The sequence below is a fragment of the bacterium genome (assembly GCA_016703265.1).
GTDB lineage: Bacteria > Krumholzibacteriota > Krumholzibacteriia > LZORAL124-64-63 > LZORAL124-64-63 > CAINDZ01.
In genome coordinates this window covers 1-56,682 of sequence record JADJCK010000015.1, presented here as the reverse complement: position 1 = coordinate 56,682, position 56,682 = coordinate 1, and the positions used below count along the sequence as shown (strand labels likewise).

The window sequence follows — 56,682 nt, the reverse complement described above, 5'->3', positions numbered from 1 at the left end:
CGGACCGAAGCGCCGCTCGAGCAGGTCGCGCACCACCAGCGACAGCGGCAGCGTGGGCAGCAGGGCGACCAGCAGGAACGAGATCGCCAGGCGCGTGCTAATGCGCTTCATCGGGCACCTCCTGCCGCCGGAACCAGGCCGAGGCCGCTTCCTGGCCGTCGCGATCGTCGCGCGTGCCCTGGTAGAAGAAGCGGATCAGGCGCCCGAGGCTGACCGAGGCCTCCTGCCGGTCCGAGCGGCCCGGCTCCCCGCGCGGCTCGCCCGCGATCAGGTTGCCGACTCGTTCGCGCTCGTCGTTCGCGACGGGCCGCGCGAGCAGTCCCGCGCGCACCTGGTAGCGGCCGGACTCGGCCAATGAAGCCAGCGGCATCAACGTGAACGGCGGCAGGTCGGCCAGGTGCGCCCGCAGTTCCTCAAGGCTCCGGAAGCGTCGCTCGGCCCCCGCGCCCGATACCGAGAAGACCTCTTCCCACAGGTCGAAGCCCAGGCGCAGCGACAGCGAATGCGCAACGGCCACGCGCCCTTCGGCGTCGACCACGGCCAGTTCCAGCTCGACGGCCGCGACCAGGCCCGAGCGCATCGACTGCAGCTGGCGCTCGTCGGGCAGCCCGCTCGCGGTCACGCGGCAGGCCAATTGTTCACCGGCGCGCGCGGGCGCCACGCTGATCAGGCGCGCGGACGCCAGGGCCGGCCCTGCCGATGCCGTCAGAAGCAGCGTGCCCAGCAGGCAGGCCAGAGTGGCATGCATGCGCCGCATCAGAACGACCACCCGATCGAGGCGTGGCCCTGGAAGCGCATGTCGAGCGTGCGCTCGGTGAGCGGGAAGCCGACATCGACGCCGATCCAGTCGAGCCAGCGCACGCGCATGCGCACGCCGTAGCCGGCGCCCACGGCCATGCCCGTGTATGGATCAGCGACATCGCCGGCGCCGCCGGCTCCCGCGTCGACGAACAGGATGCCGGCCAGCTTCGTGCCGCGGGCATCGGAGAGGATGGGACTGCGGTACTCGAGTGAGCCCGCCCATTGCCAGGTGTCGCCGCCGGGGGGCGACAACGCGCCGGTGGAGAAGCCGCGCAGGCTGTACAGGCCGCCGAGGTAGAGCCGGTCGTGGAAGGCCGCCGCCTCGCCGACCCACTGCCCGCGCAGTCGCGCGGCAAGCACGCCGCCGGGCACGGCGCGGTACGACCGCAGGTCCATCTCGAGGGTGGCGTGCCCCGGGCGCCCCTCCTGCACCACGAGCCCGCCCTTGGCGCGCCCCCACAGTCCGCCCGTCGGCGTGCCGGCGGTGCTGCGGGCCGGACGCGAATCGTACTGCCAGTCGAGATGCGCGGAGGCGCGCGCGCTGCGACCGACCGCCTCGCGGATCGCCGGCGGCAGGTCGGCCTCGGGAATCTCCTGCCCGTAGTCGACGCTGTCGTCCTGCGAGCGCGTGTGGGCGGTGGAGTGATGGGCCACATCGACGGTCGCGACATCGAGGCTGAACTCGACCAGGCGACGCTCGTCCACATGCCGACCGAAGGCGAATGCGAGGCCCGAGGCATCGACGCCATGGAGGAACTCGACGCCGTCGGCGAAGTACGGACGCTCGGTGCGACCGGCGCCGGCCTCGAGGTTCCAGTAGCTGCGACCGTCGCCGACGCGCGGCTGCCCGTAACGCAACACGATCGCGTCGTGGCGCAGCCCGATGCGCCAGCGCAGGTCCAGGTTGCCGCCATCGCCGAACGCATTGTCGAATGCGACCATCGCCGGCACCAGGTACCAGCCGTCGAGATTCGTGTTGCCGGCCGCCCAGCGAAGGTCGGGCCGATGCTCGACAACCTCGAGCACGAGCACCAGTTGCCCGCGCCCCTCACCCGGCCGCGTGTAGAAATCCACCGAGCGGAAAAGGCCGCCCGCGCGCAGTTCCTCGACGGCCGCGACCAGCGCGGCCTGGTCGATGGCCTGTCCCGGACGCAGCGGCAGGTAACGGTAGACGGTGGCCAGGTCGGTGCGCGTGGCGCCCACCAGTTCGACCGCGGCCAGATGCAGGCGGCGATCATCGACGGCAGGTGCGGCCAGGCTGTCGGGCGCGTCCGGGGCCACGGCGGCGGCCGAACCGACAGTTGCGCCGGCGCAAGTCAGCATGAGCACCAGCGCCGGCAGCAGAGGCCGCCAGGCGCGCCGGAGCGGGCGACGCCCTGCGCGTCCCCGCCCGTTCCGGCTCTCGTTGTCCCGGTGGCTGTTCATCGGTGGCTTTCCCGTTCGTGCAGGAGGTGGCTGCTGCCCATTCTCGCCCAGGCCGCCGGCCTGCACAACGTACGATCTCTACAGGTACCAGTTGAACTGCACCGTGGCGCCGCCTGCACCCACCTCATCGTCCTCGTACCCGGTCACGCCGTCGGCGTCGAAGCCGAAGCCGTCCGCAGCCAGACCCAGCCCGAAGCGTTCGCCCAGCTTCCACTCGTAGCCCAGGCCGAACAGGGCCGCCGCGCGCCGCTTGACCGAGTGCGCGACGCCGCTCGTCGGGTCGGTGAAGTCGCCGCCGCCGACACCCACGCCCGCGCGCAGGAAGAAGCCCTTGTCGCACGGCCTCCAGGTCACGGTCGCCAGCACGGCGCCCAGTTCCCAGTCGTTGTCGTCCTTCTTGCTGGTGAAGCCGATGGACTCCACGCCCACCGCGAAATGGCGGCTCAGGTCGTAGCCCACGCGCAACTGGCCGAGGCCGCCGGCCAGGGGCTCCTCGGTGATGTGGCGCGAGCCGTCCTTGAACATCATCTGGCTGCCGCCGCCGCCGGCGTTCAGGCCCAGGAAGAAGCCGCGGTGGGAGGTGTCGCGAACCGTGGACGCGGTCGCGTCGGCGGCCTGGGCGCCTCCGGCCAGCAGGGCGGTGGACAGGGCCAGGGCGGAGAGCAGGTTCTTGCGGGCTTTTACGGTGGTCTTCATGACGGCTTCCTTCCTTGTTGGGCGTGTCGCATCCGGTGCGGATCGACTTGCCCGGAAGGAGGCACGGATCGGGCCATGGTTGTGGTGTAAGCGTCCGACCCCGCGCGTATTCCCCCGCCCCTGATTTCGGCTGTGCCGCTCCCCAACCCGAGGTGCCTCATGTCCAGCCGTCGTCGTACTCCGCGAGATCGCAACCATCCGCAGTTCCCGCCAGCCGTGCCCAGGACGATTCAGCGTCGGCTCCCTGGGCCTGGCTGCGCCCCCACCCCCCAAGTTCGTCCCTGTCCGGCCGCGACGCCGACACCGCCTCTGTTCGAGCTCGCCCTGCCGACGGCCGCCGCCTGCCTCGTGGCGCTGGCTCGCTGTGCGTGCTCGCCGGAATGCTGACCGTCCCCAAAGCGTGTGCCTACCCCCCGCAGTCGTTCGACACGCTGGCGGCGTTGACGCGGACTGTCGGCCAGGACCCGCGTTCGGGCCACCTGTTCTGTTCTGCAACCGCAACCGCGACCGCCTGAAGATCCTGCCTGGGAGAGCGGTGTAGCAAGCTCGGAACGTTCGCTGCGCTCGCGTGCGTTGACGCGACGGGTTGGCGGTGCTGCTCGGCGGTCTCGATGTGCGCACGAAAACGCCCTTGGTACGGCCGGAAACTGTTCCCGTGTTAATCCGCGTGTCGTGTATGCTGCGCGCATGGACAACAACGCGCGCATCACACCGAACTCAAGCGCTGCGCGGGTCAATGCCCGCTGCTGGATGGACTCCTTGGCGAGCTGCATCACCTGCGCGAGAACGCCTACCTCAAGCACGCCCTGGCACTGTCTCCTCTTGGCGCAGCAGGAGAAGGTCGTCCCGGCCATCGAGCGCCGCCGCACCAGGTCTGGTCACGGTTCCTCCCCCCCAGGCTCCGCCGAGGTGGTCGCGCGACGCCGAAGAAGCGCCGCCCGAACCACCATGTGCCGCTGCCGGCGCACCTGGGCGTGTGCAGACGGAGATCCACCCGCAGACCTGTCTTGCTTGCAGCGGCGAGTTGCGGCGCTGGCGAGACGAGGACTTGGCCCGGTCTACGCCGGGAGGCGGTGCCTCGCTGCCGGACCAGATCGTGCGGCTGCCGAGAAGCTGTTCGGCTGGGGCCGACGTGGTGGCTCACGTCTGGTGGGCACGCGATCTTGCCGCTGCTCGCCAGACGTCTACCTCGCAGGCGTCTGCAGGACAGTTGCCGACTGTGGCGGGCTGCTTGGCGGCCTCCCACGGGCCATTTATGGACAAACGTCTTCCGGGTGTGTCACAACTGTCGACTTCAGCCCCCCCCGCCCGTTTGCGGTACCGCCTACCTGGTGGTGGACGGGTTCGGGCGTGGCGGGTGGGGAACTGGGGGGGGGTTGGGGGGGGGGGGTTTGGGGTGGGGGGGTTTTTGGTTTTGGTTTTGTGTTGGGGGGGTTTTTGGGGGTTTTTTTTTTTTTTGGGGTTTTGTGGTGTTTGTCATAGTGCCTGCCCGAGGCGCCTGACAACATCCATGAAAATCAATGAGTTAAATCATAACTGCGTGTTTTTCCCCAATCCTCAAATGCGTGCCGCATCGCGACAGTCGGGTGTGACCTGTTGCGATTGTTCACACCCGGGCCGCGGCAGTTCAGATTGGCTCCCCGGTCGGGGCGCGCAGCGTGAATGCGAGAGAGAGAAATTGGACCTCGGCTCACCGGAATAGGGCCTTCAGGTCGCCCCAGGAAGTGGACTCGGTCGGGACCGGGCCGTTGGCGATTGGCAAGTACTGCACAGTACAGTGAACTAATGGGTCGTCGACACCGTCTGTGATCATGCTATCAATCAGATCCGTACTGGTCGTGCCCCAATAGTTGCCACTTAAGTCCAGCAGCACGGGTGCTCCGAAGTAGCCATGGCTACCAACTCCAAGGCCACTCGCCGGTAAAATGTGACTATTGTTAATAGTCACATGCGACTCGGACGAAGTGTACAGGGATTCACCGGTCGTCCCTTCCAATATCACGTTTTCTCCGGTCACAACTGATCCGCCAGACACAAAGAGTCCGTATTGCCCGCCGTTGATGCGCACACCTACCATATTCACCTGCGAGTTGTATGTGACCATCAAACCAGCAAAGATCGAATTCACGATCGTCGTATTCTCGATCGTACCAGTACTCCAACGGTCGTACACCATCGCAGTACGGTTGTCTCTAAATTCACAATTTGAGAAATTGATGTTGTGGGCGGAAGCACCGGACGTGAATCCCTGGCCGTACCCCAAACAACTGCAGCTATCAACAATCAATGTGTTCGTCAGTTCCGGCGTGAGTGCTTTCCCATCATTGCTAATTTCAAATTGACAATCGCGAATGCTTCCGCCATCGATCCAGCACACAATCCCGGCGCCAAAATGTCGAAACACGCAATCATGCACGTCCAAAGTCCCCTGCCACCAATAGATTCCTGTCTTCATGTTCTCAATCGTCAGACCACTGATGGCGCCAACATGCGAGTCGACGGAACAAATGACCTTTGGAAACCGACCTTCCGGTGCATAGTAAGACGTCATGCCAAGAATCGTCTGTTCCGCCCCCGCTCCGATAAATGTCAGATTGTCCTTTGTCACCGCAACAATCGTCTCCTCCGTCCACGCCGGAGCAACGATCTGATGCAGTTGCTGAAATCTCCCTGGACCGATACGAATCGTATCGCCTGATGATGCGGCCTCCACCGCTGGCTGTATATCCCTAAAGTCCCCCGAACCGTTGAGTTCCACTCGCCAAGTTCTGGCCCACGCCACTTGAGCCACGCAGCCGGCCAGGAAAGTCGCAATTGCGATCGTATGCGCGAATTTCATTGCGGCCAGCTTTCGATTGCGTGGGGGTGGCGTTGCGGCCACCCCCGCTCGCCAACAGCTATTGCAGCAGTACAAGCCGCTGCGACATCGCCACATTTCCTGCCAAGAACCTCGCAAAGTACACGCCGCTGGCCATGGCCGCCCCGCTACGGTCGCGCCCATCCCACACAACAGTGTACTCGCCCGGCTCCTTCCGCTCGGCAACCAGTCGATTCACTAGTTCGCCCCGCACATTGAACACGCACAGGTCGACTTGGCTGGTTTCCCTTACCGAATACTTCAGCGTCGTCTGCGGGTTGAACGGATTCGGTGATGCCGGAAGAAGGATGGTCGGATAGCTAGTCACAACTGCTGGCGCTGAATTGCTGGCTGCCTGCCCGACCGTGCCGCCTGCCTTCCCCTTGGACTTGAGCGTCATCCCAGGTGTGCCGGCTACGAGAACAGGTTGCGCTGCAAAGCCGAAGCTCGGATGCACCGGCTCCCACTCCACTCCATCGGCGCTCAACCAGCCGGACAGCCCGGACGCCGCGTTGGTGTAGCCAAGCGCGGGCCCGCCACCAACGCCGTCTGCTGTCGCCGCGACTCCGTCTGGCACCCGGAAAATCACGTACAGGCCTCCGCTTGCGCTGCCCACCAACCCGGAAAACGTCACTTCCCCCCAACCGCTTGACGGTCCGGAAACATTCGCCGCCACCGAATAGGCATCGGTCAAGGCCACGGGGTATTCCGGGGTGCCACTCTGGACAAGTACTTCCGGAAACGTCGCCATCGCATCGTTATTGTACCATTTTATGCCGCTAATTGCCATATCCTGCGGCACTGGTACCCAAATAGCGATGCAGCTGTTCTGCACTGATTGCGATAAGCCCAGCGATCCCAATACTTTGACACCGTCCAGATCATCTGCCGCGACTGCCGACGCTGACACGAAGATCGTCAACAGCGAGACGGACCACGACCACTTCGTTCGGGACATGTCGACCCTCCTATTGTCTAGAACCCCGAGGGGCAGAACTTGACGACCTTCGTCTTGGTCGGGCTGGTCGCGGACTGCAGACCGCCGTCGCTGGAAACCGTGTACCGGAAGCTGCAGTTCAGGTTGCAGTCTTCATGGTCGATCCGAATCGTGTGCGTGTAGCCACCGCCGGACTTGGCAGCATAGGTGTAGGTGATCCCCGTGGTCGCCGGTGTTACCGTAGTCCAGCCGGGCCAACACGGGTTGGCAATTTCCAATTGGTCGAACGTCAGGACATCATTGGCAGCCTTGCAGGCCGCGTCGGTGTCCCACGTGAACACCCAGTCAAAGAACGTGGTACCCGGGACGACCAGAGTGGCCACGTTCACGTTGCTGACGGTAGGAGCAGCGTCGCTCACAATATTGACCGTTTCGCCGGCACCAGCTCCACTTGCAATCAGGTCGACGTCGCTTTGAACTGTGCCGCCAGGCCACCGAATTGTTGCCGTGATCGGGCCGGTGTAATCTCCCAACCCAAAGGTCAAAGTGCGGTCTCGCTGACCGCCACGGCCGCTGCCACCGTCGACTTGAGCCGTCTGAACCAGACCGCCCGCAGTCACCGTCACCGCTGCCCCGATGCCCTGGCGGTTAGCGTTGTCCGCATTCGGCGAAACCAGACGCAGCTTCACATAGCGCTGACCAAGCGAATTTGCATCAACCTGGCTGTCCGTCTTGTAGAAGAACTCCCCGCTGGCCACCGGGCGCCCCACAAACAGGTCCATGTCGCCATCAGACGTGTAGTCGGCGGCGAGTGAACCCATACCACTGGACGTGTGGGCCAGCGCGGCGTTGTGCGTGTTCTCAAGATAGATGACTCCATCTTGAGTCGGATTGGCCAGAAATAGCCGCGATGGCTCATTCGCGGTGCGCGACAACATGAAGACGTCCTGCCAGCCATCGAGATTGTGGTCAAAGACCTGCAGTCCGCCATAACCCGCGGCACCGGACGGGAATCTCACTGTAGCGTCAGCTGGGAATACGCCGGTACCGTCATTGAAGAGGATTCCAGACCCCGGACTGGCGCAGCTGACGACGATATCCAAGTCGCCATCGTTGTTCATGTCAGCCCAGACAACGCCGGTGCCATAGTCGATATCGTAGCCGCCCATGATGCCGTTGCTGAGCCTCGAAGCTCGCTCTTCGCTGAAGGTGCCATTCCCCTGATTCACGAACACCGCACTGTTGCCATAGCCGAGATCGCTCAAGTCGACGATCACGAGGTCCAAGTCGCCGTCATTCTCCAAGTCGCCCCATGAGGCGGACGCGGCTACGGGCAGATACTGAACCACGAATCCAGCGGCTGCCGTAACGTCCACGAAACCGCATCCGGATCCGCACGTGTTGCGGAACAGCCGGTGCTGTGCAAACGTGATGTTGTCCTTGTCTGGAGGCTCCGCACCCGGCACTTCACATCTAGTGACGAACAGATCCAACCAGCCGTCGTTGTCGTAGTCGCCCCAGCACCCGGTGACTGATCCTGCCGCCAGAGTCGACAACCCCATCGCGTTCGTGACATCCACAAAGTTTCCCGCGTCATTGCGATATAACTTCGGCGATTGCGCATGAGCCACGAACAGGTCCTCGTCGCCGTCGTTGTCAAAGTCCGCGAAGGCGACGCCACGCCCCCCAATCGGAGAAGCAGCGAATCCGCGTGCAGAGAAGCGCGGAGCTCCCGTGGGCAGCACTTCGATTCGGTCATAAGTTGGCGCTTCTTGATCGGACGTGGTCACAATCATTCCGCTATCAGCACTCATCTTCGCGCTCGCTGCACTAAATGGCGTACCCTGATAGTCCAGCCCCGTCTGCGAAGACACATCCGTAAACTTCGCCACAACCTGCGGCACCTCAACGGCCACGCTACGCCGCCTGTAACCGCCACCTGATGCATACGCAGTGACGTCAACCGAATAGCCATTCCCCACCGAGAGCATCGCAGCGAAGGGAGCCGATGTGTAGATTCCGTCGGCTGCAACGATGTCTTCGCCTTGGCCGTCGTCGCGCAGATGAAGGGTCGTTGCATTCAGGCCCAGGCCAGATAGGTCGACCTTGACCGAGTCCAACGCCGCGACATGCGTGATCTCGACTGAGAACACTTGCGACGCGGAGCTGACACCAGGCATCAAAGGCGAATTTGCGTCTGAGGCAATCTGGGCACAGCCCAAACCACCGATGGTGAATGTCTCCCCAGAGATGGTGATCGCTTCGCCCACCAGCCACCTGTGATGCGACCCGCCGAAGGACTCGAACACTACCGGGGCGGACGGCGTGCCATTCACATGCAATGCGCCGTCGATCACGAACTCGATCTCATTCGGATTCGCGCCAGCATGGAGTAGGTCGTCAATCGCCACGCGAACGGTGTCGCCGGCCGCGATGGTCAGCGTGCGCCCCTCGGGGACCTCGACGTCGCCGCCGATCCAGATGTTGTGGGCCCATGTTGTGTCGCTCGCGGCCGGTAAGTTGCCGTAAAAGGTCAGTGCCCTGTAAGCATTCACACGACCATTCCCAAGCCAAGTGAGGTCCCGGTCGTTGAGACCGTCGCCGTAGATGTTGTCAGTGCTTACGGAAATCTTGTTGACGATTTCGCTGCGCGTCCAATGTGGATAGGTCGACTTCACGAGCGCGGCAACACCGGCAACCATGGGTACAGACAACGAGGTTCCAAACCCTCCGTGAGCCGTATGCACGGGTGGGTCAAGGGGCTCATATCCATACGTGTGCCACTCACTGGGCTGCAGCCAACCGTTCAGGCTACCCGGATATGGCAAGGCTCCCCATACCGCCATAGTCACCGGAGCTGCTAGCGCAGCAACATCCACCCATGCACCGTAGTTGCTCTCTCCATCATCCTCCCAGTCCCATCTCACATCGTTGGTTTCCAGACCTGCAACCCACACGACTTCTTCCACTCCCACAACGTCTGCCTCGAAAACCTCGTTGCCGGCTCCCGCTACAACGACGATTCCGGCGTCAAGTGCCCGGCGTACCTCATCGTGGGGGAAACTAGGAATACCCTCCAAGCGATTGGGCGGGACAGAGATTGAAATGATGTCGGCCCCCATTTTCCGTGCGTAGTCGATTCCCAATCCTTTGTACGGTGAATATGTTTGAAGCTCAGTTCCACACGAGAGAATGCACCCGACGCGCACTGGTAGAATCTTTACCTTGGGCGCGACCCCCATCATGCGCCCATCTGTTTCTACCGTTGCCACTTGGCTGGCGACCGACGTACCATGATCCCACATGGATCTCGGATCATTGTCTGCGGTGCAATAGTCCTCTCGATCACAGCTCAAGACTGGCCCAAGAAGCATTCTCGAAGAAGCAACGAAGTCCCATCCGCGCACATCGTCTTCGTATCCATTTTCGTCGTCATCATAGGGACTCCCAACATAACCGAAGTCGTCGACCTCACCGTCCCCATCCTGATCCTCCCCATCGCAAATCTTGAACTGCACGCGACCGTTGCCTCTACTCAGATACTCCCACCCGTTGAAACCATTGGCAACCATCAAGTCGATAACATAAGTTCCCCATGTTGTGATTTCGGTTGCGGTATTAGACCTGATCAGTTCGTAGACACCATCACTGGTGTAGGGTTTTTCGGTAAGGTAAAGGCGCATACCGACGAATTCATCGGCCTCCCACTGAGCGTTCGTGTTAGTGAACGTATATGCTCCGATTGAGGTCCAGCGATGGACCGAAGGATCGGCTTCGCGGGGCTCGCCGGGTAGATTGCCCCAGGCATCTTCATCCGTGACGCCATTGTTGTCCTCGTCCACCCCGCCGATACCGGGGAAGGTGTCAGTATCAGCCGGAAACTGACCAATGACTTCGCGCCAGTTGCGATACCATATCCCGCGATTGTACCACGCGAGAGAATCGGTCACTGCGAAATCCGGTCCGGGCCCTCCTAGTCCCGGATGAAATAGGTCGAACCCGCCGTCAATTACGGCCACGACAATACTGGAATCTCCACGGCTGATGCCCCAGGCTTGCGGCAGATCCATGTCACAATCGGGCGCTGGCCTACTCGGCCCACATTCGTCGCCAGCCAAAGGCACCTCAGTTACGACTCTGCGGTGCAACTGTGACTGCGCGCTGCAAAAGAGATCATGATCGTCGTCGGGAAAGTACGCGAGAGTTCGCTCACTTGCGAACTCACCGGCGTCCTGTTGGAGCATTGCCTTGGCGACGGATGATTCGAGCAGAACAGCCTGGAGCAGCGATTCCGGGCTTTCCGATGTGAACACCGTTATCATCCAAGGCCCCGAGAAGGAAAACTCTGGCGACAACTGATCCGCAACCAATGGCTTACAGGAAATGACTCGCGTCAGTGCGCCAATGCTCGTAGATTTGCCGACACCATCAATTCGCAGAGTCGCGCCGTCGATTGCTGGCGTGCGGTCGATATCAGTCGACTCAAAAGTCACAATGAGATCAACAAAACCCCATGACCCCTCTGCGAATACGCCAGGAGTAATAAGAAGCATCGCGATTAACGCGATCACTGCCGGCGCACACTTCGCAGCGTAGACCCACGTTTCGCCCGAAGCCCAAGCGCCGGAGTTTCTGCGATTGCCACGACTGAAGTATTTCATCGTTCCTCCACTTCATGCTGGCGGTAGCGGATGCGTTTCGACGTCCCAGAGGTGGTCCCTGTTTCCCGGACAGCCCGGCGACCCGCCAAAGGCGGATCCCGTTTTCGCGACTACGACACATGCTTCTGAGCGCGCTCTCATCATGGCCACATCTTCCGCCGAGACGGGACTCGGTTGTCGCCATCAAATGGAGGCGAGTGCATTTCCCATCACGGTACCAACCATGGGCGCTTGCGACCATTCTGCCGCGTGAGATTCGAAGCGCTGGCCCAACGTTGAGCCTGCCGCTCTGCGGCGCGCACTTCAATGTCCAATGCTGACCGCACCGGACTTTCCGCGTAAGTTCTTCATTTGCAGCCAACCGCCTCGAATCGCGGGTCCACCATTCGAATCACTCTGGTGATCGGCTGCATAGATAAAAGGCCATTCTAGGGCGATTCGGGTGCAACATTTCTTTGAAATTCGCGGATACTTTTTTGTGCGGCTCGATGCGGGACACAATTGCCACCGACGCATTACGATTTGATCAGAGATCACACCATCACTCACCTGCTGGATGCGAGGGAAGCCATCGAGCGCCGCAAGCGCCGACACGAATGAGCTTCTTACGACAGCCTACTCGCCATTTCGACGACCAAGCATTTTCAAGGACCGAGTGCGGCCAGAGTATGCCCCGGTCTCATGGTGCTCGATCTATGCTCTGGATCCTATCGTCTGCGCCGCGTCACCCATGAATCCCGCGCCGCGATCCTCCGCAGCTGCTCACTATTCGCCAGCCGTACCATGCCAATCGGATGCCTCGCAACTGTGCCGTCGGACGGCTCCGCAATCGCCTGCTCCGGAAACGGCAACCTGGGCGCCAGATTCTTCTCCACAGCCTTCCACAACGGATTCAGCAAGCAAAGCGCCGCATGCGCCTGCACCCGACAATCGAGCGCCTCGTTCCGTGCCCGCGTCTTGATCCACTCCGCCTTCGGAAACCCCTTCGTGTACCTGATCACGCGCTTCTCCGCCGTCAGCTGCTTGAAGTACTCCTGCTCGTATCCATCGCCTTCAGGGAAGTGGCAGTACCCAGGCCCAGGCGTCTCCTCCTTGAGCCGCGAGTAGAGAATGCCTTTGGCCTCGTCGACCCCGACCGTGAACAGCTTCACCGGTAGCGGCGCCTGCCCCTGCTTGCGGTTGGACGGAGCCGAGATGATCGGCCGCCCCACGCCTGCCCGGCCAACGGTTGCATACACGCCGCGCACCTGCCGCGGCTTCACGTACCGATAGACGGCCTCTGTGCGATGCCCTGCCGAGTCGATACAGCACTGCACGATCCGCATGTTGAGCCCGTCCTCGCGCTCCCAGGTCGCCGACAGCACATCATCGAGCTGCCGCCAGACCGGAGCCGCCGCAGGATCGCCCCACAGAACACGGTACGAGATCCCCCACGACTCCTCGCCCGTGCGCCAGCCGCACACTTCGACCTCGAGCCGGTCGTCCTGCACATCCACCCCCGCAGTCAGCACGAGCACCGGCAGGGGCACCACGGCCGGGTAGTGCTCGCGCCTGGCCCATGAGACTGTCCTGGTTGATGACCTCACCCGACTCCTCCCAGGTCTCGCCCAGGCAGGTGTTGATCCAGGTCTTCAGTTTCTCGGGACCATCGTGCTTGGCGTTCAGGAAGTCCCGCGCCATCTCGCCCCACGCATATCATCCCAGCGGCGAATACAGCGCCGACAGGTGATACCCCGCTGTGACCCCATCGCCTTCGGCCTGGGCCACCCACCGGCCGTGTTCCAGCATGGCGGTCTTGTGATGTTCGGAAGGAGGGCCTGGCACGACTCGCAACGCAAAGCCGCCTGCTCCGGTTGCCCGTCCGGCCATTCGAAGTTCTGCCACAGGATCGGCGCCACCACGCCGCAGATCGGACACGGCACGTGGTACCGCCGCTGGTCACTGCGCTGGTAGGCCCGCTCGACCGGGTCGCCCTCGCCGTCGATATCGATCTCGTACCCATCGACCGCAGGCCGACCGCCGTGCTGACTCCCGTGATGGCGAGGATGCACCCGGCAATCCTTCGTCCGGTTCGTATTGCCTGAGCCCAGGGACCGCGACAGGCTGAACTCTTGTCGCCCGCGCCGGCAGTCGTCGATCACTGTGGTGTCGCAGGCGGCAGGATGCCGTGGTGCCGGCGGCATGTTGCGCCGGCGCAACCGTGGCGATGCCGTGAGACTTGCGCCGGCGCAAGTCTCGGCACATGAAGGCCCGCGCCGATGCACGCCGATGTCGGGGCAGGCCGCGGTCCAACGGGACAACAGAAGGCGGCCGGCCCCCACCGGGAGCCGGCCGCAACCTCTCTTCAACCCAACGCTGAGCGGCCAGTTCCGCCAGCACCCGCCCAAAGCGCCTCAGGCAAGGACCGACAGCGCCGCCGCGTAGTCCGGCTCCTGCTTGATCTCCGGCACCAGTTCGGCGTGCAGCACGGTGTCGTTCGCGTCGAGCACGACGACCGCGCGCGCGGCCAGCCCGGACAAGGGGCCGCTGGTGATGGCCACGCCGTAGTCCTGCAGGAACGAGCGGCCGCGCAGCGTCGAGAGCGTCAGCACGTTGTCCAGGCCCTCGGCGCCGCAGAAGCGCGACTGCGCGAACGGCAGGTCGGCCGAGATGCACAGCACCACGGTGTTCGTCAGCTCGTTGGCCGCCGCGTTGAACTTGCGCACCGAGGTGGCGCACACGGCCGTGTCGAGACTGGGGAAGATGTTCAGGACCTTCCGCTTGCCGGCGAACGTCGCCAGCGCGGTGTCGGCCAGGTCCTTGGCGACCAGGCTGAAGGCGGGCGCCTTGGCGCCCTTCGTCGGGAACGTGCCGGCAACCTCGATGGGGTTGCCACCGAGAGTCACGGTGCGGCTCATCGTGGGCTCCTTGTGCGGACATGGTGGTAGGATCGCGTGGCTGACATGGTAGCGCGGGCGCGGGGAGTCGGCCATGGAGGGAAACGGACGACCCCGGCGACCTTACTTCACGAGCGCAATCTTCCGGCTCGTGAGATCCGACCCGCTCACCAGGGCGACGAAGTAGGCCCCGCTCGCCATCTCCACGCCCTGATCGTCCCTGCCGTCCCACTGGACCGTGTGATCGCCGGCCGGAAGGTCCTCATCCACGAGGGTCCGGACCAGGGCCCCGCGCAGGTCGAACACGCGCATGGCCGTGCGGGCCGTGCCGTCGACCCGGAAATCGATCCGCGTGGTCGGGTTGAAGGGGTTCGGTGTCGGCAGGCTCATGCCGAACCGCTGGCCATCGGCGGGCGGCAGGGGAACCGGCGAGGCCGGATCCGAAGTGACGCCGACGAAGATCGTCACCGTGGCGGACGCCGATGCGCCGTTGACGTCCCCGATCTGGTAGGTGAACCGGTCGATGCCGGAATAGCCGGGCGTGGGCGTGTAGCTGAAGTGGCCGTCCGTGTACGCCAACAGCGTGCCGTAATCGACGAGGTCGGAGATGATGGTCGCGAAGAACACATCGCCATCCGGATCGAGGTCGTTCCGGAACAGGCCCGCCGCGGCGGGAATGGCGATCGAGCCGCTGATCGGCGCGTAATAGTAGTCCGCGGTGGCAATCGGAGCCCGGTTGGGTTCGTACACGGTCAACGTGACCGTGGCGATGGCGCTCAGGCCGTTGGCCGAGATCTGATAGCTGAAGCTGTCGGTTCCCGTGAAGTTCGGGTTGGGAGTGTAGGTGAACTGGCCGTCGGTATAGGCAGACAAGGTGCCGTAATCGACATCGTCGGGGATCGTGATCGCCGCAACGGCGTCGCCGTCGGGGTCGAAGTCATTGACCAGGAAGCCTGCCGCAGCCGCGATCGCCAACGGTGCATTCATGGCGACGGCGTAGGCTTCGCCCAGCGCCAGGGGCGGCCGGTCGGTGGCCACCACGTGGAAGTGGACCCTGCCGATCTCCGCGTTGTTGGTGCCATCGGTGACCTGGTAGTCGAAGTAGTCGTAGCCGGTGAATCCCGCGACCGGGGTGTAGTTGAAGCTGCCATCGGTGAACGCCGACAGGGAACCGTTATCGACAAAGTGCGAGATCGCCGTGGCTATCACGGCATCGCCCTCGGGATCGTAGTCGTTGACCAGGAAGCCCGCAGCGGCGGCGATTGCGAGCGTCGAGCCGGCCTGTACGGTGAAATGGTCGTCCATCACCTGGGGCGCGGCGCCCGACTTGTCTGAGCTTTGGCGACCGGAGCCCGCCGCCTCGTCGACCGGGAGTTGGCCGACGGTCGACTCGACCGCGTGCGGGGCCGGCTCGGGACGCGCTACAGGCATGGAGCCATCGCCCACCGGGAGGAGTTTGCCCCCCGTGATATCCAGCGGCGGCTGGGCGCGCGGCGCCTGCGGCGCCGGGATCGATGCGCCTTCCCGGACCGGGAGCAGATTCTCCGTGGACGCCGCAGCCACGCCCACGACCGACATCACGACCAGGGCGCACAGGCTGATCATTCGTCGCATGTTCATCTCTCCATCGCTGCGTGGTCCCGGGTGGCGGACCTTCAGGGCCCGTCTTTCCGGAGGAGCCCAAAGCATACCATTTTACTCCTCTTGGCGTCAATACGGGCCGTGGCCGAAGCCGTGGGGTCTCGGGCGCAGGCTCGGGTCAAGGCGCGAACCCCTGGAACGAAAAAAGGCGGCCGGCCCCCAACGGGAGCCGGCCGCATCCACCATTCAACCGCATGCGCCGCGCGCCTACCGCGCCCCGCGCCCCGCCGCCTTGATCCGTGCCTGCGCCCGCGACTGCGCCAGACGCGCCCGTTCGCGATCGAGGTCCAAATCCATCGAGGTCAGCCGTGCCCGCGCGCGTTCGAGGGCCTTTTGCGCGCGGGCCACGTCGATCTCGCTCGACAGTTCGCAGGTGTCGGTCATGAGGTTGACCACGTTGTCGGAGATCTCGAGGAAGCCGGCGCCCACGGCCAGCTTCTGTTCGTTGCCGGCATCGTCGAGCCGCAGCGTCACCAGGCCGGGCAGGACGGCGGCGACCAGCGGTGCGTGGTTGGCCCACACGCCGAGATAGCCGGCCGAACCCGGGAAGGTGGCGGAGACCGCCTCGCCCTCGAAGGCGGTGCGATCGGGGGTGACGATGATGACCTTGAAGCTCCTGGCCATCGTTTAGCCTTCCGCCTGCATCTTCTCGTAGTTCTCGAGCACTTCCTCGATGGCGCCGCACATGTAGAAGCACTGCTCGGGGATGTGGTCGTACTCGCCCGCAACGAGGCCCTGGAACGAACGGATCGTGTCCTCCAGCTTGACGTAGCGGCCGGCCTTGCCGGTGAACGCCTCGGCCACGAAGAACGGCTGCGAGAAGAACTTCTGGATCTTGCGGGCGCGGGCCACCGCGATCTTGTCCTCGTCCGAGAGCTCGTCCATGCCCAGGATGGCGATGATGTCCTGCAGATCCTTGTAGCGCTGCAGGATCGTCTGCACCTGGCGGGCCAGGTTGTAGTGCACTTCGCCGATGGTGCCCGGCTGCAGGATGCGGCTGGTGGAGTCCAGCGGATCCACGGCCGGGTAGATGCCCAGCTCGGCGATCTGGCGCGAGAGCACCGTCGTGGCGTCCAGGTGGCTGAACGCGGTGGCGGGCGCCGGGTCGGTCAAGTCGTCGGCGGGCACGTAGATGGCCTGCACCGAGGTGATCGAACCGCTGCGCGTCGAAGTGATGCGCTCCTGCAGCTGGCCCATCTCGGTGGCGAGCGTGGGCTGGTAACCCACGGCCGACGGCATGCGGCCCAGAAGCGCCGACACCTCGGAGCCCGCCTGCGTGAAGCGGAAGATGTTGTCGATGAACAGGAGCACGTCCTGGTTCATCTCGTCGCGGAAGTGCTCGGCCATGGTCAGGCCGGACAGCGCCACGCGGAGACGCGCGCCGGGCGGCTCGTTCATCTGGCCGAAGACCAGGGCGGTGTTCTTGATGACCCCGGACTCCTTCATCTCCAGCCAGAGGTCGTTGCCTTCACGCGTGCGCTCGCCCACGCCGCAGAACACGGAGTAGCCGCCGTGCTGCGTGGCGATGGCGTGGATCAGCTCCTGCACGATAACCGTCTTGCCCACGCCGGCGCCGCCGAAGAGGCCGATCTTGCCGCCCTTCACGTAGGGCGCGAGCAGGTCGACGACCTTGATGCCGGTCTCGAAGATCTCGTTCGCCTCGCCCTGGTTGGTCAGGGTCGGGGGCGCCGCGTGGATCGGCGAGCGCTTGTCCGGCTCGGGCAGCGCGCCCTCGTTGTCGAGGGTCTTGCCCAGCAGGTTGAACAGGCGGCCCAGGCACTGCTTGCCCACGGGCACCGAGATCGCCTTGCCGGTGTCCAGACCCTTCATGCCGCGGACCAGGCCGTCGGTCGAGTCCATGGCGATCGTCCGGACCACGTTGTTGCCGATATGCTGGGCAACCTCGGTGATCAGGTCGATGCCCTTGGCCTCATCGACGATGTGGATCGCGTTGAGGATCTCCGGCAGGTGATCCGAATCGAACTCGAGGTCCACCGTGGGCCCGATGACCTGCTGGACCTTCCCGTAGTTCCCGGCCATGTGCAGTCTCCTTGGCTTTGCCTGTCGCCCGCGGGGCGAATGCCCCGCCCCTGCTTGATCAACCTGTACTAGAGCGCGTTCGCGCCGCCGACGATATCGAGCAGCTCGCTCGTGATGGCGGCCTGGCGCTCACGATTGCGCCGCAGTGTCAGCGCGCCGATCATCTCGCCTGCGTTCTCGGTCGCGGCGTTCATCGAGGTCATGCGTGCCGCATGTTCGCTCGTGAACGCCTCACTCAGCGTCATGAAGACCCGGTTGCGCAGGTAGAGCGGCAGCAGCACTGCGAACAGCTCTTCCTGGCTCGGTTCCCAGATGTAGTCCTGCTCGGCCTTGGGTGCGGCAGCGACAGCCGCGCCGCCCCGCACCGGCACCTTCACGCCCTCGGCCGCGGCCTCGGGAGCGATCGGCAGCAGCGCCACGTCGACCGGGCGCTGCGTCATGGTCGAGACGAACTGCGCGTAGACCACCCGCACTTCGTCGAACGAGCCGTCGGTGAACGAGCCCACGACCTTGTCGCCCACGAGCCGGCCGCGGTCGGCGCTCATGTCGCCGGCGAAGTCGGTGTGCGCGTGGAACACCGTGTAGCCCCGCTTGCGGAAGTACTCGGCGCCCTTGCGGCCGATGGTGTAGACCGCGGTCTCGACCCCGCTCTTGATGGAGGCGTCGACGGCCTTGTGCGCCACCTTCAGCAGGTTCGTGTTGTACGAACCGCACAGTCCCTTGTCCGAGGTGATGATCACGTACAGGCGCTTGTGCACCGGACGCACCTCGAACAGCGGATGGGCGATCTCCGCCTTGCCCGCCAACTGCTGCATCAGCTCGGTCAGCTTGCGCGAATAGGGACGCGCCGCCAGCATCCGCCCCTGGGAACGCGCCAGCTTCGCCGCCGCGACCATTTTCATGGCCTTGGTGATCTGCTGCGTGCTCCGCACCGAGCGGATCCGCTTGTTCAGTAGCTTGACCCCGGCACCAGCCACCGGTGACCTCCCGCTTACGCGCGCCTGCGAGTCCTAGCCACGACTCGCGATGAATTCCTTGATGGCCGCCGTCAGGTGCTCGACCGTGTCGTCTTCCAGCTTGCCCGTGGTCGAGATGGCCTGCAGCACCGCCGAGTGCTTCTGCTCCAGGAACAGGTGGAAGTCGCGCTCCCACACCTTCAACTGGTCCAGCGGCACCGTGTCGAGGTAGCCCTTGCTCGCGGCGAAGATGATCGCCACCTGCTTCTCGGTCGGCATGGGCACGTACTGGTCCTGCTTGAGGATCTCGACCATGCGCTCGCCGCGCGTCAGCTGACGCTGCGTGGCCTTGTCGAGGTCCGAGCCGAACTGCGCGAACGCGGCCAGCTCGCGGTACTGCGCCAGGTCCAGGCGCAGCGAACCGGCGACCTTCTTCATCGCCTTGGTCTGCGCCGAGCCGCCCACGCGCGAAACGGAGATACCGACGTTGATGGCGGGCCGGATGCCCTGGTAGAACAGGTCGTTCTCCAGGAAGATCTGGCCGTCGGTGATCGAGATCACGTTCGTCGGGATGTAGGCCGACACGTCCGAGGCCTGCGTCTCGATGATCGGCAGCGCCGTCAGCGAGCCGCCGCCGTTCTCGTCGGACAGCTTCACTGCGCGCTCCAGGAGGCGGCTGTGCAGGTAGAACACGTCGCCCGGGTAGGCTTCGCGGCCGGGCGGACGGCGCAGCAGCAGCGACATCTGGCGGTACGCGTTGGCCTGCTTCGAGAGATCGTCGTACACCACGAGGGTGTCCTTGCCCGCCCACATCTGGTGCTCGGCCATGGTCACGCCGGTGTACGGCGCCAGGTAGAGCATCGGGGCCGGGTCGGAGGCGTTGGCGGCGATGATGGTCGTGTAGGCCATCGCGCCATGCGCCTTGAGCTTGTTGTGCACGGAAGCGACGGTCGACTGCTTCTGGCCGATGGCCACGTAGAAGCAGTAAACGCCCTTGCCCTTCTGATTGATGATCGTGTCGATCGCGATGGCGGTCTTGCCGGTGCCGCGGTCGCCGATGATCAGCTCGCGCTGGCCGCGGCCGATCGGGATCATCGAATCGACGGCCTTCAGGCCGGTCGCCAGGGGCTGCTTCACCGGCTGGCGCGCCGTCACGCCGGGCGCCTTCAGCTCGATGTTACGGGTCTGCGTGGAGGGCACGGGGCCTTCGCCGTCGAGCGGCTGGCCCACGGCGTTCAGCACGCGGCCGATGACGCCGTCGCCCACGGGCACCGAGGCGATGGTGCCGGTGCGCTTGACCGTGTCGCCTTCCTTGATCTTGGTGTCCGGGCCCATGATGGCGACACCGACGGAATCCTCTTCGAGGTTCAGCACGATGCCGAAGATATCCCCGGGGAACTCGACCATCTCGCCGGCCATGACGTCCTGCAGACCGTACACGCGCGCGATACCATCGCCCACCTGCAGGATCGTGCCGACACTCTCGACGCCGAGGTTGCGGTCGTAGTTCTTCAGCTCCTGCGCCAGGACAGAGCTGATCTCTTCAGGCCTCAGTTTCACTTCCGGTCTCCTCGTTGAATCCCGCGTGACGGGTCGTCAACCCCGCACCTGGGCAGTGGCCAGCGTCTTGCGCAGGCGGTCCAGGTTCGTGCGCACCGTGCCGTCGATGACGCGATCGCCCAGGGTGACGCGCACCCCGCCGATGACCGCCGGATCGACCTTCTTATCCAGGATGACGGACTTGCCCGTCACGTGTGCCAGCTTGTCGCGCAGCTTCGTCTCCAGGTCGGCCGGCAGCGCGATGGCCGTGACCACGCCCACCCGCACCAGGCCCTGGTCGGCCTCGACCAGTTCGGCGAACACGGTGCCGATGTCGCGCAACAGCTCGATGCGGTTGCGGTCGAGCAGCAGGTTGAAGAAGTCCAGCAGCACCGGTTCCAGGTGCGGCCCGAAGACCTTCTTCAGGACTTCCTTCTTCTCCTGCTCGCGCACCTGCGGACTGTCGAGGAAGATGACCAGCTCACGGCTGGCCGCCATGACCTCGAGCACGCCCGCGTACGACTCGGCGCACGCGACCAGCGTTCCCGCCGGCTTGGCCGTGCGCAGCAGCGCCTCCGCGTAACGTCCGGCTACCCTGCGGTCGCGCATCAGGCTCCGCTCCCGGTCTTGTCCAGCTCGTCGATGTAGTCGGTGATCAGCTTGCGGTGCATCGCATCGTCCATCTTGGTGCCGATGACCTTCTCGGCCGCACCGATCGCCATGGCCACCACCGAGTCGCGCAGCTGCAACTGGGCCTTGTGGGCCTCGACCTCGATGTCCTGCTCGGCCTTCGCCACGGTGGACGCGGCGTCGGCGTGCGCCTTGTGCACGATGCCGTCGGCGATGCCTTCACCGCGCTTGACCGCTTCCTGCACGCGCTCGCGCTCGATGGACTTGATGTCGGCGAGCTTGCTCTCGAACTCACCCTTCAACTGCTCGGAGTCGGCGAGATTCTTCTCGGCCGCCGTGTAGTCGCCCTCGATCTTCTGGCGCCGGGCGTCCAGCAGGTTGAGGATCGGCCCCCAGGCGAACTTGGCCAACACCCACACGAAGAGGATGAAGCCGACCGCCGTGGTCAGCAGATTGGTGATGTTTGGTGTCACGAAATCCATGATGGGTACCTTCCGGTCGACCTTCTCTCACGCACGCCGCCGCGGCTTGGAGGGGCGGCGAAGCCGCCCCCCGCGATCACTGCCGCGCACGCAGAAACCGGCCCAGGGTCTTCGGCCGAAGCCGTCATCAGCCCAGCTTGCCCATCAGGAGGATGGTCGCGATCAGGGCGTAGATCGTCAGAGCCTCGATGAAGGCGCAACCGATGATCATGGCCGTCTGGATCTGGCCGATGGCTTCCGGCTGCCGGCCCATGGCGTTCATGCCGCCCTCGATCGCCTTGCCCAGGCCGAGGCCCGAACCGATCGCCGCCATACCCAGCCCGAGGGGAAGAGCCAGTCCGAGAATGTTGCCGTCCATTGTTCCTCCTTAACGCGTGCGCGCGTCTTCACTTTACGCGGGTTGCCCCGCGGTGGTCCCGGATCGCCATCGATCCGGAATTCCGGGCCCGACGCCCGAAGTTCTCTTGGCTGAGGCCCGCGCCCTAGTGGGCGTGGTGGCCTTCGCCGTGCTCGTCACCGTGGTGCCCGTGGGGCAGCCACAGCGCGATGTAGACCGTCGCCAGCAGCGTGAACACCAGCGCCTGGATGGTGCACGACAGCAGGCCCAGGAAATAGAACGGGAACTGCAGCGGCAGTCCCGGCACCCACGGGTTCTGCCCGCTGAGCGAGAAGCTGATGCCCGCGCCCAGCAGCACCATCGTGGCCACGAGCGTGTCCTCGCCGAAGATGTTGCCGAACAGACGCAGCGACAGCGAGACGGGCTTGATCAGCTCGCCCAGCAGGTGCAGCGGGAACAGCAGCAGCGAGAAGCCCCAGTCCATCTTCGTCTTCGGCGAGCCCGCCATGTGGTGCAGGTACCCGCCGATGCCGTTCTCCTTCAGCGCGATGCCCTGGACGTACAGGAACGTCATCATGCCCAGCGCGAAGGTGGTGTTGGCGAAGCTGCTGGTCGACGAGTGACCCAGCGGGATCAGGCCGAACAGGTTGTTGCAGAGGATGAACACGAACATCGAACCGAGGAACGGCGTGTAGCGCCGCGCGGTGCTCCCAATGATCGTCGCGAACAGCGAATACAGCCCGCCGAAGATCAGCTCGGCGGCCATCTGCGCGCGGCCCGGGTGGCGCGCATTCAGCTTGCCCGACAGCGAGATGAAAAAAGCGGCGATGATCGCCGCCATGAACAACGAGAAGATGGGATCCTTCAGCGCGTCGAGCTTCTCGCCCACCGGCTGCGGCACCCACTTCGAGATGAACGTGATGGCACTCGGCAGGTGCGGCATGCCGCCGCCGTGACCGCCGCCGTGCGCGGCCGCGTCGCCGTGCGTGGCGTCGGCGCCGTGCGCGTCGGTCGTGCCGTGGGCCGCATCGACGGCGTGGCCGTCGGTGGCCGGATGTTCGGTGGCCGCGTGCCCGGACTCAGCCGGCTCGCCGTGGGCATGGTCGGTGGCGGGCGCCTCGGCCGGCGACGCCTGGTGCGCCTCGGCGGGGGCCGCCTCGTGCTGCTCCGTGGCCGTGGCCGTGGCCGGCGCCGAATGGCCGTGTTCATCCGCGGCGAGGGCGTACCCGGGCGCCAGCAGGGCCGCTCCGAGCAGGAGGGCCAGGAGGGCGACGCGTTCAACTTTCAGTCGGTGCATCGTTTTCCCGTCGGGAGGACAGTCGGATCTCGGCGGAGCGGGCCTGTGCCCCGAGGACCACCAGGACGACCATCATTAAAGTGAACCCCACGGCGTGGCTCAGTGCTGGAAGCGGACGGGAAAATAGCACCCATACCGCGACGCCGTAAACTGCGATTTTTGCGGCACCCCAGAGGGCGATCGCAAACCCGTTGCGGGCCTTACCCGGCGGCAGCACCGCTGCGCGCAGCAGGCGCTCGAGCACCAGCAGGCCGGCAGCGGCCCACAGGGCTGTAAGGAAAATTCCGAGGGCAAATGCGAACGAAATCGCAAAAAATGCGACGACAGAGACAACCAGCGCGACTAAAATAGTCCACAAACGGACGTGGGCAAGCAGCTTTTCGTTCAACGCCCCACTCCGAACGCAAACGCGGCCGCCACAGCTACGCCAACCACGATCCGGTACCAGGCGAACGGCACGAAACTCCGCCGCGCCACGAACGCCAGCAACCCCTTGATGACCAGCAACGCCGACACGAACGCCACCAGGAACCCGATCGCGAACACCGGCAGGTCGCCCGCACCGAGCTGGTCGCGCACACCATATAACTTCAGGGCCGAGGCCCCGAGCATGGCCGGCACCGCCAGGAAGAACGAGAACTCGGTCGCTGCCGTCCGCGACAGCCCCAGCACCAGCCCGCCCATGATCGTCGCCCCCGACCGCGACACCCCCGGCCACAGGATCGACAACACCTGGATGAGCCCCACCCCCAGCGCCAGCTTCAGGGGGATGTCATCCAGGCTCGCCACCTTCACGGTGTGCTTCCGCTTCTCGATGATGAGGATGGCGATACCGCCGACCACCAGCGCCAGGGCCACCGGCAGCGGCTTGAACAGGCGCGCCTCGATCCAGTCGTCGGTCGGCAGCCCGATCACCACCGCCGGAATGGTGGCGATCACGAGGTTCAGCACCAGCTGCCGCGCCTTGCCGGGCTTCCAGAAGTTGAGCAGCAGGTCGAGGAACTTGCGCCAGTACAGCCAGACCACCGCCAGGATGGCCCCCAGCTGGATGAAGATGAGGAACGCATTGGCCGTGGGCCCCGTGAAATTCAGGAGGCTCTGCGTGAGGATCAGGTGCCCGGTCGACGAAACCGGGATGAACTCGGTCGCGCCTTCGACCAGCCCGAGGATCGCCGCTTTCAGCCACAAAAGGAGGTCCATGCCATCTCCGGGGATGCGGGGTGCGCTCGGGGATCGATTCTCCCGGCTCGGGACCGCCCAAGACTAGGGCCGATGGCGCGTTGAAGCAACCGTGGGGGTTGGGCGGGGCTCTCTATCTTGCATCGTACGGCAGTTGCAGGGTACCATCAGCAGCGGCACTGCCTGGGCTGGCGCCAGGAACGATTCCCGAACGCATGCGCAAAAGATGTATCCGATGGCCATCTCCGTGCTTTCCAGGAACCTGCATCGATTCAACGTGTGTCTCACCCTGGTCGTGGGCTGTGCCGCACTGGCGGCGCCGGGCGCGGCGCGGGCCGAGATGGCGGTGAACGTGTTCGGGTTCTCGCACCATCTGAATGCGTATGAGGGTTCGGGATTGCGCGAGTTCAATCCCGGGGCCGGCCTGCAGTGGACATTCGCCCAGACGAAGCGCGGCGCCCTGAACGGGAACCTGGGCGTGTACCAGGACTCGTACGGGCATGCGAACTGGCACTTGTCGCTGGGTGCCCGGGTGCGGCTGATCGGCGGCGTGTGGGTGGGCGCGCAGATGATCGACGCCGTGTCGCCGTCGCTCAACGACGGCTACCCGGTGCTGACGCCGTACCCGCTGGTGACGGTGAGGCTGCACGCCGTCGACGTGAACATGGCCTACATCCCGGAAGTGGGCTCCTTCAACGGGCTCTCGACGCTGGCGACCTTCGTCACGGTGTACCCCTGGGGCAGCGACGACCCTGGATCCGACGAAGACCAGGCCGCGCAGGACGACTCCTGGCAGGCGCTGGAGTTCACCGTCAATGGCCTCGACGGCATCAGCGGACTGAACGTCAACGGGTTCATGTGGCGTCACATGTTCAACGACGGCCACGGACTGCGCCTGGGCACGAGGCTGAGCGGCGATCTCCGCAAGGACACCTACAATGACCTCGAATCCGAGCCCAGGGGCACCTACGATGCCACGCTGCTGCTGCAGTACCTGCGTCGTCATGAACCGCGCGGCCACGTGCGTCCCTACTGGGCAACCGGCCTGCAGACTGATTTCCGGGCCGGATATGGTTCATCCGGCCTGGACTTCGAATGGCGCACCAACGTGGGCGTCGAATACACGCTCAGCCGCAATGCGGCACTGGCATTGGAGTCCGGACTCGGCGTCGTCTACCATCGGTTTGCCTACAACGAGGGTTTCCCGGATGAATATCGCGAATGGTACCTCACCCAGCCGAGCGTACGCATGATGCTCGTTGCGCGCCGCGGCGACGATGATGCCGCCGCCACGACCGGGACTGCCGGCAGGAGCGGCGTCGGGTCGGCGCTCCTCGTCATGATTGGGCCCAATTTCAGGGTGCAACCACTGGAAGGCAGCGCGATTGCCTGGCGCCGCCTCGACGATACCGGGCGCGGTTGGCGCTGGCTTCTCCAGCCGAATCTTCGTACGAGCGACAGGGATGAGGATGGCAGAACAGAATTCGACCTGATGGTACGCGCCGAGCGTATCCGGCGCCGCGTCGGTGACGACGGCGTGGCGGACTACTGGGGGCTCGGCCCTTTGGTCAGGTACAAGTACTACGAGTACTGGCAGGAATACGACGACGACGTCGAAACCAACCTCAATCGTTCCCTCGCGATCGGCGTCAGCGCCGTGGTCGGGGCCGAGTTCCGCATTGTCGGCGATATCCACGTGTTGGCCGAATATTCCGCCAGCCTCAGGTGGATGCGCGAACTGTCGGGCGCGACCGCGCGCCGCACAAGCTGGCGGCTTGCGAACGACGATGTCCGCCTGGGACTCGCCGTCGGTTTCGGGAACTGACAAACGAAAGGTCCACGCAATGCGCAACACAACCTCAATCGCCGCCGCACTGCGCAGGAGTGCCAGGGCCCTTGCCGTGATCACGGCTGTCACGCTCACGACGAGCCTCGTCACTTCGCTGACGCTGGGCTTCGCGCTGGCCGCCGCCCAGCCGGCGCGGGCGGCCGAGACCGCCGCCGCGGAAGCTCCCGCGACCGCGCTGCTCATCATCGACATCCAGGACTTCTACTATCCCGGCGGCGCGCTGCCGCTGAGCGCGCCCGAAGCGGCCGGCGCCAACGCGGCGCGCCTGCTCGAGAAAGCACGCGCGGCGGGCAAGGCAGTCATCCACGTGGGCCACAACGCGAAGGCCGGGCGCGGCTTCCACGCCGACGTGATGCCGCGCGAGGGCGAGAAGATCGTCATGAAGGACGAGGTCAACGCGTTCCTGAACACCGGCCTGCAGGCGATGCTGCAGGAGGCCGGCATCAAGCGGCTGGTGCTGTGCGGCATGCAGACGCACATGTGCGTCGAGGCGGCCACGCGTGCGGCGAGCGATCTTGGCTACGAGGTGCTCGTCGTCGGCGACGCCTGCGCCACGCGCGACCTGAAGTCCGGCGACACGACGGTGCCGGCAGCGCACGTGCACGCTGCCACGCTCGCGACGCTGGACCGCACGTATGCCAAGGTTGTGACGGTGGATGAGGCGCTGGCCGCGCTGGAATAGCGCGCTGGCGCGGCGCAAGTCACGGGATCGTGAGAGTTGCGCCGGCGCAATTCACGACGGCTGCCCGCAGTACATTTGAAGGGAATGGATGCATGACCGATTTCCTGAAAGGTGAAGTCGTCCTGGCGATGCCGGTCCTGGCGACCGCGGTGATCACGTTCCTCGTGGAGATCATCGCGCACCGGTTCACCGTGATCCCGCGGTCGGCCAACCGCGGCTTCTTCCTGCTGATCCTGCCGGTCGTCGTCAGCCTGTTCGGCCTGAAGATGCCGCCGGCGATGAGCGTCGTCAGCACCGTGGCCGGCCTCGGCTGGATTCTCTGGTGCCAGCGGCGGTCGCGGTATGCGGCCGCCGCTGACAACGCGGTGCCGGTGGAAGAGGCGTGATCGCGACCAACGAAGGAAGCTGGCTCATGCGCACATCATCGATCGCAGCAGTGGCGATCCTGCTTGTCGCCGCGACGGCGGCCGCACTTGCGCCGGCGCAAGTCCCCGCCCCTGCAAACGGTTTCACCGCCGTCACGCTCAACCTCTGGCACGACCAGCAGAACTGGCCGGCGCGGAGCACCGTCATCGTCGACACGCTGCGCGCGTTGGCGCCCGACGTCATCTTCCTGCAGGAAGTGCTCGAGAAGGAAGGGCTGCCCAACCAGGCGCAGCAACTGGCGGACAGCCTGGGTTGCGTGTTCGTGTTCACGTCGGTGGACCCGGTGGGCGGGGCCAAGCGCTACGGCAATGCGATCCTCACGCGGCTGCCGATCGTGGCGCAGCACGAGGTGAAGCTGCCACCGCTCGACGACTACCGCGTGGCGGCGCACGCGCGCGGCTCGCGCTGCCGGACGGGCGGTCACTTGAGACCTATGTCACGCACCTGCACCACACGGGAGAGGGTGCGGAGATCCGCGCCGAGCAGATTGCCGGATTGATGGCGTTCGTCGATGCGACGCGTGCTGACGGCCCCTGACGCTGCGCTTCTCATCGGCGGCGACTTCAACGCCGAACCCGACCGGCTCGAACTGGCGCCCATGTTCGAGCGCTTCACCGACGTGCTGGCGACCGTGCACCCGGGCCTGGTGCTGCCCGCCGCCGCGACGTTCGGCCCGGCCACGGGCACGACGCCGCGGCGCATCGACTACCTGTTCTGCAACGGTGAGCAGCTGGTGCCGACCGCGGCGCGCGTGGTGCTGGGCGCGCCGTCGCCGGCCGGCGTGTGGGGATCGGACCATTGCGGGGTGTGGGCGCGGTTCGGGGCGCTGAAGCGGCGATAGGGCGAGCGACGGGCCGCCCACTTGCGCCGGCGCAAGTCGCGAGACGAGGCAGGCGGCGGCGCAACGATCACTTCGTCGTGAGAGTTGCGCCGGCGCAAGTCGCGGGCTTCACAAGTCCCGGGCTTCACGACCCGCGTCGCGCCGCCTCGATGGCGGCGACATCGATCTTCGTCATCCCCATCATCGCCTCGAACACGCGCCCGGCCACGGCGGCATCGGGATCGGTGACGCCTTGCGTCAGGGCGATCGGCGTGATCTGCCACGACACCCCCCACTTGTCCTTGCACCAGCCGCAGGCGCTCTCCTGGCCGTCGTTGCCGATGATCGCGTTCCAGTAGCGATCGGTCTCGGCCTGGTCGACGGTGGCGACCTGAAACGAGAACGCTTCGCTGTGCTGGAACGCGGGTCCGCCGTTGAGCCCGAGGCAGGGAATGCCCATCACCGTGAACTCGACGGTCAGCACGTCGCCCTGCTTGCCCGACGGATAGTCGCCCGGTGCGCGCATCACCGCGCCCACGGACGAGTCGGGGAAGGTCCTGGCGTAGAACCGTGCGGCTTCCTCGGCGTCGCCGTCGTACCAGAGGCAGATCCTGTTCTTTGCGGAGTTCACCATCTCGCTTCTCCGTATGGTCGTGAGCGGCCCGTCGCTGCGGCGTGGCCGGACGGCGGGGCTCGGTCGGCTGGTGGCCTGGGGGACGGGACATGCCGTATCACGCGGGGTGTACGGATGCCGTGTGCCTAACAAATCGTTGAAGCGGGGGAATGGCCACATCGGGCAGGCGCGAAGCGGCACCTATCCAAATAGTGCCACAAGCTGTGGCACTTTTGCCGCGCCCAGCCAGGTGGACGCTAGCTCCATAATTAGCATGAGGATACGCGCTGCATCCGCCGAATTACCTTTTCGGCTTCCATTCGAGATTCAGCCGACGCTCGTTCGCCGCACAGTCGCGCAGGTAGAGGTTGATAAGGGTCTGGTACGGGATACCGATTTCCTCGGCAAGTGCCTTGAACCAGGTGACGGTGACCTCATCCAGCCGGATGGTGACCTGGGTCTTCTTGAGTCGGGCGGCGTAGGGGTTCTTGCTGCCCTTCGAGAAATCGTAGGTCTTGCGCATATCAGTTGGCTCCATGCTGGCCCGGTTCGCAATCCTGTCTGATAACATTGTAAATACTTTGTATGTGCACTTCAAGTCGGGCTTGGCCGGCACGGAGCGAAGTGGGGATGTTGCGTTGAAGCGCGACCAGCCCACTTGCGCCGGCGCAACAATCGCCAAATCGTGAAACTTGCGCCGGCGCAAGTGACTCCATATCAAAAGAGATTCCACGGGGCCAAGTCCCGGGCGCGCGTTAAGCCCTCACCCCTCCTCCACCCTCATCTCCGCCAAGAACGCCTCCCCATACCTCTCCAGCTTGGCCTGCCCCACCCCGTTGATGCCGAGCAACGCCGCCTCCGAAGTCGGCCGCCGGCGCGCCATTTCGGCCAGCGTCTTGTCATGGAAGATGACATACGGCGGCACGCCCGCTTCCGACGCCAGGCGCTTGCGGAGCGTGCGCAGGCGCTCGAAAAGCAGGGTGGTGGCGGCATCCGGCTCCACCGCGTCGTCGAAATCGGCCGCCAGGGCCAGTTCGGCGCGGCGGGCTTTGCGGGCGGCGCCGCGACCTGCGCCGGCAGTCGCGCGTTGCAACACATCGCGCCGCAGGTGCAGCGGCTGCTCGCCCCGCAGCACCGGGCCCGCCGCCGACGTCAGGCGCAGGCCGCCGTAGCCCTCGGGGTCGAGCGCCAGGTAGCCGCCGGCCACCAGCTGGCGGATGACGCTGCGCCAGCCGAAGGCGTCCAGTTCGTTGCCGATGCCGTAGGTCGACAGCTTGTCGTGGCCCAGGCGCAGCACGCGTTCGGCGGCGCCGCCGCGCAGCACCTCGATGATGTGTTGCGCGCCGAAGCGCTGGCCGGTGCGGGCGACGCACGACAGAGCCTTCTGTGCGACGACGGTGGCGTCGAACGTCTCGGGCGGCCACAGGCAGGTGTCGCAGTTGCCGCACGGCTCGGGCATCACTTCGCCGAAGTGGGCCAGCAGGCGCTGGCGGCGGCAGGCTGTGACTTCGCAGTAGCCGAGCATCGCGTCGAGTTGTTGCGAGGCGCGGCGGCGATGCATCTCGTCACCTTCGCCGTCGTCGACCAGCTTGCGCAGCATCACCACGTCCTGCAGGCCGTAGCAGAGCCAGGCGTTGGCCGGCAGTCCGTCGCGGCCGGCGCGACCGGTCTCCTGGTAGTAGCCCTCCACGCTCTTGGGCAGGTCGAGGTGCGCGACGAAGCGCACGTCGGGCTTGTCGATGCCCATGCCGAACGCGATGGTCGCGCAGACGACCAGGCCGTCCTCGTTGAGGAAGCGCTCCTGATGGCGACGGCGCACCGCGGCGTCGAGCCCGGCGTGGTACGGCACGGCGGGGATGCCGTTCTGAACCAGGAACGCGGCCGTCTCCTCCGTCTTCTTGCGGGCCAGGCAGTATACGATGCCGGCGTCGCCGGCGTGCTCGTCGCGCAGGAACTTGAGCAGTTGCTTGCGCGGCTCGTCCTTCGGCACCACGCGATAGCGGATGTTGGGGCGATCGAAACCGCCCACATACACGCGGCCGCCTTCCAGCCGCAGGTTGGTGAGAATCTCGGCGCGCGTGCGCTCGTCGGCCGTGGCGGTGCAGGCCAGGCGCGGCACGCCCGGGTAGCGCTCGGCCAGGACCGACAACTGCAGGTACTCGGGACGGAAGTCGTGTCCCCACTGGGAGACGCAGTGCGCCTCGTCGATCGCGAACAGCGCGATGGCGGCCTTGTCGAGCAGTTCGAGGGTGCGCGGCTGCAGCAGCCGCTCGGGGGCGATGTAGAGCAGTTCGATGTCGCCGCCCAGCAGCCGGCGCTCGACGTCCGCGGCTTCCCTCATCGACAATGTCGAGTTGAGGAATGCGGCCTTCAGGCCCAGTTGCGTCACGGCGCCGACCTGGTCCTGCATCAGCGCGATCAGGGGCGAGACGATGATGCCGGTGCCCTCGCGCAGCAGCGACGGGATCTGGTAGCACACCGACTTGCCGCCGCCGGTGGGCATGAGCAGCAGGGCGTCGCCGCCCGCTGTCAGGTGGTCGATGACCGCGGCCTGGTGGCCGCGGAAGGCGGGGTAACCGTAGGTGGTGTTGAGGATGCCGAGCGCTGTGTGTTGCATCCCGGCAGGCTAGCCAGAAGCGGGCCCCGGGGCAAGGGCGGTGAATGCGCGCACGCCACCAACGCCGCCACGGGGCCCCGCCAGGCGCTACGGCCGCTCCAGCGTGTACCTCAACTCGTAGCGATGGCCATCCTCGGCGAAGATGATGTCCAGTTCGCCGGCCAGTCCTGCCAGTTCGTCGGTCCCCGAGTCCGGCACCACGGTCACTTGCAGGCGGGTGGGCGTACCGCGCGTCATGAGCCCCTCGTGCTGCAGCACGAAGCTGCCGCGGCGCCCGTCGAGGGTGCCGGTGACCTGCTCCAGCGCCACGTACCCCGCCGATCCCTCGGTCGCCGACTGGAAGGCCATCATCTGGCCGCGGCTGACGGCCGTGAGCGCGCCGTGGTACTGTTTGTCGAGCAGCAGGCGGCCGAACGGGCCGGCGGCTTCGCCGTCGGCGGGTTGGGGAATCATCTTCACGTCGAAGGCGCCGGTGGCGGTCATGGTCGTCTCCAGGGTTGCGGTCGATTGGGAGGTGGCGGCGTCAAGTTGTGTCGCAGGCGCCGCGGCGGCAACCGGAGCCTGGGCGACGAGCAGCATCAACAGGAGCATCAGGAACATGGTCATCCTCCGGTTCGAATTCTCGTGGGGGTGAAACTCCCTGCGCGAGGTGAATCAGAACCCGAAGCCGACGCCGATGCGCGCGCCTTCCACCGGCGCGGCGGTTGTGCCGTCATCAGCGAGCTCATGCAGATGCGGCACCAGCCATCCCGCCGTGGCGCCGATCGCCGCGCCCGCCAGGATGTCGGTCGGGAAGTGGTACCCCGCCTCGTAACGCAGCCAGCCCACGGTGGCCGCCGCGCCCAGGCATCCCGCCCAGACCCAGCCCTCACCGCGCGGCTGCAGCTTCCCGTGCACCGTGGCAAGGAAGACCATCGCCGCGAACGACTGCGCCGTGTGGCCCGAAGGAAACGAGCGCCGCGCCATGCCCGACAGGCGCAGCGCCGGGTCGATGCGCGCGTCGTCGTTGTACGTGAACGGCCGCGGCCGCGCGACAGCGTGCTTGAGCAGCGCCGTGGCGCCGCCCGAGAGGAGCATCGTCTCGGCATACATGAGCGCCACGCGGCCGCCGCGCTCGCGACCGGGACCGACCGCAGCAACGGCGAGCGGCGCGATGGTGAGTGTCGTCACGAGGCGATCGCTGGCCTTCGCCGCGCCGGGCGACCAGCGGCGGGTGGCGGCGCGGTCGATCGACGGCAACGCTGCGACATCGAGCGCGGCCAGCTCCGCCGGCGTGAGCGGCGTGTTGTCGTGCGCGAGGATCAGGCTGGTGAGCAGGAGGCTGGTGCCGGTGGCGGCGAGCGCGGCCTCGCGGCCGGTGCGCAGGTTGTAGGGGAACGGCGAGGCGGCGTGCGCGGTGGCGGGCGGGAGCGCCAGCAGTGCGGCCAATGTGAGGATGGTTGCGGCGCCACGCACGTTCATCAAGCCTTCGCGTTCAGGGCCGCCGCCGCGCACGAGCGTCTTCAGCGCGGCCTCGTTCACCTTGTCGCCTTCACGATAGTCGATCGCGCGCCGCGTGTTGCCTTCGAGGCTGGAATTGAAGAGGCCCTTCGGGTCCTTCAGCGCCGCACCCTTGGCGAAGGTCAGCTTCACGGTGCTCTTGTAGGCCTCACCCGTGCAGATGATGCCGTCGCGCGACCACACCGGCACGCGCCACTTCCACTCCTAGACGATGGCGGGGTCGGCCGCGCGGATCACGGCGCGCAGGCGGGCGAGCAGATCGCCGCGCCAGTCACCCAGTTCCTCGATGCGCTCGTCGATCAACTGCGAAGCCGGGGCGGCCGATTCGGGGGTCTGCTTCTTCATGCTCGCTCTCCCTCTGTCTTATGAAAGCGACACGGTAATCGACCTGACGGCGAATGGCAGCGTAAACCTTGCCACAACTTGGGCTTAAGAGCGCCGAGGCCGCGCGCGGCCAAAATGTCATTCACCATTGACAAAAAGTGCGCTATAGCGTACATTCAACCCCATGAAACTCACCAACCACCTGAAACAGCACCGCGCCCGCCTCGATTTGACCCAGGAAGACCTGGCCGCCGCCGTCGGTGTGCGCCGCCAGACCATCCTGGCCATCGAGAAGGGCAAGTACGTGCCCTCGGCCCTGCTCGCGTTCACGCTGGCCGACGCCCTGGGCATGCCCGTCACCGACCTGTTCGAGCTCGTCGAGGGAGGGGATGACGATGATGACGCGTGAGACCCCCAGGCGCTTGCCGTCGATCGACGCGATCGCGTTCGGCATCGGCGTGGTGGCCCTGGCCGGCACCTGGCTCTATCCGCGCCTCGAGGTCGCGTTCGCCCTGGCGGTGTTCCTGCCGTCGGTGCTGCGCGAGATCGGCTGGTTGAAGGATGCGGATGAATGGACGATGGGCGTGACGCGTCGCGCCGGGTTTCATGCGTTGTTGGCGGTGGCTGTCCTGCTCTTCGCCGGGCGCCTCGGGCCGAACGTGAGTGCGGCCTTCAGTGGCGAGACGCCACGCAAGCTGTTGGTCGAGGTCTTCGCCGTCAGCTATCTGCTCCAATACTGGGGCGCTCGCGCCGGCACGTTCCGGCTGCTGCTGGGTGCATCGGTGCTCACTGCCGCGTCGATTTCGATCGTCCTGACGGGATCCTTTGCCGAGAGGACGACAGCGGCTGCGGGATTCGTTCTACTGGCGGCCGCAGGTCTCGCGGGGCTCGCTTTTCTTGCGCGACGTGCGCCGCGCGTCACCGGCTGGCTCCTGCTGGCCCTCTGTGCCCTGCCATTGGCGATGGTGATCTCGCAGCACGGCGAATCGCGATTGATGTGGACACCGATGGTGGCGTTCCTGCATGCGGCGGTGGTGCTGGGGATCAGCGGGGGGATGTTGGTGCGGGGGCGGGAATAGTCGCACTCCGTGAATCAGCACCTGATTGATGCCATTGGGGATTTTGTGCAGTCCTATGACTTGCGCCGGCGCAAGAATCACGGTGGCTTGAAGACTTGCGCCGGCGCAACTGCCGCCGTCAATCGGTCTATCCACTTCGGCCCAACGCGTCCCGCGCTGGCGACACAATCCACCCCCGGCCCATGGCGGCCGCCAGACCGAAGCTCCACTCCCGCGGCGTCCACAGCGCGGTTTCCGGCAGTTGCGAGCGGGCTGGCACCCGGCGTGCCCACGGGTTCCCTGCGCTCAAGCGGGCAGTCTCCCGCCATGCGCGCAGCAAATGGAGCTCCCGATGCACAACCACAGACGAACGCCGCAGACCGGGAAGAGCCCGCCCCAGTCCCAACCGGCCTACCCGTTGGACCACGCCGCCATCGACGGCGCTGTGTACTGGACCGCCAGAATCCGCCTGCCAGGCCGAGAGCCGTGCGACTACCCGATCGCAGCAACGTGCAAGCGGCGCCTCGAAAGAGCCCTGGGTGACCGCGGCTTCGAGAACTTCTTCTGTTTCGATTCGCGCTACCAGATCGTCTGCGTCCGCCTGGCGGCCGTGCAGTCCATCCATCTGCTGTGGGACAGCGCTGTCGACGGGGCCCGTTTCGAGAACCAGGATGATCTCGAGGAACGTCCCGAAGGCCGCGGCGCGTTGCGGGTCCATTTCACCTCTGACCGCGCCGTGGTGGAATTTGTCGTCGATGCGGACGACCCGGGGGAAATCGAAGACGGCGATCCCGATTGCCGTCCGCTGGCCTCCTTCGCCGGGGAACTTGAGGTCTGGACGCCAGGCTGCGGCATGGTCTCGTTCACCGATGACAATGGCGGGGAAGATGTCCATCTCAACCCCGCACGCGTGGCGATCGTCGAGATTCCCCTGGCGGCCGTCGGCAGCCCGCGACACGCCGGGCACGCGCGCGACTTGACCGGTGGTCAGTCGCGCGCGGAATCGTGAATCAGCCCTCGCGACTCATCCGTTCGCGATGGGCGGGCTTGGGATGCGATGCCGGCTTATCGTTAATGCGGCTTGCGATGGATTTCACGCGGTTCTGTGAGTTGCGCCGGCGCAACAATCACGGGGGCGGGAGAAGTTGCGCCAGCGCAAGTGGCACCCGCCACTGCCCTAAGCCCCACCCTTCGTCGGCATCGCGAGCCCCATGACATGGCCCTGATCGAAGTACCACTCGACCCTGAACGCTCCGCCCGCATCCCCCGCCAGCGGCATCTCCACCACGATCGAGTCGGCGAGGTCGCGCCCGCCGGTCGACAGCGCCGCGGCGATTTCGGCGGGCGCCTCGCCTTCAACGCGGGCGAACCATCGCGTCCTGAACGACGTCGACGCCGAGCAGTACTTCACCCGCCAGACTGCGGACTGGGACGCGTCGATGACCGAGCGATCTGCCTGTCGCTCGCAGACGACCAGCATGACCGGGGCATGGTGCTTCTCCACCAGGCGGCGTGCTGTCGCTTCGAATGAGGCCTGGTACTTCAGCGCCAGCGCCTTGACCGTCGCGGCCGATACCGGCAGGGCCTGCGCCTCCACCGTGAAATAATGGCCCTTGAACAGCAGGTCGGCGGCGAAAAGGTTGGCCTGCACTTCGAAGTCGAGGCGCGCCCGGTGGCTGAGTCCTTCGGCATCGCAGAGGTAGAGCGCGTGGCGATGATCCTGCAGCACGTAATGGGCAATCTCGTGCAGGGTGCTGAAGCGCACCCACTGCGGGTCGAGCGCGGCATCGACGGCGACCAGGTGGTCGGGAGACGACAGCAGCGCGCGCGCGGTGCGGGCGTCGTCGGGAAGGACGTCGCGAAGCGCCGTCGCGAAATCCACCGGCAGGAAATCCAGGCCCAGGAACGATAGCAGGCGGGCCGGGTCGATGGCGCCCGGCTGGTCCTGCGCAGTGGCGTGCAGCAGGCGCACCATCAATTCGTGCGGCGCGATCCCGGGTGCACCGCGCAACATTCTCGCGGTCACTGGTCCTTCCCCTTCGATGCCAGGATGCGCAGGCGCAGGCGCAACTCGTCGGCCAGCGCCACGTCGAGTTCGGCCCCGTGCGCCGCCAGCGCCAGTTCGCTGCACCCTTCCTGGTTACCGAGGTCGGCCAGATAGGCATCGATCACGGCCTGACGCTGCGGGTCGCGCTGTACCGACAGCTGGGCGAACGCTTCGGGCACGCGGTCGGCCAGGCGGATGAGGTTGTCGCTCGACAGGTTCTGCAACGAACGGCCCGCCTCCCACCGGCAATACGTCTTCTCGCCGACGCCCACGAAAATCGCCATCTCGGTCTGCGTCAGCCCCGCGCGCTCGCGCACGGCGCGAATCTCATCAGGTCGCAGGTAACCCAGCCGTTCGATGCGCTGCGCTTCGAGCTCGGCGAGCAACGCGGCGGGGAGGATCTCCTCGTTGCACGCGGCGCACGCCTCCCACTTGGCGTTGGCCACGGTGAACGGCCCGCCAGGGATGTTGGGCGGCGGGTACATCTTGTACTGGCCCTCGTGGTGGATGAGGGCTGGCGCGCCGCACAGGGGGCATTGGGGCTCGGTCATGACGGGCTGCCTCTCGATGGGCTGTGGGGATCGTCGGGGTGGGCCGACACCACCAGCAGCAACTGCTGCACGAGCGGGTTCCCCCTGACGAGGAACTTGCAATAGAACTTCCGCCCCACCAGCTCGGGCCAGATCTCGAAAGCGGGTTGGCCGTCATCCTGGCCGTGCATCAGGGTCCGCTTCACCGGTCGATCCTCGACGATCCAATGCCACAGGGCGTCGCAGGCGTCGGCCACCGTCAGGCCATGAGCCATCAGGTCGTAGAGAGCCCTTTGGGTCGCAGTCGCCCGGCTCGGGTCGGCCGCGAGGGCGCGCAGTAATCGTCGTTCCTGGTCGGACGCCTGGGCCTGGGGCACGAGGAACCTGCCGGTGATTGGTTCGGCGACCAGGGAGGGTCGTTTAGTACTATATGATACCCAATATGGGCGCACCAGACAACATCATTGGACCAAAACATGCGCCGCACGGACTCTGATTCGTATATAGTTTGTCGTTTGGTCACTTGCGCCGGCGCAAGAATCACGGCCGCGGGAGAAGTTGCGCCGGCGCTGACGGGCCACCCCCGCCTGCCCGCCAACGCCCCTCACTCCCGGTCGAGCCCCTCCCCACAAGCCACCCTGAACCGCTCCGTCACATGGTCCGCCGCATGCCAGAGCGCGGAGCCCTCGGACAACAACGTGCAGACCAGGGTGTTCAGTGAGACACCTTCGCGCTCGGCCTGCATGGCGAGCCGCGCGTGCAACGTGCGCGGCAGGCGCACGCGGAACTGCCCGCTGTGCGCCATGTGGCCTGAAGGTATGGGCGGCGTGGCGCCGGATGCGGCCATGTCCTCGAGGACCAGTCCGATGGCGACCTTCAGTCCGCTCACGGCTTCTTCTTCCGTGTCGCCAAGGGCCATGAGGTGAGCCAGCTCCGGGCAAGTGGCCACGTATTGGTTGTCCTCGGCGCTCCAGGCGATGTACTGGCTGTAGCCGGGCATGGGGGTCTCCTTATCAGTCGTCGAGCCAGCCCTGGGAGTGGGCGTAGTCGAGCAGTTGTCTTACTTGCGCGATCTTCGCCATGCCGCCGGACTCCTGGAAGTTGAAGTACGGATGGCCCGGCCGCTTGAAGATGCGATGGCTGCCGCGCTGCCGGACCTGATGGAAGCCGAACAGTCCTGCCAGCCGCTCCAGCTCTCCAAACGTGAGTGAGCCAGGGTGCCTGCAGGCTCGTTCAATGAGCTTGTCTGCGCGCGACATCATCGCTCCAAAGGATATGGTACCAAATACGGTACCAGCAATCAATGGAATCTTGGAAATTCTCTGGAGCGGGATCGGTGCCGGCGGGCCAGACTTCGTTAACTCATTATATAACAGCGAATTTAGTTGCACGGGCAGCGGTGACTCTCGGGCGCGGTGTCCATGGGGGATCAATGCGGCGTGGTGATGGGTCCCTGGGTATTCACACCTTGAACTCGAAGAGGCAGCTGCCGTACAGTTAGAGATCGCTACGGGAGGCAGGACCGATGCTGGAAAAGAAGACTGACACCCCGGAGTCCGCCGCATTCTGGGCCCGCGTCGAGCGCGTCAAAGCCGGCATCAATGAATGGCCGGAATGGAGACGACGGCTCATGGAGATCGATCCTCCCTTGGGGCGGTCTGAAACGATGACGACACGCTGCGCGACACGAGGAGCGGCGGTTCGAAATAGCGCGATTGGTTTCTCCGCCGGGCGCCATCACTTGCGCCGGCGCAAGTGCCCTGCATACAGTACGCAGGCATCGATATCCGCAGTGAAGTTCGTCACTCCCCGTATCCCAGATCCAGATCCTGCGCCTGTCCCGCCAGCTCCCCCAACGCCTCCACGCGCGTGGCCTCGTGCGCACGCTTGTAGGCCATGAGGTCGCGGAACAGAACGCGGCGATGCGTGCCGACCTTGCGGTGGGCCAGGCGGCCCGACTCCAGTTCCTTGACCAGGAACGGGCGGGAAACGCCGAGAAGGTCGGCGGCCTGCTGGGTGGTGAGTTCGGCGTGGACGGGGATCAGGGTCACGGCATGTCCTTCCGCCATGGTGGCGAGCAGCTCGACCAGCAGGCGCACGGCCGCGGTGGGAAGCACCACGGGGCGGTCGAGGCCAGGCACCTGGATGGGAAGGTCAGCTTCCAGAAAGCGTGCCAGCTCACGAACCGCGTCGGCGGCGAGGCGGATCTCCGCTTCGGTGGGCTGGATGGGATCGGGTTGCGGGGAGGGCAAGGCGGGGCTCCTTGGGTATTTCGGGATGGTAAAGGAGATTCGCATTATTCGCAATATATGAAATAAACGAAACAGCTTCTCTGGTTGGCCAGGTGTGCCCGAAGGGGGGATGGGCAATGGCGACTAACCGTCTATTTCACAAACAGTAACGCTCGCGACGAATATCGATTGGCGTGCAGTATCATTTTGTAGTATCATTCAATCAAGGCGAAGCGACCCGCGGTCGATCTATCCAGGGCGGCTTATGAACAGTCACCAGCGCGGGACCTTGGCGGCCATCTTCGAATCGCCCACGAGAGCGGACATTGTGTGGGACGACATCGTCTCGCTGCTGAATGGACTTGGCGCCGAGATCACGGAGGGCCGAGGGTCGCGCGTCAGGGTGGCGCTGAACGGTCGCAAGGCCATCTTCCACCGGCCCCACCCAAAGAGGGAAACCGACAGGGGCGCCGTGAAGTCGGTCAGGGAGTTCCTCATCCAGGCGGGAGTAGCGCCATGATGGAGTACAAGGGTTACATGGCGACCGTCGAGTTCGACGCGGACGCGAACCTGCTCCACGGACGTGTGGTCAACACGCGGGACGTGATCACGTTTCAAGGCAGGTCCGTGGATGAGATCCAGCAGGCGTTCATCGATTCGGTCGAGGACTACCTCGAGTTCTGCGCAACGCGCCAGGAGGAACCCGAGCGGCCCTTCTCCGGGAAACTGCTGTTGCGAATGTCTCCGGAGCTCCATCGATCCGTCACCATCTGCGCCGCAGAATTGGGGACGAGCGTCAACAGGTGGATGGTCCTGCAACTCGAGGAATCGGTCGCCCGCAATGCATCACCGGCACCGCGCGAGCGCCGGCCACTACCACGCTACAGCTTTGAGGCCTCGTTTGGGCGCAGTGGCGGCCTGCCGCTCACGTCATCGCAGTCCCTGATTCCGCTGAGTGCGTTTTCCCGGAGATCAGACGATTCAGGACCGTCACTGACAGTCCAGACCACCGAGTACATGTCACAACATCCAAACAACGTGCTTTCGTTCGCATGCGAGGAGAACCTGAATGTCAGCTGAAGCCACAGAGAGCAGGAGCGAACCGGGCATCCGTCTCGTGGCCGGCCCGGAACTCACCATGCTCGAAGTTCGCAAAGAGGACGCGGTGCGGGAGTTTGCGTCCGACCATCAGGTCGAGTTCAAGCTCAATCTCGGGTTGAATCGCCTCGCCACGAATGTCCTAGGCGTAGAGCTGTCGGTGCAGATCACGAATCTACCGGGGGTAACGCTTGCGGTGGCCTATCGATCCGTCATCGAGATCGACAACCCGCCCGTGGACCCAGACGCCCTGGCGAGTGCACTGAAGCAGGTCGGCGGTCGTGTGGCCCCCAGCCTGATGTATCCGTTCATTCGCGAAGCGCTCGTGTCTTCGCTGCTGAGAGCCCAGCTTCCCGCGTTCGTGCCGCCCATTGTCAATTTCGCGAACGTGTTCGATCTGGCGACGTTGGCCGTGCCTGAGGCGCGCCAGGCCGGGACCTAGGCGGCTTGCTTCAGGTCGCGGGAACGCGGCATGAAGCGGGTGCTGGAGCGGCCCGTGTCTCGACCCCCTGAAACTTGCGCCGGCGCAACAATCACAACCACGCGAGCAGTTGCGCCGGCGCAAGTGCCATGTCTGCGGGCCTTATTTTTCGATGGGGCCCCGAACCCTACCCCCCCCCACAAACCTCCCTGACACACCCCCGCAACCACCCCTGCCCCCCATCCGCCTCCAACCGGGGATGCCACATCATCGCCACCGTCACCTCTTCCACCGCAAACGGCAGCGCGAACGTCACAAGCCCCTCGCGCAGGCATCCGGTGTGCCGCTCCGGCACCGTCGCCACCAGCTCGGCCCCGCGCGCCAGCGCCAAGGCCGCGCCGAACCCGCCAACCACAACGGTGATGTCGCGCTCGACACCAGCGGCAACCAGCGCCTCATCCACCGGCCCAAAGCCCGCCGATGCCCGCCGCGCCACCGACACATGCCGCGCCGCCGCGTAGCGCGCCAGCGTCACGCGACCGCGGCCAGACAACGGATGCCCCGTCCCCACCACCCCCACAAACCGATCGCGGAACAACGCCTGCGTGCGCACCTCCGGGCCGGTGGCGGGGCCGACGACGCCGATGTCGAGGTCGACGCCCGCATCGCGCAGGGCCACGTCGCCCGAGCCTGGGCCCGAGCGCGGGCGCGCCACGAAGCGCAGCCGCACGTGCGGGGCCTCGGCGGCCACGCGCGTCAATAAAGCCGCGCCGAAGTTCTCCACGAAGCCTTCGCTGGCGCGCAGGGTGAAGGTGCGGTCGAGCTGCGAGACATCGAGCAGGGCGACCGGGCGCAGCGCCGCTTCGGCGGCGTCGACGAGGGGGCCGATCTCTGAACGCAGCTGCAGCGCGCGCGGCGTGGGTACCAGGCCGCGGCCGGCGCGGACCAGGAGCGGGTCGCCGGTTTCGGTGCGCAGGCGGGCCAGGGATCGGCTCATGGCAGACGGGCTGAGGCCCAGGCGCACGGCGGCGCGGGCCACGCTGCCTTCGGAGAGCAGGGCGTCGAGGGTGAACAGGAGGTTCAGGTCGGGGCGGTTCATGCGGGGCAGCATACGCGCAACCAGACATGGCGTCAAATGCACGCATATAGTGCAACCCGTGCGTCTACCGCCACACCACCGGCAAGGCTAGCCTGTTCCCGACGGCCCCACCCCGGGCGTCGTCGGAACCGGAGGCGCTCATGGACCAGACGATGACGATCACCCGCCCAGGGCCGCACGGCCCAAGACCGCCCAGCCCCAGATCACCACCAACAAACCGGCGATGGCCGCCCTCTGCCTGGCGATGCTGCTGCCGTCGCTGGACACGAGCATCGCCAACTCGAGCCTGCCGACGCTGGCCGAGGCGTTCGGCGCCAGCTTCAAGACCGTGCAGTGGGTGGTGCTGGCGTACCTGGCCGCGGTGACGACGACGATTGTGGGCGCCGGCCGGCTGGGCGATCGCATCGGCAGGCGGCGGCTGCTGCTGGGGGGCATGGCGCTGTTCACGGCGGCGTCGGTGGCGTGCGGGGCGGCGCCGAACATTGAAGCGCTGATTGCCGCGCGCGCGGCGCAGGGACTGGGCGCCGCCGTGATGCTGGCGATGACGATGGCCCTGGCCGGCGAGGTGGCGCCCCGCGCGCGCGCCGGCACGGCGATCGGACTGCTGGGCACGATGTCGGCGACCGGCACCGCGCTGGGCCCTTCGCTGGGCGGCATGCTGGCAGCGACGGTGGGGTGGCGCGCGATCTTCCTGGTGAGCGTGCCGCTGGGTGTGGTGGCGCTGGTGATGGCGATGCGGTGGCTGCCGGCGGATGGGCCGCGGGCGGCGCGTGTGCGGGGCGGCGCGTTGGGCGTGGGTGGCGACTTCATCGAGATGCGGCGACTGCTGCGCGAGCCGGGACTGGCCGCCGGGCTGACGATGACCCTGCTGGTGGCGATGGTGATCATGGCGACGCTCGTGGTGGGACCGTTCCACCTGGCGCGCGGGCTGGGGCTGGGTACGGCGCAGGTCGGCTTCGTGATGTCGGTGGGGCCGCTGGTGGCGGCGCTGATGGGGGTGCCGGCGGGACGGTTGACGGATCGTCGCGGGGCGGCGCGCGTGACGCGGGTTGGGTTGATGGCGATGCTGGTTGGGTGCGTGGCGTTGGCGGTGTTGCCGGTGTCGTTGGGGGTGGCGGGGTATGTGGGGGCGGTGGGGTTCATCACTGCGGGGTATGCGTTGTTCCAGGCTTCCAATAATACAGCGATCATGAGTGCCGTTGATGGGGGGCGGCGCGGGGTTGTGGCGGGGATGTTGAGTTTGGCGCGGAATCTTGGGTTGATGGCGGGGGTTGGGGGATGGGGGTTGTGTTCGAGATCGGCGCGGGGACTGGGGATGTTGGGGGGGCGGGGGCGGAGGCGGTTGTTGGGGGGATGCGGGGGGTGTTTCTGGTTGGGGCCGTGATTGTGATGTTGGGAGCCGCGTTGGCCGGCGTACGGCGGCGGAGCGATGCGGCTTGAACTCGGGCCTCGGAATTCGGTACCATGGGCGGGATGGCATATTGATGAGCTGCGATGACAGCCCAGACATCTCCCCGGCCCGAAGTGCGAGAACCGGCGATGACGAAGTACCAGATTCTCTCGCGCCGCATTGGCGCGTTCGCCAAGACCAGGGATTGGGCACCGTTCCGGACGCCGAAGAACACGGCGATGACGCTGAGTGTCGAGGCCGGCGCGTTGGTGGAGAATTTCCTGTGGCTGACGCAGGAGGAATCCGTCGATATGGCGCCGGGCAAGAGGCTGGCGGTGAAGGATGAGATGGCGGATGTGTTTATCTGCCTGGTGAGGTTGGCGGATCAGATGGGGGTTGGTTTGTATGCGGCGGCGGAGAGTAAGATTGGGGATTGCGAGAGGCGGTTTCGGGGCGGGGAAAGGCGGAGCGGTGGCAGGAAAACAAGGGGAGGGCGAGGCGTGATCGTCGCCGGCGCGCCACGGGGTTGTTTGGCGCACCTCTCGCGCGCTCAGTTCCTGCGAATATGAAATTCTGCCGAAGGCCAGGATAACCAAAGAAGATGGCCCTGGGCCAACGCCTAGAAGCGGGTTGACTGAAGATGAGATGCGATCAGCGGATCCTACCTGTAAAGCGTCTTGGGGTTACCCCCACGTAGTAGATTCAGCGGGCACCGCGCCAGCAACTGGATTTCGATGTTGTCAATGTAGCCCCTGGCGTGTTCCAAGTGCCGATACCAGCGATACCGGTGGCATAGTCACCGTCGAATGCGGTGAGCATCCAATCAGGCTCAACGGTTGCCCTTCGCATAGACTTTTGCGCGAACAGTGCAGCGCCTACGCGCCCAAACTTGACCACATATGTGGTTCAATGTTCATTCAAACTGAAGCGCCGAACGCAATCGCAAAGTGTCCCCGCTGACGTGGAATTGTACTTAGTGATCTTGAGTTCTGAATTCCAGCCAAGATCAATACCGTAACCCCGAAACCCACTGGCCCTCATTGTTCATGCCGGCGATCGATGCGGGATCGGTGCATGCCTTGACATAAATCTGAGGTCCGTTGCTGCTGGCTTCGGTGGGGGTATACTCAAGTGTTACCGTGCAGTCCGCCCAGTCCTGAGAACCTATCCACGCGTGATTGTCGCATGCAGCAAGCCCGCAGTAGTTGGCCTGACGCAATACCTCGCCCTCACACGCCCATCCACCATGCGGAAAATTCCAATCTGAATCGCAGCCGCTATTGAAGTCGTCCGAGAAAAGCACGAGCTGTGCCGCGACCGATGAGGGGTGCGATGATATAACAGTGCGATCATAACTAAGTACTTCACGATGTACTCCGATCTAGTTCGCATCCGGCGCATACTCCACCCGCCCCAAATCCTCTGAGTGAAATTGGAGGGGATCGGCACTATATTGGGCGATACAGAAAGTCTGCAGATCAGAAGTTCTAGGTAAACGCGATTGTGGTACCTGACGAACCCGAGCACATTCTGGAGCGCTTGGGGACCGAGCCCTTATGCAACAACCAAGGAGTGTGCTCGGCACCAGCAGCTAGCGATCCCTGCATGCCTCTTCAAGCAGCGCTGGCTCTACAAGTTTCAGGGGACAACATTTTGCCACTTCTGTCGCCACGCATCGAAGTCCGTATCAGCTACGTTCTTGCCTGCCAATGCCACCTGCTCGGACAGGAGCATCATCCGGCGGTTCACGCAATCAAAGGTCCACTGCCCATTGTGAACATCGTATTGCAAACCTTCGGCGGTAGATTGAGCCTGCTTATAGACGGTTCGTACCCACATTGTAGCTTCATGTCCGGAGCGCGTCAGCGTTCGGCTGTCCCACCAGACGTCCTTGGCATCGTCCCCGCCAACTCGAATCCAACGATCACCGCTCACCAATGCGGCCGTGCGATTCTCGCCCATCGAAATCTCATAGTCGCCCCTCCCGCCTGAATTGATCGCACTGCAATATGGTATTCGCCGGTCGATGGCAGGACGGCTGAGATTCGAGCAGTGGTACCTCCGCCACCGTCATCATCCATTGCCTCCCACGAGTCCCCTCCTTCGGAAGGCCATTGATGAGTGGCCAAGACCTCGACCACCGGATCAAATGTGCGGGAAGACACAGTGACGATCAGACGCTGACCGCTATAGCCGGTGAATCTGTAGAAATCAGTGGGCCCATCAAGATCAACATCCGATTCGTCCAAGCGACCGCGAAAGGTGTTACCGTCTTCAAGGAAATCCGCTGATGCCATCCCGGCCAGGAAGGCGGCGAACCGAGCTTCGTCGTCGTCAGTCCTGATCTCCGCGGTCGACCCCGGAGCCACTCCCACCGACTCGGGCGCCGGAAACGGGTACCGGCCCCGGGCTTGTCGCAGCAGCGACGCAAGCGAACTAACGGGAATCGCAAAATTGAGATTCTGACCTTCGCGCATCATGCCAACCCGCGACGCCGACTACGTTTCCGACGGCGTCGACCACAGGGCCTCCAGACGATCCGCTCGAAATGGGAACCGTCATTTGCAATAAGCGTCGTCCGTCGATATCCCGTGTTGCCGAAATGATTCCGGACGATACTGTGCCATCCAAGCCTAGCGGGGCTCCGAACGCCCAAACGGCGGTCCCAACGCTAGGATCGCCATCGGCCAGCCCCAGACCCCCCATCCGCCCGTTTGGTACTGCCAGGACTACCAGATCGTTCGGGGAGTCGAGTAGAATCGCATATGGTGCGGTACCGATCAACTGACCTTCTAGTGAATGGATCTCGGCCCAAGCGCCGCCGGCCACAACGTGTGCGTTCGTCACCACCTCTCCGCCACCGAGCCAGAAGCCGCTTCCCAAACCGGTCTCCTGAGCCTGCGCATTAAACATGCGAATCGTGATAACGTGTGGAAGCGTCTGCCTAGCCAATTCTTGTCCCGTGTCTGCCAGCGCATTCATGCAGGAAAGAGCGGCCACAAGCAAGTATCCGAGCATGCTGGCTAGATTGTGCATGATGTGCTCCGAAGGGTACGTGCATCTGGCGGGATATCCCATTAACTCCGACGACGCTTGATTCCATGGCGGTTGCCATGAAAGGAGCGGCGGGGCCCCGCGGCTCAACAGACACCTCATGTGGCAATATTGTACCTCAAGCACGAGTCAGGGAGCAGCCCAAATTGTCCTCTCGAGAGCAAGGCTCCGAATGGCCGGACAGGCCTGCCGACCTCCGGCACCCAGCAACAAAACTGACGATCGGAATAGGGGCAACTGCGCACGTTGAACAACTGGGCGCACCGCGCCAATCCACCGGAGCCCATCGCCACAACTCGGTTGGCGCCGTCCGCCACAACCACGCCTTGCTTCTATTGACCGTCTCGTTGGAACCGAATCGTGTCGATCCCTGTGCAATCGAGACAGGCGCCGTCGACACCAGTGAATTGCGCCAGACATCGCGGGCAATACGCGACACTGGAGTCACCATCTGGTTCGGGCGGCCCTAGAAGATTATCAAAATCTGGACTGAACGAGGTCACGGTCTCGACTAGCGCCTCGATTGTCCCAGAATCGGGGCGCGCAATATCGCCCACAACGGGGTACTTCCACTGACGCACCTGTTCCGCAACGAGAGCACGTGCCTTCCCCGCAGGCAACAGGGCCAGTGAGGCCGTCAGCGGATGGATGTCATCAGTCAGCTCTGACACCAGTCGATCGCATGCAAATACACCTGCGGGTGGAAACAGAAGCATTGCCACCAAATGGTGAACGCACTGCCATGTCTCTCCTGGATGCGGTGTGCGGTACGAGAACCAGAAGATCGAAAGCAACGCCCCTGGATCAGCAGCAGGCCGCAAGCGAGGACGATCCAACCGTGTGCCACGAGACCCAGCAGGAGCGTTGCTGGTACAAGGACAACCAAGTATACCAGCATTGCCCAACAGATCGGCAAGACGCGACCGCAAATCCGGCGCGTGGTATCGAGGCGATCACGCCCGTCATCGATTGCCGCACGGCTGATGGGCAAGGTCGTAGACCCACTTCCCTCGCGCCCGAATCGGAAAGTCGGACCGGTCGGAAGCAGCGGGACTATGTGTACAGCGAACGCGCGTCCGCGGAGCAGCACCGGCGCAGCGCCCACGTGGTAGCGGCCGTCGGGCCCCGCTGCCAGCATCAGCTGGCCTGGCCGGCTGATCCTCAGGGCTTCTGCAACAATGCCGACGAGGCAGACGGCCGTGATCACAGAATAGGGGCTCATGCAGGGGGACCCGTATTGTCATTTCTCGGCTCGTCATTTCCGTCATTGTTGTGACCAGCGTCGATCAGGCTCGTATTGCCCGGGGCGCTGTCTACAAAGAGCGTGCGCGATTGGCCCCCGCCGCGCCGCGAGAACAACTTCCCGAAAACGCGCTTGAGTGAGCCCATGAGTGCCAGGAAGCCAATGACGATGAGCTTCCAGAACTTGGCCAGTAGGCCTGTCTTCATGGCCACGGCGCCGGCGCCTCCGGCCACGAGGGCGGTAAGGCCGTACTTGGCGACCTTGTCGCCTTCACGAAACGCCGCGTACCGGTGCTCGGATGTGAAGCTGAACTGCTCGATGAGTTGCTCGAACTCCGGCAGTACCCGGTTCAAGTCCTCTGGATCGATCACCAGGTCGGCGCTCATGGCGCCGCCACGCCCCAGGAGCCGGACCGAGAAGTTCACGGTCTTGCCTGCGTCCGAAGCGCCGATTATCGCCCACTTCAGATTGTGCGTTTTCTCGTCGTAGTACGGCGGAACCCGCCATCCTTCAACGTGGATCTCCGCCCAGCCATTCTTGCGTCGGATCTCGTTGGCCTGCTCCGTACCCTCGCTGATGCTCTTCAGGAGTGCATCAGCATCGAGCTTGTTCTTATCGTCGTCGCGCACATACCCAATGGGATTGTAATCAAAGAGCACGAACCAGTCCTCCGCCTCGTCGTCACGCGGGACTGGCATCACAAATCCCAATTCCTGGCCATTGACGGGATTCTCCATCAATTCAAGAAGAGCACGCGTTCCCTTGCCGTCGAGGAACTGGTACCCGTCAGGCAAGTCAATGGTCGCAAGCCCGCCAAGGGGACAATTCATCGGGCCATACATCCAGTCGAATTGGGGCTCAACTTCCTGAGTCTGGGCCATTGCGCCGCAGGCAGCCAGCGCCATGACGACCACGACGGCGATCCGGACGACATGTGAATGCAAACTGGAATTGACCGTCAGCATGATACCCTCCTTGCACATCGCAGAAAATCAGACACGAGCAAACCCGGAAATGGGCTACTCCCGCCCATCGCCTGACTATGAAAATTGATCTCTCGTCAGCGGCGGAGTAGGGAATGAACGCGCGCCCATCGGCAACCCCTCTCGCTTCACCCACGAACGGCTGCCGGGTGATGCAGCTGTCGCGGGGCGAGCATAGCACGCCCAGACGCGCTGATCCATGATCCTCGCAGCCTCACGGCCTTCCATTCACTCCGACCTGGCCGCCCGCGCCGGCCGCCAATGATCACGTTGCGGCGAGAGTCAGAGGTTTGGTCCCCTAACAGAATCACTCTCATCTACGGCGCCCTCCGCGCTCCGCGCCTCAGCGCTGATTCCGACAGATGGGCGGTATCGCTCTCATTGTAACCCACCACGCCCGAGTCGGTGATCATTCTCAAGTACTCCTCCCACCGCCCCGTCAGATAACCGCCGCTTTCGGCCGCCTCAAGGCAAGACGAAACCAGGGCTGTAACCGAGTCACAGCCGGCAGCAGATCCCTCGCGAATTTCCGGGATGTCATCGTCCACTTCGATCACATCCGCCGTGATCATAGTGCCGCAGATGAATGCTGCGGCAGCCCGGTGATTCCCAGAACACACGAGATAGGTCATTGCATTGGCCGGCTTCTCTTGTGGCGGCGAAGCGATGACAACAATTGCATTCACGTTCTCGCGTGCGCAGAATACCGGGATGAACCTTAGGATGCCGGTCAAAGACCGCGGACAATCCGTTGGGATCAGATACTTGGGATCGATAGCAATTCGCTTCAAAGTTCCCTCCGCGGCAATTTTGCCGCAATTTTGCCTCATCAGCCGTCCGGCAGGCACAGCACTGCGCAATTGCCCGCTATCAGGCCGACCCCATTCGCGCCTAACCAGAATTCGACCCTTGAAGAACCGGTCCGCTAGCGAACTCAATTGATTGTGATGCCCAAACACGCGCGCGCGTTCGCGCGCGATCATGGGTCGGCGCTCCGCTCCGCACGGAACGAACAATGGCCCCTCGGCCACCTCTCATCAATGCGCATCACAATCGCATCTTCCGCAATCCCATCGAATTGCGTATCCTCAATGGAAACATGCATGGCTCGCACGTCCACGCCTCGACGACTGTCCCTGATCAGGCACCGCTTGATCCTTACGGACTCGCCGATCTCACCCACCGATCCCACCGCCGTACCGTCAGGATTGCTGATCTTGCAGTCGGCGATCTCGATAGAGGCGAGCTCCCTCCACGCAACCGCCGGGATCTTGGCACCGTCGCCACGAACGCGCCTGATGGTCAGGCCGTGAAGCGACATGGAAAAACTGCTCTGGAACACCGAGTCGCCATCACCCAGTTCGACGATCGTTTGGTCGGAACCCGCGATTCCAATGAGCGTGATGGAGCCCCCGCCCGCCACGAATGACCCGCTGTATGTGCCGGGCTTCAAGAAGCAATGCCGCTGCAACCGTCCATCAACAAACGGTGTGGGAATCACCCCGCCCTCCAGGGATGGGTGCCTGGAGCTGTCCGCTTCAAGGGAAGTGTTGTCACAAACTCCGTCGGGAGACATCAGAACCATGCTGTCGGGATGGGTGCAGCGCGCCACGAAGGAATGTTCAAGATCGAACCCTAGGGCGCCTAGCCACGGCTTGGATTCATAGACCTCCATGGCCACATCCATATCCTGCAGATCTTCTCTTGCGAAAATTACGGCGCAGTATTGGTCACGCCAGTCTTCAGCCGAGCGCATGGCTTTGATGAACCAGATTGCAGTGAGGCCTTCCGCGTCCGGCACGAAGCGAAAGGCACGGCACACTTCCAGGCAGAACCTAGTACTTCTTGGTGCCGCCGTCGCTTCTTCCATGAAGGCGAAGATCTCGTCGGCTTCGACCACGTTTCGAGCGAGCGCCCTTTCGAGCTTCTCAAAGATGATGTTCTCTTCGGCGGTCATATGCGTGATCCATCCTCTCGCTGCGCAGGTTGCGTGCACAAAGTCGCGGACGCGACCGGCCACGATCACTTAACGAGTCGGATCCGAATAGCTGCTTTCGTGCCGACGATGTCGCTTCGGCCGGCACGTACTTGACATCTTCTATTTGAAAAGGGCACCCACCGTTCCGAGGGATGATCTCTGTTTCTACCGGCGTGTCAAAATACATCGCCGGAACGGGGTACTGCGTGTTACGCGAGAAGGCGAAACGCAGATTGTTGGAGATGCCCGACTGCTGCAGCAGATGGGACAACCGGACGCCAAGAGCCGAAGCGCCCAGCGGATCATCATATCGGTCCTGCCAGTCACCATTACTTATCTGGCTGGAACTCGTGCCATACGCGGAAACAAAAAGCCTGTCTTCATGGCCCGGCAGGACATAGAGCTGATGTACGGCGCGCGAATAAGTCGCCGGAATCTGGGCCCGGTCAAACAGCAGCGCTGATCGCGACCATCCTGCTACGCTCAGGTACTCAGCGCGGCTCGGTCCGGTATAGGGACTACCCGGCCATTGAATTGTCCCCCACGCATCGTCGATCGGCCGAAGAACGGTTTGCGCAGCTGTGCCAGCCGGGAGAGCAAGGACCGCGATAAGCAGTAGTATCGCCGTTACGCACTTCATGTTGCGCTCCTGGAATCAAGTGCGTCGTGAGCGAATTGAGGCGAGACCGTCCCCCCCCATCCGAACCGTCTCCGCATTACTCCTGAACTCATTCTACCATGCCAGCCAGCTGGGCTGTCTTGAACATAAAGCACATCGACATTCGGGACAAACTAGGTGTGGTTTGGGGACATTCGTCAACGTAGTGCTTCCAGAGCAGTCATGATTTCCCACACCGGCGTTCCGTCCGGCGGAACGGAATCGGCTAGCGGTGAGGGACAAGTTGGTGATTGTGTTCATCTGCCTGATGCTATTGGCTGATCAGATGGGCGCGAATTCGTATGTGGTGGCGGAGAGTAAGATCAGGGAAGGTGAGAGGTGGCTTGCGGTGGGGAGGAGGCTGGGCATAACTAGAATGGTCGTGGAATTCAGGCATGAGCGTCTGCCGCCCGAACACAGGAGAGCTTTCGTTAGCACGCCCGATGCGAGGCCAGAAAGCCGTGCACAATCTTGCCTTCTTTCGCCGCAAGATCGGATCCAGCACAACCTGGACAATGCTCGCCCGGACGGACTGGCTCCACTATTGACCAAATCAAAAACATTCCACCCGTGGAACTCGAGGAGCTATACTGGCCGAAGCAGAAGGGGATCGGACGGGCCGGCTGGACTCAGATAGCGCAGGCTCCGGATCTCCCAGAGCAGTTCAATTGGTTATCGGATCGGAGATGCAATGAAGATCAGATATTGGCTCCTCTTGTTCGCCGTGGTGGCTCCATTTGCAGCATCTGCAGAACCCATTTGCTGGACTTCCAACGAGGGCGGGAATGGGCATACCTATGACCTGGTGCGCACAGCTGGCCCGATTACCTGGCAACAGCACGAGCGCAAGCCGAGCTAGTCGGCGGACAACTGGCGACAATCACCTCCCAGGCCGAGAACGACTGGGTCTGGCAGAACGTCATTCATCCCAATGCCTCCATCTTTGATGGACGGGGTATTGCTCGGCGCATCTCGATCGCTTGCAGTCGCCAACCAATGGCTGGGCATGGGTAACGAATGAACCATGGGACTACAATGCTTGGCGCGATGGAAACCCAATGGCCCCATCGGCGGCGTGGCGGACCGGGGCGACTATCTGGCATACGCTGAGTTGCTCTATCCAAGGCTGGAATGATTCCGGAGACACAGTTGATCAGAGCCAGTACTACCTCGTGGAGCGAGCAGCACTGCCGCGATGGGGAACCCTTTTTGCCGACGATTTCGAGGAGGGCGCTTCTTCAGAGTGGATCATCCCAAACGGCGGCTGGCAATGGGAGGATGGAAGATTTTACAAGAACAACGCTTGTGGCTTCCAGAGCTGCGACAGCCCGCTGTTCGCGTGGCGTTCCGACTGGACGAATGTCACAGTAAAGCTGGATTTCACACCCGCATCCGATGGCGTTGTGGACTTGTTGATATGCATGGATGACCCCTCTCTCACCGAGCTCACAGGTTCGAGCGGATATGTCCTTGATGCGGGGTGGGGAGATCATGCGGGACTGGGCTACTTTAGTGGCGGACAGGGCTATGCACTTGCGGAGGATTGGAGCGGGGCTTGGCATATCGACGGCGGCGTAACGTATACCTTCGAGTTCGGGAAGTTTGAGAGCGCAATCTTCGCTCGATTTTACGTGGCAATTCGACACCGCCCAATTGGCAGATCCAAGCGGCGGACACCCGTAGAAATTCGGGATTCATTGGATTTACCACTTGGAACACCGTGGGCTATTTGGACAATGTCGTTGTTCGCGGCAATTTTGCTGAAATGGGCTCCATCGATTTGCGCGATGTCCCCGACGACAATGGCGGCTATTTGAGCGTTCATTGGGGAGCCGCGGGATCAGATGTGGTAGGCACACCGTGCCGATTGCTGCTTACGAGGTCCAGCGCTTTGAGAACGGGGAATGGGCTACCCTCGGATCCATGGCCGCCGCCCAAGTAGACAGCTACCAGGTTGTGGTTTCAACGCCGGACATCTTCACCCCTGGTCAAGCTGAGCAGTATTCCCGGTATCGCGTGGCGGCGCAGACTATCGACTCAAGCGTACTGCACTTTTCCATGGTGGACAGCGCCTACTCCATCGACAGCATCGCGCCCCCAAAGCCGCAAGTTACCCTTCTCGAAGGTGACGGGTTCCGCTTGATCATATCTGCGGGACCCCCATACCCGACCTGAGCCAGATGTGCATTTATCGTGGAACCGTCGCTGGCTTTGAGCCATCCGACGCTATTGCCTGCACTCCCGACTTGGTCTTTCTGGATATCCAACAGCTCAACTTCTACTACCGGGTCCAGTTTGTCGACATTCACGGCAATCTCGGTGAGCTCAGCGACGAACTGAGTCTCTCTGATCCAGTGCAGTCGGCGGCCCACTTCCGCTGCCTTTCGCACTCGAGCAGAACAGCCCCAACCCGTTCAATCCGTCGACATCTATCGGGTTTAGCCTGCCAACTACCGCCCCCGTGAGTCTTGGGATCTACGATTTGTCTGGCAAATTGGTTAGGAATCTCATTGCCGGGCAGGTAATGGGGCCAGGTCATTTGGAGAAGGTATGGGATGGACGGAACGACTCGGGTCGTTTGGTGCCGACAGGTGTCTACTTCTGCAAGTTGACCGCTGACGGTCGTGTGAACGTTCGTCGTATGGCATTGGTGAAGTGAACGAGTGTAAATCGAGTAGCTGGCGACCAGTTTCCTGTGGTTCTGCGGGCCGAAAGAGACGTGCAGATCGCCAGCTCATTCACTCATTACATCTGCACCCGCGCGCTGCTAGGCGTGATCGATTACGGGCCGCGATGCTCGCATTGAGCAACGCCTGTCGCGCCCACATATACCACGACCGACGGTGCGAACGCCTAGCATGAACGAATGAAGAAGGCGATGACCGCCAGTGGCAGCAGGAATGTGACGGCTGCAATGACCGCCTGTAGCGAGATTGTGGACAGCATCGCGAGAACGATAAGACCCATGCCCACGGCACCTGCAAGAGCCTTGAGAATGGCCTCTACACTACTCGCGATGTACGACGTTGTTGTCTTGCGCTGCGGCGTCGATGCGGCAACAGAGTGGTGGGTCACTGCCGCACGGATTGTTGAGACGAGCTGACTTGATCTGACAGATCGTGCTTCAGAAGGACGATCTGTCAGATCAAGTCAGCTAGCTCATTTCCGAATTGCGACATTGCATCCAGTTCAATTTGTTCATTTTCAAGCGGGAGCTCGCACAGGACTCCTTCAAGGGGCACCCGACGACTAGTACACTTCATTCATGTATACTTGCATCGAATGAGGTGTTTAGAGAACCGGGGAGCTCCAACCGAACACATTGCGCATAGAGCATCAAAAGCCGCACTCGACACACATCGAAACACCTCAGCAAGGTACAACGCAGCCATCCGCTGTGCAGCCTCCAGCGCTACACTCCGCAGCTCGCCATTCGCAATCGCCATGCCCAGTGCACTTCCCACGTCACGCAGCGCGCTTTGACTCCCCGACATGCGCTGCAAATTCGTCACCTGTCGCGTGAGCATATATGGTGCCTTTCTTGGCGGCATCAACCACATTGTGAGCAGCCAGAACCGCCGTGGCCCGCAGCCAGAGTTCCCTTTCGGCTTCCCGGAACTTGTCGCTCTCCTGGTTCTCCTTCATGCAGTTGCCGCTGGCGCGAGAATGAAGCGTGACTTCGAGATCGCGAATGCCACGTCCTCCGCCACGCTCGAATCGCCCTCGCGCGCAATCTTCATGGCCTCCGGCGGCAAGTAGCGCATGCTCGATAGCAAGCAGCGAAAGAGCTTGTGCGAATTCGGCGGGGCTTACACGTTTTCGCCACAAAGTAACCACGGAAGCTCCTAGATTGCTTGCCGATGCATCGATTCGTCCCTTAGCTGCGGCACCGTTGCGTATTCCAGTGATTTCGGCCACCCGTTCCGATCGATTCCGGCCGCGCAGTCCAGTCCATTCCGGCCACCTGTTCCGACGTATTCCGGCCACCGCCGGAGCGTAGCGACGCGGGGATCTCATTCTTAGCCCGCCTCCGCAGTCGCGGTCAACGTTTCTCCTTTCTTTTTTGCGCAGGGACTCGCCCGTCAACTCGATCTTGTGCGCGTTGGCGGATCACCCGGTCCAGGATCGCGTCAGCCAGCGTTGGGTCATCCAGGTACTGGTGCCAGGTGCTGACCGGCAGTTGGCTCGTGATCAGGGTCGACCGCGTCTGGTAACGGTCATCGAGGACCTCGAGCAGGTCCCGCCGGTTCTCTGGCGTCAGTGGCGCCAGTCCCCAGTCATCGAGCACCAGCAGGTCGGCGCGTGCGAGCTTGCCCAACCGCTTCCGGTAGCTGCCGTCGGCCTTGGCGATCTCCAGATCGTGGCACAGCCGCAGGGGCGCTGATACGTGACCCGCTGCCCGTGACGGCATGCCGCTGCGCCAGCGCGCAGCCGAGGTACGTCTTGCCGACGCCGGTCGGTCCGGTGATCACCACGTTCAGATTCTCCTTGATCCATTGGCACGACGCCAGGCTCAACACCAGCGTCTTGCTCGGCCCGCGACGACTGCGGTAGTCGATGTCCTCCGTGCACGCCGGCAGGCGCAGACGCCTGCGTCAGGCGGGTCTTCAGTCGGCAGTTCTCGCGGGCGGCCTCTTCCCGATCGACCAGCAGCCCAGCCGATCCTCGAAGCTCAGGCTGGATGCGTCCGGGGTCTGCAGCTGGTCGACCAAGGCGTCAGCCATCCCGCCCAGCTGCAGGTCGCGCAGCTTCTCCACCGTCGGATGGATCAACATGGGCGACCTCCGCGGCGGCGAACGGCAGCACGGGCGCGTAATGGTCGGCGCCTTGGATGTTCTCGTGCTCGATCGACGGTGTCGGCGGCACTGGCGACGGAGCGGCTGCTGGTCCAGGCCGCTCTTGAGGATCGACCCCAAGCTCTTGCCGCTGCGCGCCGGTCGCCAGTGCGCGCTCGCAGGCCGCTTCCAGACGAGCATTTCCGTACTGCTCGCCCAGTCGTATCACGCCCAGGCACGAACGGTAGCCTTGCTGGGATGGCCGGCTCGCGATGATCCGCGTCGCCACCGCCGCCACCGCGCCACCAGCCTCGCCCGCCCAGCGCACCACTCGCTCCGGCGTCCACTCGGCGTGCTGCCGATGGTGCTCTGGCATGTGTTCGGGCAGCGTCGTGTAGCGGCCCTGCAAGTGGCTGCGCACGTGGCTCGCCACCCGACGGCCGCCATGCAGCACCTCTACCGTCGACGCCGTCACCCGCGCCTCGCAGCGAAGGCCCACCAGTTGATGCGGCACCGAGTAGTAGTGCTTGTCCACCGCCACGTGGTAGTCGATGTGCACCTTCACGCGCGGCCATTCGGCGTACTCGTACGGCGAATACGGCAATGGCCTGAGCGCCGGCCGATCCAGTTCTTCCCACAGACTGCGCCGACTGCCGGCCAGTTTCTGGAACCGCTTGTTGTTCAGCGCTTCCAGCAGTTCCGTGATCGCACGGTTCAGCTCGGCCAACGAGAAGAACGTCCGGTGCCTCAGCTTGGCAAGGATCCAGCGCTCGGCCAACTGCACCCCGGCCTCGACCTTCGCCTTGTCCTTCGGGCGGCATACCCGCGCCGGCAGCACCGCCACCTCGTAGTGACTGGCCATCTCCTGGTACGTCGGGTTCAGGTCCGGCTCGTAGAGGTGCGGGCTCGTCACCCCGGCTTTGGATTGTCCG

56 protein-coding genes and 3 pseudogenes (1 of these 59 only partly in view) are annotated in these 56,682 nt (G+C 64.1%); 15 read left to right on the top strand and 44 right to left on the bottom strand.

Features of this window, described 5'->3' with window-relative positions:
• The 22 genes from IPG61_19540 to IPG61_19435 all read right to left on the bottom strand — a co-directional run.
• On the bottom strand, window positions 1-111 hold the beginning of the coding sequence (locus IPG61_19540; GenBank protein MBK6736216.1) for a HAMP domain-containing protein. Its footprint begins 1,389 nt before the window's first position; the window shows 111 of its 1,500 coding nt (coding positions 1-111); the start codon lies at window positions 109-111; the stop codon falls past the left edge of the window.
• Window positions 98-748, bottom strand: a complete 651-nt coding sequence (locus IPG61_19535; protein MBK6736215.1) for a hypothetical protein — start codon at window positions 746-748, stop codon at window positions 98-100. The genes IPG61_19540 and IPG61_19535 overlap by 14 nt, the downstream gene beginning before the upstream one ends.
• A gap of 8 nt (window positions 749-756) precedes the next feature.
• Window positions 757-2,226, bottom strand: a complete 1,470-nt coding sequence (locus IPG61_19530; GenBank protein ID MBK6736214.1) for a BamA/TamA family outer membrane protein — start codon at window positions 2,224-2,226, stop codon at window positions 757-759.
• A 78-nt stretch (window positions 2,227-2,304) separates the two neighbouring features.
• Complete coding sequence (locus tag IPG61_19525) at window positions 2,305-2,922, bottom strand: hypothetical protein (protein ID MBK6736213.1); 618 nt, start codon at window positions 2,920-2,922, stop codon at window positions 2,305-2,307.
• 1,690 nt (window positions 2,923-4,612) lie between these two features.
• Window positions 4,613-5,761 carry a right-handed parallel beta-helix repeat-containing protein gene (locus tag IPG61_19520; protein MBK6736212.1) on the bottom strand — a complete coding sequence of 383 codons (1,149 nt, stop codon included), beginning with the start codon at window positions 5,759-5,761 and terminating at the stop codon, window positions 4,613-4,615.
• Window positions 5,762-5,819: 58 nt separating this feature from the next.
• Window positions 5,820-6,737, bottom strand: a complete 918-nt coding sequence (locus tag IPG61_19515; protein MBK6736211.1) for a hypothetical protein — start codon at window positions 6,735-6,737, stop codon at window positions 5,820-5,822.
• Between the two features lie 17 nt (window positions 6,738-6,754).
• On the bottom strand, window positions 6,755-11,377 hold the full coding sequence (locus tag IPG61_19510) for a VCBS repeat-containing protein (GenBank protein ID MBK6736210.1): 4,623 nt from the start codon (window positions 11,375-11,377) through the stop codon (window positions 6,755-6,757).
• A gap of 707 nt (window positions 11,378-12,084) precedes the next feature.
• A complete protein-coding gene (locus IPG61_19505; protein ID MBK6736209.1) occupies window positions 12,085-12,741 on the bottom strand; it encodes a phage terminase large subunit family protein in 657 nt (218 codons plus the stop codon).
• A 1-nt stretch (window position 12,742) separates the two neighbouring features.
• Window positions 12,743-13,057, bottom strand: coding sequence for a phage terminase large subunit family protein (locus tag IPG61_19500; GenBank protein MBK6736208.1), 315 nt, complete (start codon window positions 13,055-13,057; stop codon window positions 12,743-12,745).
• Window positions 13,039-13,518, bottom strand: coding sequence for a phage terminase large subunit family protein (locus tag IPG61_19495; GenBank protein MBK6736207.1), 480 nt, complete (start codon window positions 13,516-13,518; stop codon window positions 13,039-13,041). Before IPG61_19495 ends, IPG61_19500 begins: the two co-directional genes overlap by 19 nt.
• A 252-nt stretch (window positions 13,519-13,770) precedes the next feature.
• Window positions 13,771-14,274 (bottom strand): thiol peroxidase, encoded by a 504-nt coding sequence (gene tpx / locus IPG61_19490; GenBank protein MBK6736206.1) that lies wholly within the window; start codon window positions 14,272-14,274, stop codon window positions 13,771-13,773.
• Between the two features lie 102 nt (window positions 14,275-14,376).
• Window positions 14,377-15,867, bottom strand: coding sequence for a tandem-95 repeat protein (locus IPG61_19485; protein ID MBK6736205.1), 1,491 nt, complete (start codon window positions 15,865-15,867; stop codon window positions 14,377-14,379).
• Window positions 15,868-16,101: 234 nt separating this feature from the next.
• Entirely contained in the window at window positions 16,102-16,518 is a 417-nt protein-coding gene (gene atpC, locus IPG61_19480) for an ATP synthase F1 subunit epsilon (GenBank protein MBK6736204.1), read from the bottom strand.
• A 3-nt stretch (window positions 16,519-16,521) separates the two neighbouring features.
• Complete coding sequence (gene atpD, locus IPG61_19475) at window positions 16,522-17,934, bottom strand: F0F1 ATP synthase subunit beta (GenBank protein ID MBK6736203.1); 1,413 nt, start codon at window positions 17,932-17,934, stop codon at window positions 16,522-16,524.
• A 68-nt stretch (window positions 17,935-18,002) separates the two neighbouring features.
• A complete protein-coding gene (gene atpG, locus IPG61_19470) occupies window positions 18,003-18,911 on the bottom strand; it encodes an ATP synthase F1 subunit gamma (GenBank protein ID MBK6736202.1) in 909 nt (302 codons plus the stop codon).
• A gap of 33 nt (window positions 18,912-18,944) precedes the next feature.
• Window positions 18,945-20,450 (bottom strand): F0F1 ATP synthase subunit alpha, encoded by a 1,506-nt coding sequence (locus tag IPG61_19465; protein MBK6736201.1) that lies wholly within the window; start codon window positions 20,448-20,450, stop codon window positions 18,945-18,947.
• Window positions 20,451-20,486: 36 nt separating this feature from the next.
• Window positions 20,487-21,038: an ATP synthase F1 subunit delta gene (gene atpH / locus IPG61_19460; GenBank protein ID MBK6736200.1), complete on the bottom strand. Its 552-nt coding sequence runs from the start codon at window positions 21,036-21,038 to the stop codon at window positions 20,487-20,489.
• Complete coding sequence (atpF, locus tag IPG61_19455; protein MBK6736199.1) at window positions 21,038-21,541, bottom strand: F0F1 ATP synthase subunit B; 504 nt, start codon at window positions 21,539-21,541, stop codon at window positions 21,038-21,040. Before atpF ends, atpH begins: the two co-directional genes overlap by 1 nt.
• A 127-nt stretch (window positions 21,542-21,668) precedes the next feature.
• Window positions 21,669-21,899: an ATP synthase F0 subunit C gene (locus IPG61_19450; protein MBK6736198.1), complete on the bottom strand. Its 231-nt coding sequence runs from the start codon at window positions 21,897-21,899 to the stop codon at window positions 21,669-21,671.
• Between the two features lie 124 nt (window positions 21,900-22,023).
• Window positions 22,024-23,175, bottom strand: coding sequence for a F0F1 ATP synthase subunit A (atpB, locus tag IPG61_19445; protein MBK6736197.1), 1,152 nt, complete (start codon window positions 23,173-23,175; stop codon window positions 22,024-22,026).
• Window positions 23,156-23,563, bottom strand: a complete 408-nt coding sequence (locus IPG61_19440; GenBank protein ID MBK6736196.1) for a hypothetical protein — start codon at window positions 23,561-23,563, stop codon at window positions 23,156-23,158. Before IPG61_19440 ends, atpB begins: the two co-directional genes overlap by 20 nt.
• Window positions 23,560-24,375 carry an undecaprenyl-diphosphate phosphatase gene (locus IPG61_19435; protein MBK6736195.1) on the bottom strand — a complete coding sequence of 272 codons (816 nt, stop codon included), beginning with the start codon at window positions 24,373-24,375 and terminating at the stop codon, window positions 23,560-23,562. Before IPG61_19435 ends, IPG61_19440 begins: the two co-directional genes overlap by 4 nt.
• Before the next feature lie 214 nt (window positions 24,376-24,589).
• On the opposite strand from IPG61_19435, the gene IPG61_19430 reads away from it, so the two are divergent.
• From IPG61_19430 to IPG61_19410, 5 genes are all read left to right on the top strand, one after another.
• A complete protein-coding gene (locus tag IPG61_19430) occupies window positions 24,590-26,179 on the top strand; it encodes a hypothetical protein (GenBank protein ID MBK6736194.1) in 1,590 nt (529 codons plus the stop codon).
• 19 nt (window positions 26,180-26,198) lie between these two features.
• Window positions 26,199-26,885: a cysteine hydrolase gene (locus IPG61_19425; protein MBK6736193.1), complete on the top strand. Its 687-nt coding sequence runs from the start codon at window positions 26,199-26,201 to the stop codon at window positions 26,883-26,885.
• A 92-nt stretch (window positions 26,886-26,977) separates the two neighbouring features.
• Complete coding sequence (locus tag IPG61_19420; protein ID MBK6736192.1) at window positions 26,978-27,271, top strand: hypothetical protein; 294 nt, start codon at window positions 26,978-26,980, stop codon at window positions 27,269-27,271.
• A gap of 26 nt (window positions 27,272-27,297) precedes the next feature.
• Window positions 27,298-27,810, top strand: a complete 513-nt coding sequence (locus IPG61_19415; GenBank protein ID MBK6736191.1) for an endonuclease/exonuclease/phosphatase family protein — start codon at window positions 27,298-27,300, stop codon at window positions 27,808-27,810.
• Window positions 27,811-27,822: 12 nt separating this feature from the next.
• Complete coding sequence (locus tag IPG61_19410; protein MBK6736190.1) at window positions 27,823-28,152, top strand: endonuclease/exonuclease/phosphatase family protein; 330 nt, start codon at window positions 27,823-27,825, stop codon at window positions 28,150-28,152.
• Window positions 28,153-28,276: 124 nt separating this feature from the next.
• Here the strand turns inward: IPG61_19410 and IPG61_19405 are convergent, their stop codons facing one another.
• From IPG61_19405 to IPG61_19380, 6 genes and pseudogenes are all read right to left on the bottom strand, one after another.
• Window positions 28,277-28,765, bottom strand: coding sequence for a VOC family protein (locus tag IPG61_19405; protein MBK6736189.1), 489 nt, complete (start codon window positions 28,763-28,765; stop codon window positions 28,277-28,279).
• A 280-nt stretch (window positions 28,766-29,045) separates the two neighbouring features.
• A complete protein-coding gene (locus IPG61_19400) occupies window positions 29,046-29,267 on the bottom strand; it encodes a BrnA antitoxin family protein (protein MBK6736188.1) in 222 nt (73 codons plus the stop codon).
• 240 nt (window positions 29,268-29,507) lie between these two features.
• Window positions 29,508-31,361: a DNA helicase RecQ gene (gene recQ, locus IPG61_19395; GenBank protein MBK6736187.1), complete on the bottom strand. Its 1,854-nt coding sequence runs from the start codon at window positions 31,359-31,361 to the stop codon at window positions 29,508-29,510.
• Window positions 31,362-31,448: 87 nt separating this feature from the next.
• Window positions 31,449-31,844, bottom strand: a complete 396-nt coding sequence (locus tag IPG61_19390; GenBank protein MBK6736186.1) for a DUF3224 domain-containing protein — start codon at window positions 31,842-31,844, stop codon at window positions 31,449-31,451.
• 171 nt (window positions 31,845-32,015) lie between these two features.
• Window positions 32,016-32,822 carry a phosphatase PAP2 family protein gene (locus IPG61_19385; protein ID MBK6736185.1) on the bottom strand — a complete coding sequence of 269 codons (807 nt, stop codon included), beginning with the start codon at window positions 32,820-32,822 and terminating at the stop codon, window positions 32,016-32,018.
• 27 nt (window positions 32,823-32,849) lie between these two features.
• Window positions 32,850-33,206 (bottom strand): annotated as a pseudogene (locus IPG61_19380) (DUF1801 domain-containing protein).
• Window positions 33,207-33,369: 163 nt separating this feature from the next.
• Between IPG61_19380 and IPG61_19375 the strand changes: the two are divergent.
• The 3 genes from IPG61_19375 to IPG61_19365 all read left to right on the top strand — a co-directional run bounded on the left by IPG61_19375 (window position 33,370) and on the right by IPG61_19365 (window position 35,252).
• Window positions 33,370-33,594, top strand: a complete 225-nt coding sequence (locus IPG61_19375) for a helix-turn-helix transcriptional regulator (protein ID MBK6736184.1) — start codon at window positions 33,370-33,372, stop codon at window positions 33,592-33,594.
• Window positions 33,581-34,264 (top strand): hypothetical protein, encoded by a 684-nt coding sequence (locus IPG61_19370; protein MBK6736183.1) that lies wholly within the window; start codon window positions 33,581-33,583, stop codon window positions 34,262-34,264. The genes IPG61_19375 and IPG61_19370 overlap by 14 nt, the downstream gene beginning before the upstream one ends.
• Before the next feature lie 331 nt (window positions 34,265-34,595).
• Complete coding sequence (locus IPG61_19365; protein ID MBK6736182.1) at window positions 34,596-35,252, top strand: hypothetical protein; 657 nt, start codon at window positions 34,596-34,598, stop codon at window positions 35,250-35,252.
• 168 nt (window positions 35,253-35,420) lie between these two features.
• On the opposite strand, the gene IPG61_19360 is transcribed toward IPG61_19365, so the two are convergent.
• The 6 genes from IPG61_19360 to IPG61_19335 all read right to left on the bottom strand — a co-directional run bounded on the left by IPG61_19360 (window position 35,421) and on the right by IPG61_19335 (window position 39,117).
• A complete protein-coding gene (locus IPG61_19360; protein ID MBK6736181.1) occupies window positions 35,421-36,218 on the bottom strand; it encodes an ImmA/IrrE family metallo-endopeptidase in 798 nt (265 codons plus the stop codon).
• 47 nt (window positions 36,219-36,265) lie between these two features.
• A complete protein-coding gene (locus tag IPG61_19355) occupies window positions 36,266-36,841 on the bottom strand; it encodes a type II toxin-antitoxin system MqsA family antitoxin (protein MBK6736180.1) in 576 nt (191 codons plus the stop codon).
• Window positions 36,838-37,095, bottom strand: a complete 258-nt coding sequence (locus tag IPG61_19350; protein ID MBK6736179.1) for a hypothetical protein — start codon at window positions 37,093-37,095, stop codon at window positions 36,838-36,840. The genes IPG61_19355 and IPG61_19350 overlap by 4 nt, the downstream gene beginning before the upstream one ends.
• 329 nt (window positions 37,096-37,424) lie before the next feature.
• Window positions 37,425-37,820 carry a toxin-antitoxin system HicB family antitoxin gene (locus IPG61_19345; GenBank protein MBK6736178.1) on the bottom strand — a complete coding sequence of 132 codons (396 nt, stop codon included), beginning with the start codon at window positions 37,818-37,820 and terminating at the stop codon, window positions 37,425-37,427.
• A gap of 13 nt (window positions 37,821-37,833) precedes the next feature.
• The gene (locus tag IPG61_19340) at window positions 37,834-38,082 is read right to left on the bottom strand and encodes a type II toxin-antitoxin system HicA family toxin (GenBank protein ID MBK6736177.1); all 249 of its coding nucleotides are present in this window, start codon (window positions 38,080-38,082) and stop codon (window positions 37,834-37,836) included.
• 540 nt (window positions 38,083-38,622) lie between these two features.
• A complete protein-coding gene (locus IPG61_19335) occupies window positions 38,623-39,117 on the bottom strand; it encodes a helix-turn-helix domain-containing protein (protein MBK6736176.1) in 495 nt (164 codons plus the stop codon).
• Window positions 39,118-39,316: 199 nt separating this feature from the next.
• On the opposite strand from IPG61_19335, the gene IPG61_19330 reads away from it, so the two are divergent.
• From IPG61_19330 to IPG61_19320, 3 genes are read left to right on the top strand one after another with little or no spacing between them, the layout of a single operon-like run.
• Window positions 39,317-39,571 (top strand): type II toxin-antitoxin system HicA family toxin, encoded by a 255-nt coding sequence (locus IPG61_19330; GenBank protein MBK6736175.1) that lies wholly within the window; start codon window positions 39,317-39,319, stop codon window positions 39,569-39,571.
• Window positions 39,568-40,131, top strand: coding sequence for a type II toxin-antitoxin system HicB family antitoxin (locus IPG61_19325; GenBank protein MBK6736174.1), 564 nt, complete (start codon window positions 39,568-39,570; stop codon window positions 40,129-40,131). The genes IPG61_19330 and IPG61_19325 overlap by 4 nt, the downstream gene beginning before the upstream one ends.
• Window positions 40,121-40,591, top strand: coding sequence for a protein-export chaperone SecB (locus IPG61_19320; protein ID MBK6736173.1), 471 nt, complete (start codon window positions 40,121-40,123; stop codon window positions 40,589-40,591). Before IPG61_19325 ends, IPG61_19320 begins: the two co-directional genes overlap by 11 nt.
• 166 nt (window positions 40,592-40,757) lie before the next feature.
• Here the strand turns inward: IPG61_19320 and IPG61_19315 are convergent, their stop codons facing one another.
• The gene (locus IPG61_19315; GenBank protein MBK6736172.1) at window positions 40,758-41,669 is read right to left on the bottom strand and encodes a LysR family transcriptional regulator; all 912 of its coding nucleotides are present in this window, start codon (window positions 41,667-41,669) and stop codon (window positions 40,758-40,760) included.
• A gap of 223 nt (window positions 41,670-41,892) precedes the next feature.
• Between IPG61_19315 and IPG61_19310 the strand changes: the two are divergent.
• Together IPG61_19310 and IPG61_19305 are read left to right on the top strand one after the other, a co-directional pair.
• Window positions 41,893-43,109: pseudogene (locus IPG61_19310) on the top strand (MFS transporter).
• A gap of 99 nt (window positions 43,110-43,208) precedes the next feature.
• On the top strand, window positions 43,209-43,628 hold the full coding sequence (locus IPG61_19305; GenBank protein MBK6736171.1) for a nucleotide pyrophosphohydrolase: 420 nt from the start codon (window positions 43,209-43,211) through the stop codon (window positions 43,626-43,628).
• Between the two features lie 1,069 nt (window positions 43,629-44,697).
• Here the strand turns inward: IPG61_19305 and IPG61_19300 are convergent.
• The 6 genes from IPG61_19300 to IPG61_19275 form a co-directional block, all read right to left on the bottom strand.
• Entirely contained in the window at window positions 44,698-45,021 is a 324-nt protein-coding gene (locus IPG61_19300; protein MBK6736170.1) for a hypothetical protein, read from the bottom strand.
• 474 nt (window positions 45,022-45,495) lie between these two features.
• Complete coding sequence (locus IPG61_19295; protein ID MBK6736169.1) at window positions 45,496-46,095, bottom strand: trypsin-like peptidase domain-containing protein; 600 nt, start codon at window positions 46,093-46,095, stop codon at window positions 45,496-45,498.
• Window positions 46,096-47,331: 1,236 nt separating this feature from the next.
• A complete protein-coding gene (locus tag IPG61_19290) occupies window positions 47,332-48,321 on the bottom strand; it encodes a DUF2167 domain-containing protein (GenBank protein MBK6736168.1) in 990 nt (329 codons plus the stop codon).
• 335 nt (window positions 48,322-48,656) lie between these two features.
• On the bottom strand, window positions 48,657-49,322 hold the full coding sequence (locus IPG61_19285) for a hypothetical protein (GenBank protein MBK6736167.1): 666 nt from the start codon (window positions 49,320-49,322) through the stop codon (window positions 48,657-48,659).
• Entirely contained in the window at window positions 49,319-50,296 is a 978-nt protein-coding gene (locus IPG61_19280; GenBank protein ID MBK6736166.1) for a hypothetical protein, read from the bottom strand. Before IPG61_19280 ends, IPG61_19285 begins: the two co-directional genes overlap by 4 nt.
• Window positions 50,268-50,957, bottom strand: coding sequence for a hypothetical protein (locus IPG61_19275; protein MBK6736165.1), 690 nt, complete (start codon window positions 50,955-50,957; stop codon window positions 50,268-50,270). The genes IPG61_19280 and IPG61_19275 overlap by 29 nt, the downstream gene beginning before the upstream one ends.
• Before the next feature lie 1,190 nt (window positions 50,958-52,147).
• On the opposite strand from IPG61_19275, the gene IPG61_19270 reads away from it, so the two are divergent.
• Window positions 52,148-52,792 (top strand): hypothetical protein, encoded by a 645-nt coding sequence (locus IPG61_19270; protein MBK6736164.1) that lies wholly within the window; start codon window positions 52,148-52,150, stop codon window positions 52,790-52,792.
• A gap of 560 nt (window positions 52,793-53,352) precedes the next feature.
• Complete coding sequence (locus IPG61_19265; GenBank protein MBK6736163.1) at window positions 53,353-53,634, top strand: T9SS type A sorting domain-containing protein; 282 nt, start codon at window positions 53,353-53,355, stop codon at window positions 53,632-53,634.
• Between the two features lie 194 nt (window positions 53,635-53,828).
• Here the strand turns inward: IPG61_19265 and IPG61_19260 are convergent, their stop codons facing one another.
• From IPG61_19260 to IPG61_19250, 3 genes and pseudogenes are all read right to left on the bottom strand, one after another.
• Complete coding sequence (locus IPG61_19260; GenBank protein MBK6736162.1) at window positions 53,829-54,050, bottom strand: hypothetical protein; 222 nt, start codon at window positions 54,048-54,050, stop codon at window positions 53,829-53,831.
• A gap of 390 nt (window positions 54,051-54,440) precedes the next feature.
• Window positions 54,441-55,750 (bottom strand): annotated as a pseudogene (locus IPG61_19255) (ATP-binding protein).
• A complete protein-coding gene (locus IPG61_19250) occupies window positions 55,692-56,663 on the bottom strand; it encodes a hypothetical protein (protein MBK6736161.1) in 972 nt (323 codons plus the stop codon). The pseudogene IPG61_19255 and the gene IPG61_19250 overlap by 59 nt, the downstream one beginning before the upstream one ends.
• Between the last annotated feature and the right edge of the window lie 19 nt (window positions 56,664-56,682).

Bases quoted from the DNA above. Each gene is read 5' to 3' on its own strand.
- IPG61_19510 (MBK6736210.1), bottom strand. From the start codon at position 11,377: ATGAAATACTTCAGTCGTGGCAATCGCAGAAACTCCGGCGCTTGGGCT.
- atpC (MBK6736204.1), bottom strand. From the start codon at position 16,518: ATGGCCAGGAGCTTCAAGGTCATCATCGTCACCCCCGATCGCACCGCC.
- IPG61_19535 (MBK6736215.1), bottom strand. From the start codon at position 748: ATGCATGCCACTCTGGCCTGCCTGCTGGGCACGCTGCTTCTGACGGCA.
- IPG61_19400 (MBK6736188.1), bottom strand. From the start codon at position 29,267: ATGCGCAAGACCTACGATTTCTCGAAGGGCAGCAAGAACCCCTACGCC.
- recQ (MBK6736187.1), bottom strand. From the start codon at position 31,361: ATGCAACACACAGCGCTCGGCATCCTCAACACCACCTACGGTTACCCC.
- IPG61_19295 (MBK6736169.1), bottom strand. From the start codon at position 46,095: ATGCACAATCTAGCCAGCATGCTCGGATACTTGCTTGTGGCCGCTCTT.
- IPG61_19335 (MBK6736176.1), bottom strand. From the start codon at position 39,117: ATGCGAATCTCCTTTACCATCCCGAAATACCCAAGGAGCCCCGCCTTG.
- IPG61_19450 (MBK6736198.1), bottom strand. From the start codon at position 21,899: ATGGACGGCAACATTCTCGGACTGGCTCTTCCCCTCGGGCTGGGTATG.
- IPG61_19420 (MBK6736192.1), top strand. From the start codon at position 26,978: ATGACCGATTTCCTGAAAGGTGAAGTCGTCCTGGCGATGCCGGTCCTG.
- IPG61_19385 (MBK6736185.1), bottom strand. From the start codon at position 32,822: ATGAACGTGCGTGGCGCCGCAACCATCCTCACATTGGCCGCACTGCTG.
- IPG61_19285 (MBK6736167.1), bottom strand. From the start codon at position 49,322: ATGATCGCGCGCGAACGCGCGCGCGTGTTTGGGCATCACAATCAATTG.
- IPG61_19500 (MBK6736208.1), bottom strand. From the start codon at position 13,057: ATGGCGCGGGACTTCCTGAACGCCAAGCACGATGGTCCCGAGAAACTG.
- IPG61_19355 (MBK6736180.1), bottom strand. From the start codon at position 36,841: ATGACCGAGCCCCAATGCCCCCTGTGCGGCGCGCCAGCCCTCATCCAC.
- IPG61_19305 (MBK6736171.1), top strand. From the start codon at position 43,209: ATGACGAAGTACCAGATTCTCTCGCGCCGCATTGGCGCGTTCGCCAAG.
- IPG61_19280 (MBK6736166.1), bottom strand. From the start codon at position 50,296: ATGACCGCCGAAGAGAACATCATCTTTGAGAAGCTCGAAAGGGCGCTC.
- IPG61_19370 (MBK6736183.1), top strand. From the start codon at position 33,581: ATGATGACGCGTGAGACCCCCAGGCGCTTGCCGTCGATCGACGCGATC.
- IPG61_19350 (MBK6736179.1), bottom strand. From the start codon at position 37,095: ATGGCTCATGGCCTGACGGTGGCCGACGCCTGCGACGCCCTGTGGCAT.
- IPG61_19410 (MBK6736190.1), top strand. From the start codon at position 27,823: ATGCGACGCGTGCTGACGGCCCCTGACGCTGCGCTTCTCATCGGCGGC.
- IPG61_19425 (MBK6736193.1), top strand. From the start codon at position 26,199: ATGCGCAACACAACCTCAATCGCCGCCGCACTGCGCAGGAGTGCCAGG.
- IPG61_19530 (MBK6736214.1), bottom strand. From the start codon at position 2,226: ATGAACAGCCACCGGGACAACGAGAGCCGGAACGGGCGGGGACGCGCA.
- IPG61_19430 (MBK6736194.1), top strand. From the start codon at position 24,590: ATGGCCATCTCCGTGCTTTCCAGGAACCTGCATCGATTCAACGTGTGT.
- tpx (MBK6736206.1), bottom strand. From the start codon at position 14,274: ATGAGCCGCACCGTGACTCTCGGTGGCAACCCCATCGAGGTTGCCGGC.
- IPG61_19515 (MBK6736211.1), bottom strand. From the start codon at position 6,737: ATGTCCCGAACGAAGTGGTCGTGGTCCGTCTCGCTGTTGACGATCTTC.
- IPG61_19365 (MBK6736182.1), top strand. From the start codon at position 34,596: ATGCACAACCACAGACGAACGCCGCAGACCGGGAAGAGCCCGCCCCAG.
- IPG61_19375 (MBK6736184.1), top strand. From the start codon at position 33,370: ATGAAACTCACCAACCACCTGAAACAGCACCGCGCCCGCCTCGATTTG.
- IPG61_19290 (MBK6736168.1), bottom strand. From the start codon at position 48,321: ATGCTGACGGTCAATTCCAGTTTGCATTCACATGTCGTCCGGATCGCC.
- IPG61_19275 (MBK6736165.1), bottom strand. From the start codon at position 50,957: ATGAAGTGCGTAACGGCGATACTACTGCTTATCGCGGTCCTTGCTCTC.
- atpB (MBK6736197.1), bottom strand. From the start codon at position 23,175: ATGCACCGACTGAAAGTTGAACGCGTCGCCCTCCTGGCCCTCCTGCTC.
- IPG61_19415 (MBK6736191.1), top strand. From the start codon at position 27,298: ATGCGCACATCATCGATCGCAGCAGTGGCGATCCTGCTTGTCGCCGCG.
- atpH (MBK6736200.1), bottom strand. From the start codon at position 21,038: ATGCGCGACCGCAGGGTAGCCGGACGTTACGCGGAGGCGCTGCTGCGC.
- IPG61_19405 (MBK6736189.1), bottom strand. From the start codon at position 28,765: ATGGTGAACTCCGCAAAGAACAGGATCTGCCTCTGGTACGACGGCGAC.
- atpD (MBK6736203.1), bottom strand. From the start codon at position 17,934: ATGGCCGGGAACTACGGGAAGGTCCAGCAGGTCATCGGGCCCACGGTG.
- IPG61_19360 (MBK6736181.1), bottom strand. From the start codon at position 36,218: ATGGTGCGCCTGCTGCACGCCACTGCGCAGGACCAGCCGGGCGCCATC.
- IPG61_19390 (MBK6736186.1), bottom strand. From the start codon at position 31,844: ATGACCGCCACCGGCGCCTTCGACGTGAAGATGATTCCCCAACCCGCC.
- IPG61_19330 (MBK6736175.1), top strand. From the start codon at position 39,317: ATGAACAGTCACCAGCGCGGGACCTTGGCGGCCATCTTCGAATCGCCC.
- IPG61_19315 (MBK6736172.1), bottom strand. From the start codon at position 41,669: ATGAACCGCCCCGACCTGAACCTCCTGTTCACCCTCGACGCCCTGCTC.
- IPG61_19340 (MBK6736177.1), bottom strand. From the start codon at position 38,082: ATGATGTCGCGCGCAGACAAGCTCATTGAACGAGCCTGCAGGCACCCT.
- IPG61_19320 (MBK6736173.1), top strand. From the start codon at position 40,121: ATGTCAGCTGAAGCCACAGAGAGCAGGAGCGAACCGGGCATCCGTCTC.
- IPG61_19520 (MBK6736212.1), bottom strand. From the start codon at position 5,761: ATGAAATTCGCGCATACGATCGCAATTGCGACTTTCCTGGCCGGCTGC.
- atpF (MBK6736199.1), bottom strand. From the start codon at position 21,541: ATGGATTTCGTGACACCAAACATCACCAATCTGCTGACCACGGCGGTC.
- IPG61_19325 (MBK6736174.1), top strand. From the start codon at position 39,568: ATGATGGAGTACAAGGGTTACATGGCGACCGTCGAGTTCGACGCGGAC.
- IPG61_19525 (MBK6736213.1), bottom strand. From the start codon at position 2,922: ATGAAGACCACCGTAAAAGCCCGCAAGAACCTGCTCTCCGCCCTGGCC.
- IPG61_19345 (MBK6736178.1), bottom strand. From the start codon at position 37,820: ATGCCCGGCTACAGCCAGTACATCGCCTGGAGCGCCGAGGACAACCAA.
- IPG61_19485 (MBK6736205.1), bottom strand. From the start codon at position 15,867: ATGCGACGAATGATCAGCCTGTGCGCCCTGGTCGTGATGTCGGTCGTG.
- IPG61_19300 (MBK6736170.1), bottom strand. From the start codon at position 45,021: ATGGGCGAGAATCGCACGGCCGCATTGGTGAGCGGTGATCGTTGGATT.
- IPG61_19435 (MBK6736195.1), bottom strand. From the start codon at position 24,375: ATGGACCTCCTTTTGTGGCTGAAAGCGGCGATCCTCGGGCTGGTCGAA.